The sequence below is a fragment of the Neobacillus sp. MER 74 genome (genome assembly GCF_023714155.1).
The window spans coordinates 230,685-288,355 of the sequence record NZ_JAMAUV010000001.1; the positions used below are offsets into that span (position 1 = coordinate 230,685).

Consider the following 57,671-nt stretch of genomic DNA (forward strand, 5'->3'; position numbering starts at 1 on the left):
TTTTACAATCTCGCGAATCTCCGTAAACAATTCATATTCCAGTTCACTGCTTTTTTCCTCTGCTTGTAAAATTAATGCTTCTTTTTCTTTTAACTCCGGAGTAATAAACCGTTCCGCATTGGATAATGTTTGTTTCCGTTCGTATTGTCCTTCTTCTAACAGATGGAGGTTTGCACGTGTAATCTCAATATAATAACCAAATACACGGTTATAACCAACTTTTAGTGACTTAATACCGGTCTTCTCACGTTCTTCCCGTTCCAGCTGAGCAATCCACGTTTTTCCATTCCGGCTGGCATCACGATATTGATCGAGCTGGGCATTGTACCCATCGCGAATCATATTCCCTTCTTTTAAGGAAAGCGGTGGATTTTCAACAATCGCCTGCTCCAACAGATCTGTAATTTCTTCACAAGGATCCAGCAGTTCGGCGATTTTGTTCACTTGTTCATTATGCATGCCTTGTAAAATTTGTTGTAAAAAGGGAACCTGCATTAATGAGCGCTTTAATTGAACCAAATCACGGGCATTGATATTCCCAAAGGCAACCCTTCCTGCTAATCGTTCTAAATCATAAACTTCCTTTAGCTTTTCACGAAGTTCTTGACGCTCAAAATAATGTGATATTAGGACTTCCACAATCGCTTGACGAGATTCAATGTCAGTTTGGCTAATTAACGGCCGGTCGATCCAGTGCTTTAACATCCTGCCGCCCATTGCGGTCATCGTTTCATCAAGAAGCCATAATAATGAACCTTTTTTCCCCTTGGAACGAATCGTTTCTGTTAATTCAAGATTACGTTTGGAATAGTAATCAATTTTCATATATTGATGGATTTGGTAGGTGGTGACTGGCTGTAGATGATCCAAACTTCTTTTTTGCGACCGGTATAAATAATGAAAAAGCCGCGCCATTGTTTGCTTTAGCTTTTCTTGATTCAAATCTTTTAGCAAATGAGAAAAATTCATATCTATTGAACTATTATCTTCAAATGAAATCGCTAAGACGTCACGTTCCCGAAGTTTCTTTTGCCATTCACCGTCAAAGTTGCTCGCAACAACTACTTCCTTCGCACTTAGAACGGCTAACTCATTTAGGACCTCATCAAAATTTTTCGATAGGAGTGTGACTCGGCTTTCACCAGTTGAGATATCATTGTAGGCGAAACCAAAGGTTTCATCATCAAATTGGGTAATTGAGGCAATATAATTATTCTCTTTATCCGATAACCCCTTCCCTTCCATCACTGTACCAGGCGTGATTAATTGGACAACTTCCCTTTTCACCATACCCTTGGTCAGCTTCGGGTCTTCAACCTGCTCACAAATCGCCACTTTAAAGCCTTTTGAAATGAGCTGTTCAATATAGTTAGGTGCAGAATGATAGGGAACGCCGCACATCGGAATCCGTTCATCCGTGCCACCTTGTCTGCTTGTTAGAGTTATTTCTAATTCTTGTGATGCTTTAATGGCATCATCGAAAAACATTTCATAAAAATCGCCTAAGCGAAAAAATAAAAAGGCATCTTGGTAATCTGCCTTAACGGTTAAGTATTGTTGTATCATCGGCGTATATGCAGCCATAATGACCTCCACTAAAAAAAGACTTTCGATTTTCTTCGACAAATCATTATACCATACTTCTAGAGGACTTTATTAGGAAGAAAAATCCTAATTATAGAACGGAGTGAAATGGAACTATTTTATATTTTTGAAGAGGTGTAAAAGCAATTCCATCGAATATAATTAGAAAAGGTAAAGGTACATTAGCCGAATTAGGTGGTGGAGTTATGGATGGGGTGTTTGGCCGCAGTTTCACAAACTATGATTTTGACATGTTTTCAACCAGTCATTTTGTAATTATTACCATCTTAATCCTAGGTTCCAGCATAATCTATCTTAATAGAGATAAACTGAATGCTAGGCAAAGACGGCGAACCGAGATCGGTATCGCTATCACTCTCATCATCATGGAATTGACCTATCATTTTTGGATGATTATAAATGGCAGTTGGAATGTTAGTCACGCTATTCCATTGGAGTTATGCAGCATTAGTTTAATATTAACCGTCCTTCTGTTGCTGACAAGGAAAAGAATTATCTACGAGATATTATTATTTACTGCTTTATTAGGCGCATCACAGGCATTATTCACTCCAGCTTTAAATTATGACTTCCCACATTTTCGGTTTTTCCATTTCTTTTATACACATCTGATGGAAATCTGGGTGCCGCTTTATTTTACATGGGCAAAAGGTTACCGGCCGACAATTTGGTCCGTCTTAAAATTATGTATCTTTTTAAATGTGCTTATGCCAATCATTATGTTGATCAATAAGCTGGTGGGCGGAAATTATATGTTCTTAAGTCATAAGCCTGACAGTGCGAGTTTATTAGATGTACTAGGCCCCTATCCATGGTACATTTTATCACTGGAAGGTTTATTAATTGGGCTCAGTTTAATCGTTTGGTTGATATTCCGTGAAAAAACTTCGAAAGGAACCGAAATGGCCAGAGAACTACCGTTCCAATAATATCAACTTTTTATTGACCTTTTGTCATTAACAAATTATAATAAATAACGTTCCTAATACTTGTCTCGATAGCTCAGCAGGATAGAGCAACAGTTTCCTAAACTGTAGGTCGGAGGTTCGAATCCTCTTCGGGACGTCAAAGAAATCCTTATTTATCAAGGGTTTCTTTTTTTTTAGGATTTATTATAACTGAATGTTGATTTCACTGTTTTCTGTATATACATTTTTTATAATAGATTGGGGAGAAAAATATGCTAAGAAAAATCAACAGCAATGATATGGGTTCTAGTAATCTTGGTTGGTTAAGAAGTAAATTTCACTTTTCATTTGCAGAATATTATAATCCAGACAATATTCAGTTTGGGGTTTTACGTGTAATCAATGATGATTTAATTAATCCGCAAACAGGTTTTGGCACGCATCCACATAAAAATATGGAGATTATCTCCTACGTGGTAAATGGTGAGTTGACTCATGGTGACAGCATGGGTAACCAAAATACAATAACACGCGGACAAGTTCAATATATGAGTGCAGGTACGGGTGTACTGCATAGCGAATACAATTTAGGCAAAGATACATCAAGGTTTTTACAAATTTGGATTTTACCAGACAAAAATGGCCATGCACCATCCTATGGTGATTTTAGATTCAATTGGGATGATAGGAAAAATAATTGGCTGCACATGGTTTCGGGAAGAGACGGAGATGCTCAAATTACGATTAACCAAGATGCAAACATCTATTCCTTGGAATTGCAGCAAGGAAAAGATATAAGTTTTCCAGTTAAAGAAGGCAGGCAGGCTTATTTAGTTCAAATAGAAGGTACTTCTGTCATTAATGGCATTGAACTCTCTGATAGAGATGGAATGGAGATTGTTGAAGAAGATATCACAATTAAGGCAGAAAAAAACTCTCATATCTTACTAATAGAGATGAAAAAAGCATAGTAGTTTGATATATAAAAAGTCTGATGGAAATCCCATCAGACTTTTTGTTTTATTTCACTATCGACCTTTCTTTGATAATCATTTGAATTTGCGCCACTGTTGCTGGATCTTCAAGCCCTGTAATATCACCTGAAACCTTTCCAGACACGAAAATTTCCTTTAATAAGCGGCGCATGATTTTTCCGCTAACTGTTTTCGGCAGTGTTTCTGTGAAGATGATGGATTTTGGCAGGGCAATTTTTCCGATAAGCTGTATAATCCGCTCATTAATCTTTTCTTTTAAATCATCAGTCCCTAGAGAAAGATCATTTACCCGGACAAATACAAGCGGTACCTCACCCTTGATTTCATCTGGGACACCAATTACGGCCGCTTCAGCAACTCCTTCACATTCAAGAACTGCACTTTCAATTTCCATTGTACTTAAACGATGCCCGGCAACGTTGAATGCATCATCTGAACGACCAACAACCCATACATAGCCATCCTCATCAATTAGGGCCAAATCACTTGCAAAATAGCTTCCTTCTACCTGACTAAAATAAGAGGAAATATAGCGCTCCGGTTCCTTCCAGAGTGTGCGGCAAAGCATTGGGAATGGTTTTCTTATGATTAAATTTCCTAACGTACCCGGTTTTACTGGATTTCCCTCTTCATCCACTACAGCTATATCTGCACCTAAAAATTGCATTCCGGCTGATCCCGGCTTCATTGGAGTTAACCATGAGGCACCAGCAATTGGACAGCCCGCTGTTTCTGTTTGTCCCCACGTATTATTAACACATATTTTTTTCTTTCCTAATACATCATACGTCCATTGCCATGATTCTGGATCAAAGGGTTCACCCACTAGGGAAACGACATCCAGACATGATAAGTCAAATTGATTCCGTACTTTTTCCCCTAGACTTTTTAACATCCGTAAAGCAGTTGGTGCGGTAAACAATTTATTAACACGGTATTTCTCGATTACCTGATAAAATCTGTCCTTTGTTGGAAAGTCAATCGATCCTTCATATACGACAGTGGTCACTCCATTTGCGAGTGCGCCCGCAATTCCCCAAATATGCATCGTTAACCATCCAATATCAGCCGTACACCAGAAAACATCATCATCATGATGATCCATATGATATTTGCTATAAATGTAATTTTGGATTACAAAGGCCATTCCTGAATGAACGACTCCCTTTGGTTTTCCTGTTGTACCGCTTGTATAGAAGACAATTCCATATTCATTGGCCTCTAGCTTCTCAGGTTCACAATGGATACTTGCCATTCTAGTTAGTTCCTCCCACCAGAAATCCCGTCCTTCTGTCATATTGATTTCTGAATTAAGGCGATTAACGACGATTACCGCTTCAATGGATGGAATATCTGGTATTACCCTGTCCACTTTTTCCTTTAAGCAAACTTTGTTTCCACGTCTTATCGTAGCGTCAGTCGTTACGATAATCTTTGGCTCAAAGCTAATGAGACGGTCCTTCAATGACTTTTCGGAGTATCCTGAAAATACTGTATTGTAAATTGCCCCAATCCGAAAGCAAGCGAGCACGGCAATTATTGCCTCTGCCAAATTCGGAAGAAAAATCGCCACACAATCCCCTTTTTTCACACCAAAGGAACGCAAGACATTCGAAAAGCGATTTACTTCTGCTAACAGCATATTATATGTAAAAAACTTAGTGTCCCCGTTTTCTCCCTCCCAAATCAGTGCGGTGCGATTTCCAGCACCATTTTCCACATGACGATCGAGTAAGTTAACACAAGGGTTACTGATGCCCCCTTCAAAAAAGCGAAAGTCAGGAAGGCTTCCACTTATTGTTTTTTGCCAAGGCTCATACCAGAATAGCTCTTTCGCCACATCGTTCCAAAAGGCTTCGGGATCTTTTTGGGATTTTTGAAGAAGTTCTTGAAAAGCTTTACTGCTTCCAATTGAGGTGATAGATTGTTTTTCTTCGCTTGGATATACAAGTTTACTTTCTGCAACTACCTTTAAAATTCCGCTTACATCCATATAAATCCCCCTAAATTGAAAATATTAAATCCATAGTGACCGACTAGTTGGTTAGTTCAGCGCTAAATCTATGAAAGCGCTTTACTATTATGTAATACAAAAATTACTGCTAAAATAGCAGCCTGTCATTGATGTACATCAATAAGGTTAACATAAATATTCTGAATTTTCAATATTGTAAAATTCTGCCTTAGCTGCATCTGCTGTGGGGCTTCCCGAACCGCCCGCGGAAAGCGAAGCCGCCTGGAACGGAAATCAACAGACTAGTTTAATGTAGCCAAACAAAAAGACTGCCGATTTAAAACCCGAAATCCTTCGGATTTGTCGACAGTCTGAGAAACAATATTTATGAATCCTTTGAAACTCTTACCCTTCTAATAATAACGAGTGTGGATCTTCCAATAATTCTTTGACTGTCGCCAAGAAGCTAACAGCCTCTTTTCCATCTACAATTCGATGATCGTATGACAAGGCGATATACATCATCGGGCGGTTTTCCATTCGCTCCTTATCAATCGCAATTGGTCTTGTTTGAATTTTATGCATTCCGAGAATCCCAACTTGCGGGCTATTCAAGATTGGCGTTGACATTAACGAACCGAAAACTCCACCGTTTGTAATGGTAAATGTTCCACCTTGCAAATCATTTAACGTAAGGGCATTATCACGAGCTTTTTTACCAAGATTACTGATATCCTGTTCGATTTCGGCAAAGTTTTTCTGGTTCGCACCGCGGACAACCGGGACGACCAAGCCCTCTGGTGCTGCAACAGCAATACCGATATCATAGAACTTCTTGATAATCAATTCATCGCCTTGTATTTCGGCATTTAAAAGCGGGAATTGCTTTAAAGCTGAGACTACAGCTTTGGTAAAGAATGACATGAATCCCAGACGGACACCATGTTTTTCATAAAAGGCATCTTTCCGCTGATTGCGTAAATCCATAACGGCCGACATATCGACTTCGTTAAAAGTGGTTAACATCGCTGCTGTATGCTGGACTTCTACTAGACGTTTAGCGATGGTTTGACGCCGGCGGGACATTTTCACCCGTTCAACTGGTTTGTCAAACTCTTCATCTATTTGTTGTACGGCTGGTTTTGAGCTAATTTTTTCCAACTTAGCCTCTTCTTTAACTGAAGGTGCCGGAGTGTATGCTTTTACATCCTCTGGTCTAATTCTGCCAAGTGGATCCCTGCTGCTTACTTGCGCTAAATCGATTCCCAATTCTCTGGCCAATTTTCTTGCCGCTGGTGAAGCAATCGGGCTTGCAGCTTTCGGAAGTTCTTGCTCAGCTTGGGTGCTTTGTTGATTAAAGGTTCCTACTTCAGCTGATTTTTCCGGAGCTGCTGGAACAGATGAATTGGCTACAGTAGCTGCATTCTCATTCTCTTCGATAATCGCAATAACATCGCCTACTTCGACGATATCGCCAGGCCCTTTTAAAACCTTTGTAACTACACCTGAGTATTCGGCATTTAATTCTATATTAACTTTATCAGTTTCCAACTCAACAACACTATCCCCTTTGGTTACTTTGTCACCAATATTAATGAGCCATTGAGCAATAGTTCCTTCTGTAATGGATTCTGCCAGTTCTGGTACTTTGATTTCAATCATGTGGTGTATCCTCCTATGTTTGTTGATAATTCCCCTATTAAGTTAGTATTTCTACTTAAATTATTTTCCTTAAATGCAATTAGTAACTAGTTCTCTTTCTTGTTTCTGAGAATCTATTAGACTCAATATAGTTCAGAGCCTGTTGGATAATCCGTTCTTGTTCTTTCTTATGAACGGCTGGATCGCCTCCTGCTGTGCTTGAACGTTCACGACGTCCAATGTAACCAACAGTCAGTCTGCCAGAAGCAAGTTCAAAGAGAGTTGGAGCGATATAATGCCACGCACCCATATTTTTCGGTTCTTCCTGCACCCAAACAATTTCCTTCAAGTTAGGATAACGCTTTATGATGGCTTCTACTTTTTCCTCAGGAAATGGATACAATTGTTCAATTCGAGCGATGTGAACCTCTTCTAGGTTTCGATTTTCTTTCTGTGAGTCTATTCCAACAGCCAGATCAATGGCCATCTTACCCGTTGTTAACACTAAACGCTTTACCTTTTCTGTCACTTTTCCGAGTTCAGGCTGTTCCAAAACCGTTTGGAAATGACCTTCGCTTAGTGCAGTACCAGTAGAAGCAACTAGCGGGTGGCGGAGCAGACTCTTTGGCGTCATAATCACCAATGGTCGAACAAACTCTGATCCTAAGATGGCAGCTTGACGGCGTAGTATATGAAAATATTGGGCCGCACTTGTCAGGTTGGCCACCGTCCAGTTGTTTTCAGCAGCTAACTGTAAAAACCGTTCAGGGCGGGCACTTGAATGCTCCGGACCTTGGCCTTCATACCCATGAGGCAGCAGGAGAATTAGGCCTGATTTTTGTCCCCATTTTGCCCTTGCAGATGAAACAAATTGATCATAGAGCGGCTGTGCCGTGTTGGCAAAGTCGCCATATTGAGCTTCCCACATGACAAGTGTTTCAGGAGCAAATACATTGTATCCATATTCAAAACCTACAACAGCTGCTTCTGACAGCGGGCTATTATGAACCGCAAACGAAGCTCGTGCTTGCGGAAGATGATGCAATGGTGAATACGTTTCATTGGTTTCCGCATCGTGGAGCACAATGTGCCGCTGCGCAAACGTTCCACGCTCAGAATCTTGGCCGGTTAGACGAATTGGTGTACCATCTTTTAACATCGACGCAAATGCCAGCACTTCTGCTACCGCCCATTCTACTTTCCCATTCTCTTCTAATGCCTTATCACGACGCTCTAAAATCCGCTTTAATTTTGGATATACATGAAAACCTTCCGGCCATTTCAGTAAATCTTGATTTATTTCACGAAGTGTATCAAGTGGCACGCTTGTTTCCAACTGTGGAATTCCTTTGGCAATTACCATCGGAACCTCTACTTCTGCTGGAGGTTCACTTTGCGTCTTATCTGATACTTTTTCAAACTCCACTTTTAACATATCTTGCACACTGCGATTCATTTGCTCAACTTCATCCTGATTGAGAATGCCCCTATCTTGTAACTGTTTAGCATACACTGCTCTTACAGTTGGATGGTTCACAATTTTTTTATATACCTGTGGCTGAGTGACCGCTGGATCGTCCATTTCATTGTGGCCAAATCGACGATATCCAACCAAATCAATCAAAAAGTCCTTTTGGAAACGAGCGCGGTACTGATAAGCCAAACGAACAGCGGCCAGACATGCTTCAGGGTCATCCGCATTGACATGGACAATCGGAATCTCAAATCCTTTTGCTAAGTCACTCGAATATCTCGTCGAACGTGAATCGTGGCTATCGGTTGTAAAGCCTACCATGTTGTTGGCAATGATATGGATGGTTCCACCCGTTCGATATCCTTTTAACCCGCTTAAATTCAAGGTCTCCGCTACAATTCCCTGACCCGGAAAAGCTGCATCACCATGGACCAAAATCGCAAACGACCTCGTAACATCCTGCTTAGGGTAACCGGCATTTTTCCGTTCTTCTTGGGCCGCTCTCGCAAAACCTTCAACTACCGGATCAACAAACTCAAGATGACTCGGATTATTCGCTAAGGTAATCCGCGCTCGAACATTCCCGGGGCCTTCCATGAAACGATTCCGGCCTAAATGATATTTCACATCTCCTGTCCAGCCCTCACTAATATCGACTAAATCTTCTGAAGGACCTTGTTGTTTAGCGGACGAATGTAGAAATTCAGAGAACATCTTGCTGTATGGTTTGTTTAACACATGCGCAAGAACACTTAAGCGGCCGCGATGCGCCATTCCAATCACGACATTACGTGCTCCATCCTCGACACCTTCGTGCACGGCCTCATTCAGCATCGGTACTAGCATGTCAACGCCCTCAATGGAGAATCTCTTCTGACCGACAAAGGTTTTATGCAAAAATTGTTCAAATCCCTCAACCTCTGTCAAACCCTGAAGCAAGTTTTTTTGTTCTTCTTTTGATAAGGACCGATGCAAGGAACCTGTTTCCACCATTTGAGTCAACCATGATTGTTCATCCATATGGTGCACGTGGTTAAATTCAAAGGCTAGTGTGGAGGTATAAATATTCTTTAAATGGTTGATCGCATCCCATGCCGTTTGTATGCCTGCCGGGGCCTCCTCCCAAACAAGTTTGGCTGGAATCGCTTTCAGCTCTTCCTCACTTACCCCATGTTTTTCTGGATGAAACAACTCTTGATTTTGCACATTCCCCTCTAATGGGTTCATGTTTGCCTCTAAATGACCGTTAGAACGAATGTTCTCAAGCAGCTTTACCACTTTCAGTACTATCTGTATATTTGTAGAATTATTAGGATTGAAAGAATCATTATTAGGGTATTCTTCGGTATGTCTTGACTCAAAAGACAAAGGTGAGCCCCATTTTAGAAAAAGCTCTCTTAATTTTGGATCAATCAATTCTTCTCCGTTTGTATACCGCTCGTATTGTTCAATAACATAGCCAAGGTTTGGACCATTGAATTTCCTCCATGGATTATGCTGGTTCTTCTGTACTCCCATTCACAATTCCCCCAATGTTGTGTTACTTATATGTTCTGTTTCAGATTATTTAGTAAGTAATTTTCAATTGCTTAAGGTTAAGGATAATGTAATAATTGAAATAAATAAAATGCTAAAAAATAATATTAACTTATAAAAAATATTAATATCAGATAGATGGGTGGAAAAATGGATTACCGTGACTGGGAAATACTAAAGGTGCTTTATCATCAAAAGAATTTAACAAAAACAGCCCGCCTCTTATTTCTTACTCAACCCGCATTAACGACTCGATTAAAGCATATGCAGGAAGAACTAGGCGTAAAAATCGTAACCCGTGAAAGCAGGGGAGTGCATTTTACCCCACAAGGAGAATACCTTGTTCATTGTGCTGAGGAGGCATTAGCACATTATGAAAAGATAAAAGAAAATGTCCAAAATATGAGTAATCACGAAAGTGACCAAGTGGTAGGTACGTTGAAATTGGGGGTTTCCAACTTTTTCGCGAATTACGAACTTCCCTATATTTTGAAATTATTTAAAATGCAATATCCACATGTGGAATTCAAAGTAACGACGGGATGGAGCAGAGACGTAACTCAACTTATTCATAATAAAGACGTTCATATCAGCTTTGTTCGTGGAGATTATGGCTGGCGGGGATTATCGAAACATCAATTGTTTGAGGAAACTATTTGCATTGCTTCAAAAAATGAATTTAATATGAAGGACCTGCCTCGTCTTCCTAGAATCGAATATCGAGGGGACTACCTATTAAAATCACTCATTGATCATTGGTGGGCAGAAAATTTTGCGCAAGCCCCCTTTATAAGTATAGAAGTCGATCAAGTAGACCCCTGTAAGGAAATGGTTTTAAATGGTTTAGGATATTGCATTTTGTCTAGCAGAGTACTCAAAGGGATAGAAGACATATACAAAATCAATTTAAAAGACCAAGAAGGAAATTCAATTTTGCGAAGAACGTGGATGTATTACCATAAAGAAGCTATGGAGTGGAATGTTGTTAAGGCGTTTGTCAATTTTATCGAAAAAATCGATTGGAAACACAATTGAAAGAGGTGAAACAGGTCACGTAGTCTTCTTCTACGTGACCTGTTTCACTACCCTAATTAGGTAAAAATGTTGTTCGGAGACAAATTGTTAAGCAATTACACTATACCTAGATAGCTCCTTGTGATATTTGGAATAACTATTTGCCCACTATTGCTATATCTGGAAAATAGATTTGATAATGCTGTAAGGAAGGGATGATATTCCTCATCGGTTTTTTTGGGGGAATATGAAGCGGATAAGTATCGTCCCAAAAATCCATTTAAATTAAATTGCAGGTCATTGTGAAAGAACTTTAAATCATACTTTCCATCTTTAAAAAATTGCTGAAATGCAATCGGAGTTTCCTCCATACCACCGCTAAATCCTTTAAAATTTGGGCAGTACCTTTGGCAAACCTCTGCACTTTCCTTGTTTATATCGCTTGACCCATCCCGGCTATTCCAGACAAGAGCAACTTTTCCATCTTGATGTAAAATCCGTTGACATTCCAATTTGAATGGCTCCATGTCGAACCAATGAAATGCTTGTGCTACGGTAACTAGATTTATACTATTATCAGTTAAACTTGTGTTTTCAGCCGTACCCTTAATCGAAATAAAACGGGAATCCGTCTTCAAAGCTTGTTCTGCAACTGTCCTCATATCATCATTTGGCTCCACTCCAATTACAGTAAATCCCCTATCAATAAGCTGCCCACTTAATATTCCGGTTCCCGAGCCAATATCTGCAATAATACTATCCTCATTTAAACCAGCTTTAGAAATTATATATTCAATATATTCAGGGGGGTAGCTGGGACGATATTTTGCATATACCTCTGCTTTTCCTGTGAATTGATCATTTGATTTCATAAAGCCACCTTCTCTCTCTGTTCCAAATGAAATAGCCTTTAAAACAGCAACCTCTACTTTACCGCATGAGTTTCGTGATATTCATTTTTTAAAGGAAAACAAATGGTGAATTTAGTTCCTTGATTTGGGATACTAGTCACCTTAATCGTTCCTCCATGATCCTGAATAATTTTCTGACAAATAGAAAGCCCTAACCCCGTTCCATCAGATTTCGTTGTATAGAAAGGACTAAAGATTTTCTCCAGATTTGCATCCTCGATACCTACACCCTTATCACTAATCTCAACTACAGCTTTGTTCTCATCTTTTAATAATCGAATCGTAATATCTCCATTTTCAACCATTGATTGGATGGCATTATTTATTAAATTCACAAAAACTTGTACCATTTTATCAAAGTCCATTGGTAAAAACAGATCGGGATTGTAATCCGCGTATATGATTTGATGTCCCGAACTACGGGCTTTGGAATCTGTTAATACGATTACCCTCTTTAAACACTCATGCATGGAAAATGTTTGGTATAAAGAGACATTTGGTTTTGAAAATTGCAGGAATTCAACTGTTAACTTATTCATTCTACTGACTTCACTAAGGATTAAGTCATACCAAGGTTTTATATTATAATTATGCTCTTTAGAATGTTTGATGAATCCTTGGATAATGGTCAAAGGGTTCCTAATTTCATGTGCGAGGCCACCAGCCATTTCTCCTAAGAGTTTCATTTTTTCCTCTTGATAACGTAATTCTTCCCGTTTCTTCTCTTCTTTGAGGAGATTTTTTGCTCTCTCTGTCTCAATGATGTATTGAATGATAAGCACTACAGCTAGAGATGTTAAGAAGTCCGATCCAACTGCGAGTACGCTATAGGCATCAACCGGAGTATACGAAATTCTTATTAATGTGTAAAAGGCAATCAAGACAAAACCAAGAAAAATCCCTTTAAGGACACCCCTGATTTGAAATAAGAATTTACTAAGTAAAATAATATAAATGGAGAAACACCAATTCAACTGGGTTGTTAAATGAAACAATAGTAACGAAATGATCTCAATAGCAGCTATATAAATAAAATAGCGTGGATATATCCTTTCCCAAAAAATGCTTATTATAAAAATAATGCCTAGTAAAATCATTAAAAAGTGGTTTTGGGATTTATTCAACGTTGTAGAGGAAAAAATCACAAATACAACATAAATAGGCAAGACGACATGGTACATTAAACGAAAAAACATATATTTCTCTCCGATTCATTTATCTAAAGGTTGTCCAAATGATTATACTAGATTTTCCGGTCAAAAACCTCAGATTAATTTTACCATAATAAATAAAAAGACTGTCCTCTTATGTTATGTTAAAGGACAGTCTAAATGACAAGTTATTTCGCACTCACATACTTTTGCTGACTACAAGGATCTAATTCCCCCCAAAAAACCACTATACTCTCCATTACCTTTTTGAAACTGGGACCCCAGCTATTCCCCAATGGGATTTTGGGATCTCTGTAACGATAACTCTTATGCTCTCCTTTGGAGCGTCTAATGTTTCTGAAACAGTATTAGTAAGATTGTGAATAACTTCTTCTATTTTCTCTTTTGGTCTTCCTTCTAATATTTGAACATTAATAATTGGCATTGTAGATACTCCTTTTTTTAGACTCTTCAGGCTGCTGCTATCTTACTATTCCTCCAATTTGAAAACAACATCCTGATATAATTCATCACGATCAATGATGCTTCCTGTAAATTCATGCATCAGCCTTCCGTCTCCATTAAAGATAAACGTTTTGTTGTCATGTAAAACTTCAGACCCTCTTTTTTCATAATGCTCACCGAGGGTATTTGCCAAGTTTTGAATCTGATTCTTATCCCCTGTCAGCATTTTCAGGTAGGATAAATCAAAATTCATTTTCTTTGCATGTTCTTTCATGATTTCTGGTTTATCATTTTCAGGGTCAAGTGAAATGGACACAAGTAAAAGATTATCTGTCTTACTTCTTTTTGATTTCAGATCCTGCTGCAAATGGCTGAAATTCCCCAATAATATGGGACATGCGTTTGGATCGATACAATTAACATACGTAAAGGTCAGTACAACGGTTTTCCCTAAAAAATCTTGTTTCGTTACTGAATTTCCATTCTGGTCCATTAACTTAAATTCAGGTAAAGTAACTTCTTTTGTCGCTTTATGGGCATTCGCTAATGTTTTTGCCTCAACAGTAAATTGCTTTTCATCCTCAACAATTTTGCCATCTTGTTCTACTTTTATTGTAGCCATCCAATCACCGTTCATCGCTATATTAGCGGTTCCAATATATTTGCCATCCCCAATTTCTTTAACTGCTACAGGGGTTGTTCCGTGGTCCATATTTTTCATATTTAATTCAGCACTCACTTTAGCCCCCCCCACCGGATTTCCCTGTTTGTCGACCACAGAAAACTGCATCGCATATATTTTTCCAGGTGTAAATGTTTTTGGTGTAGAAAGTTTTATCGTTAAGTTACTTGCTGACCCACAGCCTGCAATAAATATAAACATCAGACTCAATATGAATACAAAAGATTTTTTCATCGTGCCTAACCTCTCAGTCAGATAATTTTAATATCACAGCTCCCTTTTACTATATAATACAATCTTCTTTAAATCTGTGAAGTTTTACACATAAACCAAAATAACGATTGTAGGCGCATGATGAATTCATACGCCTCTTTAATCATCAATATGTACTGATTCTATCTTTCTCATCAACCTGTAGTCTTGTAAGCAATGGACGGTTTATCTTCCACTCAACCTGTACTGGAAGATTGAAAAATTCCGTTAACTTTTCACTTGTTAGCAATTTACTTGTCTCCCCAGCTGCAAAAACTTGACCCTCTTTTAGTAAAAGGGTTTTAGTGAAAACAGGCAGGATTTCTTCAACATGATGGGTGACATAAATCAAGCTTGGGCCATTGGGATCTTTTGCAATTTTTTCAATCGATTCTAATAGTTGTTCACGTGCAATAAAATCTAATCCATTTGTCGGTTCATCCAAAATCAGCAAAGAAGGGTCTGCCATCAGTGCACGAGCAATTAATACACGCTGCTTTTCACCCTGTGATAATTTTTCGTAATTTCGGTTTGCATATCTAATACAACCAAGTGAATCCAAAAGGCCAACAGCCTTTTTCCTCATTTCATCTGTGGGTGTTTCATAGAGACCAATCGATGCAAAAGCCCCGCTTAAGACAACCTCAAATGCGTTATCTCCGGAATGAAATTTTTCCTGAAGTGAAGATGATACAAATCCAATCTGTTTGCGCAGTTTCTCACTTAAATACGTTTTCCCAAATTCCATGCCCAGTACAGTTACATTCCCTTTTGTCGGAAAATAATAGGCATTTAATAAATTTAAGATTGCAGTTTTACCCGAGCCATTTAAACCAAATAATACCCAATTTTCTCCTCTATTAATCTGCCAATTTACATTTTGCAAAATCCAATTTCCTTCTCGTCTTAATGAGACATTTTCGAGTTGTAAAACCATTGTAATGGCTCCTTTCATTTTATTTATGGGTTGTATTTTATTATTATTGTATCAAATTTTCAGAAAATAAAAAATAAGCCCTACCAAATAGGACTTATTGAATCTTTTTTACTCGTCTCGAAGCGATCGATATCTTCCACTAAAATAAATCAACGGGTCCGAATCTTCCAGGTTAATGCTAGTTACCCGGCCAATAAAAAGGGTATGATCTCCTTCAACATGCTCTGCCGATACTTCACATGTAATTTGTGCCACTGCGCCAGGTAAAACCGGGATTCCTTCAAGACGGTCAAACACTACATTTTGTTGATTTTTTAACTGTCCTGCAAATATCATTGATAATTCTTGTTGTCCTGCAGCAAGTATATTGACCGAGAACTTTTTGCTTTGTTTTATCTTTTCAAGCATTTGTGCTTTTTCAGCAATCGATATGACAACAAGTTTTGGATTAAGCGAAACAGACATAAAGGCATTTGCAGTCATTCCATGTACATTTCCCGCTACTTCTGTTGCCACTACTGTTACTCCAGTTGCAAATTTCCCCATTGCGTTTCGAAACTGACGGTCATCCATAATAACACCTCGCTACATATAATTATTTTTTGCCTTTCTTTTTCAAACGACGATACATCCGATATCCTTTCCGCATTGCATCAACCATAAAAAAAGGGATTGGTGGATGATATTTATATATATATGGTAAATAAATCTTATAATAAGCTTTTTTTAAATCTTTCCATTTCCTACAAAATCCTTTTTTATAAAAATCAGATATATCCACTATATAACCCCTACCCTCAAACATGACGACATTTTTCCCATGGACATCGTAGGGATTTAATCCAACTGACCTTGCATAATCCAAACCGGAATCAATATCATTTATAACTGATTCGGGAATTGGAACCCCCTTTACCAGGGCATCAAACAAAGTGATACCTTCTAGCTTTTTTAAGATTAAATAATTTTCCCCATAATCATACAGAGTAGAATAACTTTTATGATTTCCTAATCTTTTATATACTTCAATTTCCTTCTTAAGTTCCTCAGGATTTCGACCATATACTTTTACAACCCATTCTGGCTTTGCATCAAGCGAAAATACCCCAGCATAATTACCACTTCCGATGGTTTTCCAGATCTGTGATTGATTTTCTACTATAATTGGGTCAAACGGACTTGTTGTCGTTAATTGTATTTTCGGGAATAGCTCTGTTTCTATTAAATTTATATACTCCGCTTTTTGCAAAATGTACACCTTCTAAACCAAAATATAATGGAAATTTCTTTTATGCCATTATACACTAATAATTAGTATTAAGATTTAGAATTCATATGGAAATTCGAAGCACTAAGGGCTAATAGAAAGGATTTGCTATGACTTTTCCCATTTTAGAAACCAAAAGACTTAAATTAATTGAAATAACCCATCAGCATGTGGACTACATATACGAAATTTTATCCTTAGAAGAAGTGACGAGGTTTTATGGGACTAATCGTTTTACTTTACCTGTTGAAGCTTCAAGATTAATTGACATGTTTTATAAGAATTTTGTTGAAAAACGCGGGATCCGTTGGGGTATAAAATTAAAAGAAAATCAGCGCTTCATCGGTACGGTGGGGCTTAACGGTTTACATTTAAAAAATAGGCGTGCTGAGATTGGCTATGAACTCCATCCAGATTATTGGAGAAGGGGACTAAGTTCCGAAGCGATAAATGAAGTAATCCGCTTTAGCTTTCACCACTTAGATTTAAATCGTCTTGGTGCCGTTGTCTTTCCGGAAAATGTAGCATCAATCAATTTACTACTGAAGATTGGTTTCACAAAGGAAGGAATTCTTCGCGGCTATATTAATCAAAATGAACAATTTTATAATACGTACGTTTTGTCGTTATTAAAAGCAGAATGGACAGAAAGCCAGGGGTAATCTCCTGGCTTTCTTATTCCTCAAAGTAATCCTTTACTTTTTTAGGGTTTTTCCCTACGGTATCATTATAGTACGGATTACATTCAGTAGCATCTTGTGGATCGAGATTGGTTTTGATCACTAACATTGGTGAGGGTGAACTCTCTGCAATGATTCGGTCATTTAATTTGTCAAAATCGGGTATATTTTTATTTCCAGGCTGTCTAGGTTCCATTTTCTAACACCTCCTTATCATAGCATGCTAATTTTCCATTTAATAATTCCCATGAAAAAGAAAAAAACTAGGAAGTAAAACCTCCTAGTTACTTTTATTCTTCTTCTGAGCCGACTAAGAAATCTGGATTTAACTCTTCGAATTCTTCATCGTCTACATCCATACCCCAATCATCATCGCAGTCCTTGCATCCATCAGAGCTGACAAGAACACAAACCTTTGTTTCGCCAATCACCTCTACGAGGAATTCTCTTTCAACATGGACGATGATACGATTGCCATTCGGAGAAATGACTGCTTCAACACAATTTGGCTGCTGCAGCACTCGAGCACTAATTTCATTGTCATCGAGGCAATCATGGTCACGATACTTTAACTTAATGACGTCTGTATATTGGACACGTTCTGTGACAACTTCTGTTTTGGTATTATCATTAAATGAGTACCAAACATTGATGTCATAAGAGCCATGTATCTCTACAGTCTTGCCAACCTTTTTCGCATTATATTTATGGTTGATGATCCAACAGCCAAGTATACTTGTTGGACTATGCGCCGGGCTAATCGTATGATTGGACTGTGTAAATTTACGTCCTTTCGCTACTACGGCCTTGGTAATTATCTCTCTATATTCTCCCATTTCGCGCGAACCCTCCTCATTCATTTTCATTTCATCGTATGCAAGATATAAGACTAGTGTGAAATTTATTTTGTTGAGTACTGGATAAAAGTTTAGTCATAGTTCATTTTATGCGGGAGTTATAGGTGTGTGCCTTGTATGCATGTACTTTAAAAATGAAGAGTAATAAGATTCAGATTGGAGGGGAAAATAAATAGGAGGAAAAAAATAAAGCCAGGCTCTAGTAAGCCTGGCTGGAATCTTAATGTTCGTGATCGCAATCGTCGTGACCTTCACAAGAACCGCCGCCATTTTGCATGCTTGAACCAGTTTCTCCTAATAATACATCGCCGCCCGTTGAAATGATGATTTCATCGGTGACTGTATTTGAAATGGTTGAAGCAATAATTTGAAGCAATTCGTTTACATCTAATTGTGATTGTTTGAACTCCTGTACAACAGGAATTTCATCTAATTCTTGCTCAATCGAAGCAATCTTATCTTCAACCTTTTTCAAGGCCTCAGGTTTTCCATAATGCTGAAGATTTACAGCTTGCTTTTGTAATCCTTTTATATCTGAAATTAAAGTGTGAACTTTCGTGTTTTCATTTAATTGTGCTTCTGCACGTTTAAAGAAGTCAACCTCTTCTGTTTCTGCAATCATTCGAGCTAAGTCTGTTGCACGTGCAACGATATCATCTTTTGTATATTTCGCCACTTTACTTCACCTCTGCTGGATCTAGTTCTTTCACGATTTCTCCGTTCAATGACCATGTTCTTGCTTCTGTTATTTTGACTTTTACAATTTTTCCAATTGCAGATTTTGGTGCAACAAAGTTTACAAGCTTATTCCTAGATGTGTAACCTGCAAGGACATCAGGATTGTTCTTACTCTCCCCTTCAACCAAGACATCAACGATTTGCCCTTCATGCTTTTTCATCGCTTCTAAGGAAAGTTCATTCACAAGTGCATTTAAGCGTTGTAACCGTGCTTTCTTAACTTCCATTGGAACATTATCTTCCATTTTTGCAGCTGGAGTGCCTTCACGTGGAGAATAAATAAAGGTATATGCTAATTCATAACCGACTTCACGATAGAGAGACATTGTTTCTTCAAACTGCTCATCCGTTTCATTCGGGTAACCCACTATAATATCTGTGGTTAGAGCTACATTAGGAATTGCCGCTTTAATTTTTCTTACTAATTCTAAATATTGTTCTCTAGTATACTTACGTGCCATAATTTTTAATACATCAGTAGAACCTGATTGAACCGGTAAATGAATATGGTCCATTAAGTTTCCACCTTTGGCCAGCACATTAATTAAACGATCATCAAAGTCACGCGGATGGCTTGTGGTGAAGCGGATTCTTGGAATATCAATTTTTCGTAATTCATCCATCAATTCACCCAGACCATACGAACCTTCTTCTAAATCTTTTCCATAAGCATTTACATTTTGACCAAGCAAGGTAACTTCTTGGTAACCCTGTGCGGCAAGATGACGTACTTCTTGAATGATTTCTTCCGGCCTGCGGCTTCTTTCTTTCCCACGAGTGAATGGTACGATACAATACGTACAGAATTTATCACAACCATACATGATGTTAACCCAAGCTTTAATATTCCCACGACGGACTTTTGGAAGGTTTTCAATGACATCTCCTTCTTTAGACCATACCTCAACAACCATCTCTTTTGACATGTATGCCTCATTCAAGATATGTGGTAAACGGTGAATATTATGGGTACCAAAAATCATATCAACCTGATGGTAGGTTTTTAGAATTTTGTTAACAACAGATTCTTCTTGTGACATACATCCACAAACACCTAAAAGTAAGTCAGGCTTTTCCAATTTTAATGACTTTAAATGACCTAGTTCACCAAACACTTTATTTTCAGCATTTTCCCTAATTGCACATGTATTTAATAAAATGACATTTGCATCTTCAGTGTTGTCAGTGGGTTCATAACCTAAAGCTAAAAATATCCCTGCCATAACTTCCGTATCATGCTCATTCATCTGACACCCATAGGTACGGATATAAAACTTTCGACCCTCGCCCATTCCACGGAACTCCTCTGGAATCGCAAAGTCATTATGGTACTTTACTTCTTCTTTTCCACGCTTTTTAGCATCCTTCAAGGATGGTGCAGTAATTACTTGTTCAAAGTACTTGCTGTAATCCTTGGCGGATTTTTTGTCCGAAGAATTAACAGACTCGACTTGCGTACCTTCTAAACGTTGTTTTTCATTCATTTGTTCAAATGCCCCTTTCAGACATAGTCCACACATTATTATAGTATAAAGGTTAACGGACTTGAAAACAATAGAAAATCCCGTGGGCTATAGCCCCGGGATTTTCTATTTGCCATTAAATAAATTCAGAAACTAATTTATCAAAATAATTTTGATCCAAATTAAGGTCTGCTTTAGATAATGGTGTTTCAGAGAAGCCAGTTATTAATTCTTGATATGACTTACGTTCAGTATTTTGATAAATTAGCCCTGTAACAAGACCATTATGCTTCATTAATGTCTGCATTGCTTCTTCGCGATTTGAAGGATCATAACCTTCGATATCACTAAGTTTAGTAAGATTTTCTTTAAACCAATCGTATGTGTTTACCTTATTATAAGTAACACATGGACTGAACACATTGATTAATGAAAATCCTTTGTGATTAATACCTGCTTCAATTAAAGCAGTTAAATCTTTTAAGTCTGTAGAGAAACTTTGTGCTACAAATGTTGCTCCTACAGTTAACGCCATTTCCATTGGAGAAATTGATTGCTCAATCGATCCAAGCGGAGATGACTTTGTTTTAAAGCCTGCTGCTGAACGTGGTGATGTTTGACCCTTTGTTAAACCATAAATTTGGTTATCCATTACGATATAAGTAATGTCGAGATTACGACGAATAGCATGAATCGTATGCCCCATTCCAATTGCATATCCATCTCCGTCTCCGCCAGAAGCGATAACAGTTAGGTCACGATTTGCCATTTTCACACCTTGTGCAATTGGAAGTGAACGGCCATGAATTCCATGGAAACCATAGGAATTAATATAACCTGAAATCCGGCCAGAACAGCCGATTCCAGAAATTACAGCAAGATTTTCGGGTTCTAAACCAACATTCGCTGCCGCACGTTGCATTGCCGCTTGTACAGAGAAGTCGCCACAGCCAGGGCACCAGTTCGGTTTTACATTGTTACGAAAGTCTTTAAAAGTGGCCATTTAGAACAACTCCTTACATTTTGTATAAACTTCGTGTGGTAAGAATGGATTTCCATCATATTTAAGATGCTTAGTAATCTTTTCAGCATGTCCAACATTCATTTTCATAATATTTGCTAATTGCCCGGTTGCATTGTTTTCTAAAACAATCACTTTCTTAGCAGCACGAACTAACGGAAGAACTTCGTCTGTTGGGAATGGGTGAATTAAGCGAATCTGAGCATGATTTACTTTTAAGCCATCATTCTCTAAACGTGTCATCGCTTCTTCAATAACACCGCGTGTTGAATTAAAACCGACAAATAATACATCTGGATCTTCGTGCTTAGTATTTTTATATACAGGTGTATTAAAGCGAATATTTTCGATTTTACGGAAACGCTTATCCATTTGTGCAATTCGATTTGCAGCAGATTCAGATGGTTTACCTGTTTCATCATGCTCAACACCTGTTACATGGTGGATACCATTTTTCATACCAGGAATTACACGTGGTGAAACACCATCTTCTGTAACTTCATACCGTTTAAAATATGCATTATTTTCGTTAGCTGGGATTTCATCAGCAACCAATTTTCCACGTCTGATTTCAACTTTGTCATAATTTAATGGTTCAACGGTCTGTTTTCCTAAAGATAATTGAAGATCAGATAAAATAATGACAGGGCATTGATATTCTTCTGCTAAATTGAATGCTTCCGCTGTATCATAAAAAGCTTCCTCAACCGTACTTGGAGCCATAACAATTTTTGGGATTTCACCATGTGTACCATAAATCATTGCCATAAGATCCGATTGTTCTTGCTTTGTTGGTAATCCTGTTGAAGGACCTCCACGTTGCGTATCCACAATTACCAGCGGTGTTTCAGTGATACCAGAAAGTCCAATTGCTTCCATTTTTAATGATAACCCAGGTCCAGCTGAAGCAGTAATTGCACGTACACCGCCGTAGTTAGCTCCAATGGCCATCGTACAAGCAGCAATTTCATCTTCTGTTTGAATAACTGTTCCACCTAAAGCAGGTAATTTTTTAATCAAATACTCCATTATTTCAGATGCTGGTGTAATAGGATAAGCTGCCATAAATCGGCATCCGCCTGCAATAGCACCAAGTGCGATCGCATCGTTACCAATCATAAACATCCTTTTTTGGCCGTCAGCCTTTTCAAGTTCCATTGTTGGGACACCTGAAGCTAGATTTTCTTTCACTTTTTCAAAGCCGGCTTTGATTGCATCCATATTCTTCGCAACAACTTGGTCGCCTTTTTTGCCAAAAATCTCACGAACTACTACTTCAAATACATTAATATCTAAGTCTAAAATAGCAGATGTTGCACCGATTGCTACCATGTTCTTCATTAAAGAAGTTCCAAGTTCAGTGGCAATTTCAGTAAATGGTACCGCATACAATGATGCTTGTGTATCATCAGGCTTCTTTGGTGAAAATTTTGCATCAGCAAGGATTACACCATTACTGTGTAGTTCTTTGTAATTTAAATCAATCGTTTCTTGGTCAAATGCTACTAGGATATCTAGGTCATCAGAAATTGAACGCACTTCTGTCGTACTTACTCTGATTTTATTGTTGGTATGACCACCCTTAATCCGTGAAGAAAAGTGACGATAACCATACAAGTAATAGCCCAGGCGATTCAGTGCAATTGCAAAGATTTCCCCAGTACTTTCAATACCTTCCCCTTGTTGTCCTCCAACTTTCCATGAAAGTTGATTGATCATGACTTACACCCCTTTGGATATGTAAAAATTAATTAGAATAAATTGATTCATTTATTAGTTTAGCACTATTCCGAGTATTTCACTAGAATTTAGCCTATAATAGCAAGACTAAAAAATGTAACTTAAGATATGTACTAAACGCTTACAATTCTAGACCTATGCACTAAAAATTGCAACCCTTTAAAGCGAAATATTGTCTAAAATATGAATATTTTTTTATTATTTGAAATATACTCGGATTCGATTATGTCGACTGCTGTAAAAACAAAATCCACCTCATTATATGGCAGTTTTTCTAACATTTATTCTTCAAACAAATATCTATTATTTATATTCTAGAAATAATCATAGTCTATCTTAGAATAATGTTTTATCGATATTTTTGATTTTTGACCTAAAACTAAAAAATACCTGCTTGATTATACAAGCAGGTAGTATCAATCATTATTTGTTTTTACTTGTCAAAAGTCTATCTCTTTCAACGCGGTTCTACAATTAGTTTGATAGCTGTGCGTTCTTCCCCGTCAATTAAAATATCGGTAAACGCAGGGATACAAATTAAATCAACTCCGCTAGGTGCTACAAATCCTCGAGCAATCGCTACTGCCTTAACGGCTTGATTCAATGCACCCGCCCCAATTGCCTGTATTTCCGCTGCACCTCTTTCACGCAGAACCCCGGCAAGCGCACCAGCTACAGAATTAGGATTAGATTTTGCTGAAACTTTTAATATATCCATTTCTAGCTCCTCCTTAGAAAATCCCGATCCCGCATGAGCAGTTTCATGAACAAATCAGGTTATAACATTCCACTGCTACTATATTCAGTTGTCAAAAAACATATTCCGGCTTGGACAAAAAAAATGCGCCAGTCTCTAGGCTCTGGAGCTTTTGGAGCTATAAAAAAAAGAGCAAAACCAATTTGCTCTTTAAGTATAAAACGGATGATCATCATTTATTAAGATAGGTTGAATTTTTTTTGTAAAGCCGGATTTCCGATCCAATTCAATATAGACGGCACTAAGCTGATTTCTTCCGCCTGTCGCCACCTCAAACCGGACAGGAAGGCTCGTCAGAAACCTTTTAAGAACAGCATCTCTCTCCACCCCTAAAATACCGTCATACGGACCCGTCATGCCCACATCGGATAAATACCCTGTGCCATTAGGCAGAATGCGGCTATCAGCCGTCTGAACATGTGTATGTGTCCCTACAACCGCAGATACTCTCCCATCCAGGTACCAACCCATTGCCTGCTTCTCACTGGTTACTTCGGCATGAAAATCCACAAAAATATATGGAGTTCTTTCTCTGGCAATTTCAATTAATTCGTCTGCCTTTTTAAATGGACAATCCAACGGTGCCATGAAAGTTCTCCCTTGCAGATTAATGACGGCAACTTCTAAATCATTTACTTTAAAAAATGCCATCCCTTTACCTGGTGTTCCTTCAGGAAAATTCGCTGGTCTAACCATATTTTTGGCTGAACCGATAAACTCAAAGATCTCACGGTTGTCCCATGAGTGATTACCAAGGGTTACAGCTTGTGCGCCATAACCTAAAAATTCACGATATATCTTTTCTGTAATTCCTTTACCGCCTGCAGCATTTTCCCCATTAATAATGGTAAAATGTGGACGATATTTTTCTTTTAATTTTGGCAAATATTCCTTTACCATGTCTCGGCCTGGTGACCCGACAACATCACCTATAAAAAGTAGATTCATTTTTAATCCTCTCATCAAGAAAAATTGTTAATGTTTCAATTGTATCACATTCAGACTTCATTTAATCGGATAAGCACTTTCATAAAAAAAAGCGGTGCATGTGCACCGCTTTATTTCGCATATTCAACAGCCCGTGTTTCTCGGATAACTGTCACTTTAATGTGTCCAGGATAATCAAGTTCTTCTTCAATGCGCTTACGAATATCACGAGCTAATCGATGCGCAGCAAGATCATCAACCGAATCAGGTCTTACAATAATACGAACTTCACGTCCAGCTTGAATAGCAAAAGATTTCTCTACACCTTCATAAGACTCAGAGATTTCCTCTAACTTTTCAAGACGTCGGATATAGTTTTCAAGAGTCTCACTACGGGCACCAGGTCTTGCAGCTGATAATGCATCCGCAGCGGCAACTAAAACAGCAATGATAGACGTTGGCTCTGTATCCCCATGATGTGATGCTATACTATTAATTACTACAGGGTGTTCCTTGTATTTAGTTGCAAGTTCAACACCAATTTCTACGTGACTGCCTTCTACTTCATGGTCAATTGCCTTTCCAATATCATGAAGCAAGCCCGCACGACGTGCTAAGGTTTCATCTTGACCCAATTCAGCAGCAAGTAATCCAGAAAGCTGTGCTACTTCCATTGAATGTTTTAAGACGTTTTGACCATAGCTTGTACGGAATTTCAAGCGGCCAAGAATTTTGATAAGATCTGGATGAAGTCCATGAACCCCCACTTCAAAGGTGGTTTGCTCACCAACCTCGCGGATATATTCATCCACTTCACGACGAGACTTTTCAACCATTTCCTCAATTCGTGCTGGATGGATACGCCCGTCTTGAACTAATTTCTCCAATGCCAGGCGAGCCGTTTCGCGACGAATAGGATCAAAACCTGATAGAATTACAGCTTCAGGAGTATCATCAATAATTAAATCAATTCCTGTTAATGTTTCTAGCGTACGAATATTTCTTCCTTCACGGCCAATAATACGGCCCTTCATTTCGTCATTTGGCAGGTTGACGACAGAGACAGTCGTTTCCGCAACATGGTCAGCAGCGCAACGCTGGATTGCTAGCGAAAGAATTTCCTTCGCTTTCTTGTCTGCTTCCTCTTTCGCACGATTCTCACTTTCCTTAATCATTATGGCAGTGTCATGGGTTAATTCCTGCTCCATTCTGTCGATAATGATAGCTTTTGCTTCCTCGCGCGTTAAGCTTGAAATTCGTTCGAGTTCAGTTTGTTGTTTTCGTACCAACTCGTCCACTTTGCTTTCCATCTCTTCAATATGCTGTTGTCTTTGGTTTAGAGAATCATCCTTCTTTTCTAAAAGATTTTCACGCTTGTTTAACGTTTCCTCTTTTCGATCTAAATTCTCTTCTCTTTGCAGTAAACGGTTTTCTTGTTTTTGCATTTCATTTCTTCGTTCACGAACCTCACGTTCTGCTTCTGTACGCAGCTTGTGAATTTCATCCTTTGCTTCTAGCAAAGCTTCTTTTTTCAGTGAATCAGCATCACGTTTCGCATCTTCAAGAATCTGCTCTGCAGCATTCTTTGCACCTGCTACTTTTGCTTCAGCAATGGACTTATGAACAAAATAGCCAACAACGGCACCGACGATAAGGCCAAGCAAAATGGAGATGATAGTAATTAAATCCAATCGTTACACCTCCTCTTGCTATGAACTTTTGTTACATTTTTTAAGTGTCGGCATGTACATTGTTTAGACTCAACATACAGCAAGCACCAAGGCTTTTTTCGGATTGTAATAATACCAAAAATGTAAAATATACATGTTAATTGTAAAGGTGGGAATATTCATTGTCAAGGCTTAGTCCTATTGGCTTTTTGAAATATTTAGAATAGGACATCATTTTATGACCGATAGGCTAAAATCTTTATCAACTTATGACTATATTATTGTAATTAAAATATATTTTGTGAAGCTCTGTTATACTTGGCTGTTGATTTCCGCTCCAGGCACTTTGCTTTCCGCGGGAGTCTTCGTGCCTTCCGCTCCAATCAACTTGCTATTAAATCAAAAGTGCCCTTTTAACACAGCCTTTGTAAAAAAAGAGCAAAACCATATAAATAGCTTTGCTCTTTTACATTAATCAATTAGTTCAAATTGTTCATCATCATCTGTTTCAGTTACAAACTTCTCACCGTCTAAGCCATAATGTTCACGTATTTGCGTTTGAATCTGGAGACGAATATCAGGGTTTTCCTTTAAATACAGTTTTGCATTTTCACGGCCTTGACCAATTCTAATGTCGTTATAGGAATACCATGAACCGCTTTTTTGGACGATATCTAATTCAGAACCTAAATCAACAATCTCGCCTTCCTTAGATATCCCTTCGCCATACATAATATCTACTTCTGCTGTACGGAAAGGCGGAGCAACCTTATTCTTAACGATTTTTATTTTGGTTTTATTCCCGACAATGTCAGTCCCTTGCTTCAACGCTTCCGCACGGCGCACTTCAAGACGGACTGTTGAATAAAACTTTAACGCACGACCACCAGGTGTGGTTTCAGGATTCCCGAACATAACGCCAATTTTTTCACGGATTTGGTTAATAAAGATTGCGATCGTCTTAGATTTGTTAATGGCTCCAGATAGTTTACGAAGTGCCTGTGACATTAGACGTGCTTGTAAACCAACGTGAGAATCTCCCATTTCCCCTTCAATTTCCGCTTTTGGAACCAATGCGGCTACAGAGTCAACGATAAGAATATCAATGGCACCGCTTCGTACTAATGCTTCCGCGATTTCAAGCGCTTGTTCACCCGTATCAGGTTGTGATAATAATAACTCATCAATGTTAACACCTAATTTTTGGGCATACGTTGGGTCAAGCGCATGTTCAGCATCGATAAATGCAGCTTGTCCACCGTTTGCTTGAACTTCAGCAATTGCATGTAATGCAACCGTTGTTTTACCAGAGCTCTCAGGGCCATATACTTCAATAATACGTCCTCTAGGATATCCACCTACCCCAAGTGCTGCATCAAGTGCTAATGAGCCACTTGGACTCGTTAAAATCTTTGTATCCGTTTTTTCTCCCATCTTCATGACGGAACCTTTACCAAATTGCTTTTCTATTTGCTTTAACGCCATTTCTAAGGCCGCTTTACGATCATTACTCACGAATCATTTCCTCCCTTATATATAAACACATGCTAATTGCTATAATCTATTAAATTAATTCCTATTAATAATATAACTTCTTTTCGAATATTTGTCGAGCAAAAAAACGAACATTCATTCGTTTATTTTCAAAGCAACTTTGATGTAATTTTAGGTAATTCTCTATGCTTTTTGTATTTTTTTGCAACTTTAGCAGGCAGATAAAGTTAGTTTCATCCATTGTCTGATTTTTCCGCTAACCTAATCTATTCAAAAAAAATCACAGAATACTATTAAGCATTCTGTGACTCTTTTAACAATTGAAGGAGAAAATGACACCCATATTTTACGGCACGCCCTCGATTGGCCTCTCTTGTACCGCCAAGGATAAGTTTTTCAACAACGGTTGGCTTTCCCTTTATTGCAATCCCAATAAATACAGTACCAACCGGCTTGCCTTCAAGCTCTTCAGGACCTGCTACACCAGTAAAACTAATTCCAATATCCGTTTTAAATAATTGGGCAGCATTTTCAGCCAGTTCCCTAGCACATTGTTCACTAACTGCACCTTCTGTTTCTAGTGTTTCTTGCCGCACTTTTAAAATCTGTTGTTTTACTTGATTTGAATAGCAGACAACTCCACCAGTAAACACCGAACTTGCACCCGAGATGGCGGTCAGCCCTTGTTGGAACAGTCCACCGGTTAAACTCTCAGCCGCAGTAATTGTAAGTTTTCGTGTCTGTAAGGTCTTTCTTACTTCTTCCATTAGTGACGTATGGTCATATCCATAAAAAAACTCACCTACACGCTGGTTAATGGTATTTTCTAGATTATCGAGAAGTGACTGAGCTAGTTTTCCGTCTACATGTTTTGCAGTCAGCCTCAATGTAACCTCCCCATCCCCAGCAAGCGGGGCGATCGTTGGGTTGCTCTGTGCGTCAATTAAATCCATAATCTCGGTTTCCAAGGCAGCTTCACCAATTCCAAAAAACCTTAACACCCTTGAAACAATTACCTCTTTGGACAGGTTTTCTTTAGAGAGTGCCTGACACCCATATTGACTAAACATCGGCTCAAGTTCCTTAGGTGGGCCAGGGAGCAGCATATAGGTGTGATCGTTAGATTTAACAACCATTCCTGGAGCCATTCCATGATCATTTGGAAGAATATGTGCACCGCTTAATACAAGTGCCTGTTTTCGGTTATTTTCGGTCATTGGGCGATGGGTCCGTTTAAAGTATAATTCTATCGAAGTTAATGCATCCTCATCGGTCACAAGTTCTTTTCCAAGGTGGCGTGCAATTGTTTCCTTCGTTAAATCATCCTTTGTTGGTCCAAGGCCACCCGTAAAGATAATAAGTTCTGCACGCTTCTCAGCTATTTCAATTGCCGATTCTAATCTATCAGGATTATCACCAACTACCGTATGATAAAAGACATTAATCCCTAGGTCCGCCAATTGCTGGGACAAAAAACGTGCATTCGTATTCACAATTTGACCGAGCAATAACTCCGAACCAACTGCAATAATCTCAGCATTCATCGTAATCAACATCCTTTACTCCTAAGTTGGTAAAACTTACTTTGAATTTTTAAGGACATGACTATTTTTTGCAAAATAATCCCATCCAGACCAAATCGTAAAAATTAATGCAACCCACAATGCCACGATATCAAAACGAAATGGAATCATTGCAAAAATAATATTATGTAATAAAAGTGCTGAAATAGCGACAATTTGCGCCCAGGTTTTAATTTTCCCAAGCATGTTAGCCGCAACCACTTCTCCTTCTCCTGCAAGTAAGAGACGTAATCCTGTTACCGCAAACTCCCTGCTAATAATAACAATCACAATCCATGAAGGTGCATAAACATCATTCAATTCAACGAGAACAATCAATGCAGCCGAGACCAATAATTTGTCAGCAAGCGGGTCGAGAAATTTCCCCATATTAGTCACCAGGTTATACTTTCGGGCATAATGCCCATCAACCCAGTCAGTGGATGAGGCTAAAATAAAAATCAATGCACCGACAAAATGGGTCACGGGAAGGTCTGTCCCCAGCAGATGCATATCGCCCCATTCAAAAGGAGCAAGCATAATAATCAAGAATATTGGAATTAATAATATTCTTGATACAGTGATTCTATTCGGAATATTCATAGTTTTCCTCCGTTTTAATATTAAAAGCGAAAAATAGTCATCAACAGATGACTATTCGTTTTTCAGAACATATTGGATCGTTATGTTCTGAACATTTGCAGTCGCTGGCACTGCATACTCGAGCTTTTGGTCATTAACATAGATTTCTGTATCAGCGGCATTTCCCACTCGAATAACGGCCGCACTCTCTGCTGATAAGTCTTCTGTTTGACTTTCAGTACCGCCTTTTTTTAATAATCCTTGGAAAAAGGATTTCCCTTTTCCATTTTTAATACTAACCCAAGTCTGCCCTTTAGAAACCAACTTCACAACAAACTTGTCTGCATTTTTTAATTCATAGGTTGAATTCCTGCCGCTGCTTTGAACGGCTGTAATTTCTTGTTTTGGTGATTCTTCTACAGTTGTTTGCTGCTCTGTATTATCTGTCTTTTCTTGGATGTCATCCTTCTTATTCACTTCTGCTTTTTCTTTTTCAAGATTCTCCGATTTCACAATTTTAACCGGTTCATTTTCTTTATTAATTGATTCATTCGTATTATCACCCGCATGTTTATATACAAAATAATATAACAGGCTGGCAACTCCAATTACAAAAACACCGATTAAAACCTTTGGTAATATATCAAAAATTTTAGAATTGCTTTCTGAAATTGATTTATGTGTTTTCACTCTGGACAATTGCTGTGGCAATTCGTCATTTAAGCTTGCAGGAATTTCACCTTTATAGGTTTCAAAAATTTCATCAGGATCAAGACTTAGTGCCTCTGCATACTGCTTAATAAATGCGCGAACATAAAAATTCCCGGGCATGCTCGCATAATTCCCTTCTTCAATACCAATTAAATACCTCTTTTGAATTTTCGTCATGGATTGTAAATCATCCAAGCTTAATCCATTAGCTAATCGGGCTTCTTTTAGTCGATTCCCTAATTCAGTCAACTGTTAACACCTTCCAATTTATTAAAAATCAAAATCTCCAAAATCAGATCCGGAGAACATACTATGCTGATCAACGACCTCATATGTAATCTCTTCTTCCGCGTCATTCCTAAGCTCAATAATGTAATCAAAATCGTCGAGTGTATATTCTGAGTTTTGAACAAAAATATCAGGATGCTCGATGACTTTTACAGACGGAAGTCTCATGATTTCACGAACAAGCTGCCAATGACGCTCATTAGCACGTCTGGTAGAAACAATTCCATCCAGTATAAATAGATTGTTTTCGTTATATTCATCTTCAATTAATTGATTACGGATTGTTTGTTTTAACAAAGTGGAAGACACAAATAACCAGCGTTTATTTGCACAAACACTTGCAGCCACCAATGATTCTGTTTTTCCTACACGAGGCATTCCGCGAATACCAATCAACTTATGGCCTTCCTGCTTAAATAATTCTGCCATAAAATCAACTAATAAGCCAAGTTCATCCCTTACAAAACGGAAGGTTTTTTTATCGTCCGCATCTCTTTGAATATAACGTCCATGTCTTACCGCAAGCCTGTCACGCAGTTTGGGTTCTCTAAGTTTAATTAGTTTTATTGTGTCCATCGTATGTAAAATTGACTCAAGGCGTTTAATTTGGTCATCATCTTTTGCTAAAATGAGTAATCCTCGTCGTCCTTCATCTACACCATTTATTGTAACAATGTTAATAGAGAGCATTCCTAATAGGGATGAAATGTCCCCTAATAGGCCTGGTCGGTTCTTCTGAATCTCATATTCTAAATACCATTCTTTTTTCAAGTAATAAACCTCCTCAAAAGAAGTTTCGACATTTTTTTTACAATTTCTTATCTAACCCCTATAATAAATGATTTTGGATGAAGATGAAAGTAAAAACAAAGATATTCCGCTCGTTAACAGTGATTCTCCAAGAATGCATACAAAAAGAGAGGAGAAAGTCCTCCTCTCTTTTAACGACTGCCGTTATTTTGAATCAATTTAACCATTATATTTGCAATTGCCTGTTGTTCTTCTTTATCTGCAACTGACCAAAGATCAGCAAGAATTCTTTCCTGTTCATTTTTTGGTTCTACTTGGTTTGATAAATAATCACCAATTTGAAAAGCAAGGTTACTAATGGCTCCATCGCTCATACCTTCATTTTGTGCATGATGAAGACGATCGGCTAAGAAGTCCTCCCATTGTTTCCAGTTATCTAAAACAGACATGGTTATTTCCCTCCTCTTTTATTAGTACAAGATTATTTTGTGACGAAGAGGAGGGAACTATACATTGATTACATTGAAATTTTAGGTATACCACCCGCCATTTATTGCTAGGATTTGTCCTGTCATGTAGGATGAATCTTCGGAAAGTAAATATGCTACACCCCTCGCTATATCCTCCGGCTGCCCCAACCTGCCCATTGGTATTTCGTATGAAAGCTGATCTACTTCTTCTGGTGTAAAACCTTCCATCATTGGTGTCAATATAGCTCCAGGGGCAATGGCATTTACACGAATTCCATTCATGGCTACTTCTTTACTCAATGCCTTAACGAATGCAATTTGCGCTCCCTTAACCGTAGAATATGCAACTTCACAAGCCGCTCCTGTTTGCCCCCAAATCGAAGTAATCACCACAATATTTCCGTTTCCTTTAGCAAGCAATTTCGGAAGGAGCTCTTTTGTCAGCATTAATGGCGTTAACACATGAACATTTAATAATGCTTCTGCTTCAGATTGCTGTAAATCAACAAGAAGCCCATATTGACTTTGGCCCCCGCAATGGATAATCGCATCTAATGAAAATATTTCTGAATTGACCTTTTTATATCCACTTGGATCAGCTAAATTTGCTTGAATCGGAATATACTCCCCACCGTATGACTCCAGATTATTTATTAATTCCTTTATTGCTTGTGTATTTTTATGGTAATGCAGATACAAATGATAGCCTTTTTCTGCCAGGTTATATGCAATCGCTTGGCCGATTCCACCACTTGCACCCGTTATTAATACATATTTCATTTTTGTTCCCACTCTCTTTTACTGTGACTAATACGAAGAAAAAGCGCCGGTTAATCGACGCTTTCATGTATTTATTTTTTTTTAGGAATTACCTGACATACTGAAAACCGGTCTTCTGATATGACTTCTGACGCTAGTGACTGAACATCGTTTAGGGTGATTTTTTCAAGTGTTGGAACCACATCAAACAAATTCATATCATTAAATGCGTAGCGCGTAAACTGATTGGCGATATACTCTGGTGAGTTTACCGCCCGCAAAAATGCACCAATCTTTTTCCTCTTCGCTCTTTCTAGTTGATCCTCATTAAAGACATTTTGATTTTTAGCATCTAGAAGCATTTTTTGAAGAGTTTCTGCTAATTTATCAGGTTCTCCAGTGTCTCCGCCGATCATGGCAAACCCAAAGCCCTGCTCTTGGGTATAATCGAAAGAAAAGGTTTCATCAATTAGTCCATCATTATAGAGTTGATTGTAATTTTCCGAACTTTTCCCAAACAATAAATCCAATAGGACATTCATGGTTAATTCATTTTTTAACATTTCATTTCCGCTTTGATCGACATGTAGTGCTTTTATTCCAAGTAAGCATTTTGATGTTTGCACATTCATTTCAAGTACCTGTCTTTTTTCAGCTGCCTCTGTCGGTTCATTTTCAAATTTCCGCTGAATCTCAGGCATATCTTTGTATTCCTTTTTCGCTTGATTCTCTTTAACTTGATTCATGAAACTTTCTGGGTTTACTGGGCCAACAATAAATAATAACATGTTACTCGGATGATAGAAGGTGTTATAGCATTCATAGAGCCAATCTTTAGTAATATGGGAAATCGATTCAATTGTTCCAGCGATATCAATCTTTACCGGATGGTTTTGGTAAAGATTTTGAATCAATCCAAAGTATAAACGCCAATCCGCATTATCATCATACATAGTAATTTCCTGCCCAATTATCCCTTTTTCTTTTTCAACTGTTTTTTCTGAAAAATATGGTTCCTGAACAAAATCAATGAGGGTTTCTAGATTTTTTTCTACGTCTGACGTACTCGAAAATAAATAGGCTGTTCGAGTAAAGGAGGTAAACGCATTAGCCGATGCTCCCTGGCGGCTAAATTGTTGAAAAACATCGCCATCTTCTTTTTCAAACAGCTTATGCTCTAAAAAGTGAGCAATTCCATCAGGAACTTTAACATACTCTTCTTTTCCCAATGGAACAAATGTATTATCCACAGAACCATACTTTGTCGTAAAGGTAGCAAAGGTTTTATTAAATCCTTTTTTCGGTAAAATATACACATTTAGACCATTGGCCAGTTTTTCATGGTAAAGTTCTTCCTGAAGTTGGTCGAAACTAATTTTCTCCATTTATTTGCCCGCCTCCGTTCCTGTTAAGAAGTAGATGGTATCGATTTCAATTTTTTTAGCGACTGCGATGATTTCTTCTTTCGTTACATTTTGCATTTCTTTCAGCCATGTATCAAGATTAATATTTGCATCGGCCACAACATTATGATAAAGAATTTCAGTTAACCCTCTTGATGTATCTATGGTCTCTAGGATTTGATTTTGAATAACTGCTTTTGTTTGGTCGAGTTCTTGGTCTGTAAAATCACCATTTCTCATCGCCTCTAATTGATCATGTATAATTCCAACTGCCTGATCATAATTTTTTAAATCAATTCCTGACATAACCATCATTAAGCCTTTATGACTCTCAAGACGGCTTGCTGCATAATAGGCAAGACTTGCTTTTTCACGTACATTTATAAATAATTTAGAATGAGAGAACCCGCCAAATATTCCATTGAACACTTGCAAGGCAAAATAATCCGAATCACCATAGACGATGTTTGTGCGATAGCCAATGTTTAATTTCCCTTGTTTTACATCTTGCTGCTCTTTCACTTCATTAACTTGTCTATTCAAGGTTACCTTTTCTTGTACTAATTTTTTCGGTGTTCTATCCTCAAACTTTAATAGATCTGATGCAAATTGCTTCACTTCTTCTTCATCAACATCACCGATAATATATAAATCCATTTCATCAGATAAAAAGGCGTCTTGATAATATTCATATAAATTCTCGGGAGTTATGGCATCTACATCAGCAGCATCCCCGTTTACTTCTAAAGCATAGGGTTCCCCCTTACACATTTCTTGAATCAGGCGTACATTTGAGTAGCGCATCTTATCATCAAAAACGGATTGAATCCTTTGTTTTTGTGTCCGCTTTTCTTTTTCTACAGTGCCTGGATCAAAAGCATTACCTTTAAGGTTTGGATTTGTTAATATTTCTGCTAATAATTCAAACCCTTTTCTTAATAATGGACTTGGATCACTTAAGAATTTTTCATTGGCAATTTCGATTGAAAAACTCATGATATGGTATTCACCTTTTTTAGATAGATCAACGAAAAGTGTCGCTCCATATAACTCATCAAGATAGGACCGAAGTGCAGTGGTTGAAGAATATTTTGCTGAACTGCTTTGCAATACCTGTGGAAGAAGTGCTCGTTTGGTTACATCTTCTTTTGTAAGCGGGGCTTTCATTTTCCAAATTAAAGTATTCGTTTTATATTTTTCTGTTGGGATCACATGAAGTCTATATCCATTAAGCTCTGTTATTTTTTCTGCAGCTGTTGCCACATCCATTCCTCCTTAACTGTTAAAGGTTATACATTACAATATGTAAGCATTTTTCTTTATATCATTTCCTTTGAAAGAAAACCTATACTTATTACTATAATTTGGCAGGGTTGGTCAATACAAGCAATATCACTTTTTCTCTCATAAAAAAAGAACCCCTGGCAAGATAACCAAGGATTCCGTCCGTATAGTAGATGAATTATCTACTACCTTTAATATAATGAGTACCAGATGCTTTAGGTGCATCTGCACGACCGATGAAGCCAGTTAAAGCTAATATTGTTAAAACATAAGGAGCAATTAACAGGTACACATTCGGAATTTCTTTTAAGAAAGGTAAGCTTGATCCAATGATACTAATACTTTGTGCAAAACCAAAGAATATTGCAGCACCAAGTGCGCCAAGTGGATGCCATTTCCCAAAAATCATTGCCGCTAATGCCATGAAACCTTGACCACTGATTGTTGAGTGGCTGAAGTTAGATGTAATGGATTGTGCATATACTCCACCACCCAGACCACCAAAAGCTCCTGAAAGAATAACACCTAAATAACGCATTTTTGTAACATTAATCCCCATTGTATCAGCAGCCATTGGATGTTCACCAACAGAACGGAGGCGCAGTCCAAATGGTGTTTTAAATACAATGTACCAAACGATAATTGCAACAATGATTGCTAAGAATGAAGTCCAATACGTATTTTGGAAAAATATTTTCCCAATAACTGGAATATCTTTTAAAACCGGGATATCAATTTTATTGAATCCTTTGCTGATAATATCTGTTTCACCTTTATCATAGATTAGTTTCACTAGAAACAATGTTAAGCCTGATGCAAGTAAGTTAATAGCAACACCAGAAACAGTATGGTCAGCACGGAATGTAATCGCAGCTACCGCATGTAACATTGAAAATATCGCACCCGCAACCATTGCAACTACAATTGCAATCCAAGGTGTCCAACTTCCGAACGAATTAACGAAGGTAAGGTTAAAGACAATAGCTGTAAATGCACCTATAACCATTAATCCTTCAAGACCAATATTTACAACTCCCGAACGCTCAGAGAAAATACCGCCTAATGCAGTGAAGACAAGTGGAGCTGCCCATAACAAAGTGGATGGAACAACAATCATTAATATTTCCATTAAGCTCAACTTACTTCACCTCCTTTTTACTAAATCGGTCAAGAAATATTCTAATAATATAACTTGATGCAACAAAGAATACAATCAAGGCAATAATGATATCAACTAATTCATTCGGAACACCCGCTTCGAGAGGCATATTTAATGCTCCAACTTTTAGTGCACCAAATAATATAGCTGAGAAAAATACACCTATTGATGTATTCCCACCTAGCAGGGCAACAGCAATCCCATCAAATCCAACACCTGTAAAACCGCCTTTAACGGTGGCGTAGCCGAAAGTTCCTAATCCTTCCATCGATCCTGCTAAACCAGCAAAAGCACCTGCAATAACCATAGAGAGGATAATATTTTTATTAACATTCATCCCAGCATAATGGGCAGCATGTTGGTTAAAACCTACTGATCTTAATTCAAATCCTCTAGTTGTCCGTTCTAATAAGAACCACATAACAAAGCAGGATAAAATGGCAAGGATAATACCCCAGTGAAGTCTTGAATAATCAGTTAAACTCTCTAACCAGGGAGACCTTAATGTGGCAGATTCTTTAATCATATCTGTTTTATCTTTATTATCTGTAATGATATTTTTTATAAAATAATTTGAAACATGTAAGGCAACATAATTCATCATAATGGTAACAATTACTTCATGAACGCGAAAACGAGCTTTTAAGAAGCCAGGAATGAACGCCCACAAGGCTCCAGCTACCATAGCTGCTATAATAGCTAATGGTAAATGGATAATTTTCGGGAGATCGAAGGCAACTCCCACCCATACTGCGGCTAGCCAGCCAACTAAAAATTGTCCCTCTACTCCAATATTAAACAGGCCGACACGAAAAGCAAATGCTACAGCTAATCCTGCAAGAATATAAGGAGTAAACTGTCTAATTACTTCTCCTAGATAATAAGAATCACCAAAAGCCCCGTTCCATAATGCTGTGAATGCTGCGAGTGCATCATAACCGCTGATGATCATAATAATAGTTCCAACAATTATCCCCAATAAAACGGCAATAATAGGTGTTAAGATACTTTTAAAGCTTTTAAGCATTGGCGTGTTCACCCGCTTCCTTTCTATTTGACCCAGCCATCAATAAGCCAAGTTCTTGTTCTGAAGTTTCTCTTGGGTTAACTACCGCTACAATTTTCCCCTCATATATAACAGCAATTCGGTCACTCACGTTTAATATTTCATCCAATTCAAATGAAATAAGTAAAACAGCTTTTCCATTATCACGCTGCTCTATAAGACGCTTATGAATAAATTCAATTGCACCAACATCTAATCCACGTGTAGGCTGTGCTGCAATTAATAAATCCGGATTACGGTCAACCTCACGTCCAATAATGGCCTTTTGCTGGTTACCGCCAGAAAGAGCGCGAGCCAAGGTGTACTCACTTGGAGTCCTGACATCAAACTCACTAATTAAAGTTTTTGCCTTTTTATAAATCTCTTTAAAATTTAGAATCCCATTTTTTGAATATGGCTTTTTATTATACGTTTGTAAGACCATGTTCTCACCGATTGGGAAATTTAACACAAGTCCGTGTTTATGGCGGTCCTGAGGAATATGACCAACACCCGCCTCAGTTATTTTTCTAGGAGTATGATTAATAAGTTCATTTCCATTTAACTTCACGCTGCCACTTTCTGCCTTACGTAAACCAGTAATAGCCTCAATGAATTCTGATTGTCCATTGCCATCAACACCAGCAATCCCAACAATCTCCCCGGCTTTTACGGTTAGATTAAGACCATTTACAACATTAATTCCGCGAGCATCTTTTACTAGTAAGTCTTGAATCTGTAATACATCCTGTTTGGGTTTTGCTTCTGTTTTCTCGGTTTTGAAGACGACTTCACGCCCAACCATTAAGCTCGCAAGTTCATTAGGGTTTGTTTCACTAATATTTACTGTCCCAATTCCTTTACCTTTGCGTATGACGGTACACCGATCGGCAACTTCCATAATCTCTTTTAACTTATGGGTGATTAAAATAATCGACTTTCCTTCTTTTATAAGCGTTTTCATAATCTGCATAAGTTCTTTTATTTCTTGTGGGGTTAGTACGGCTGATGGTTCATCAAAAATGACAATTTCAGCACCTCGGTACAACGTTTTTAAAATTTCTACCCTTTGCTGCATTCCAACTGATATATCGGAAATTTTTGCTTGAGGGTCAACGGCCAAACCATATCGTTCTGAAATTTCACGAACCTCTTTTTCTGCCTTTTTAAGATCAATTCGACCGCCTGTGGTGATTTCTCTGCCGAGAATAATATTTTCCGTTACAGTAAAAGTATCAACAAGCATAAAGTGTTGGTGAACCATTCCGATCCCTAGATCATTAGCAATATTTGGGTTAGAAATATTAACTGGTTTCCCTTTTACCCGAATTTCTCCTTGTTCCGGCTGGTATAAACCAAAAAGTACATTCATTAAAGTGGATTTGCCTGCACCATTTTCACCAAGTAATGCATGAATTTCGCCCTTCTTCAATTGAAGGGTAATGTTATCATTCGCAACGAAACCGCCAAATTCCTTTCGAATGTTGAGCATTTCAATTACAAAATCCATCTTTCTCACTCCCTGTGTTAAGATAAAAGGAAAATTTGACCAATAGTAGTAAGAGGTCAGACCTTTAAGGATTTTTAAAAAACAGGGATTAACTCCCTAATAAAATCTTAAATGAAAGGTAGAACATTTATTCCACGCTTCAGTTAGGATTCCATAGTTTGGAATAAGCGAGAATTCTCCCGCTTATTCCACAAAAATTATTTTGCGCTAAAAGTCTTTAATTCTGCACGAGTACCAGGAACTTTCACTGAACCTGATTTAATTTTGTCAGTCCAATCTTTAACAGATGTTTCAATCGCAGCCTTGTTCGGTGCTTTGCTATTGATTGGAGCTAACCCAACACCGTCTTCAGCAAGACCGTATAATGCCACTTCCCCACCAGGGAAGTTACCATCTTTCGTTTTTGTAGAAACGTCATAAACCGCATTATCTACGCGTTTAAGAGCGGAAGTTAAAACAATATCTGGACCCATGTTTGCTTGGTCACTGTCAACCCCGATAGCCCAAATTTCACGAGATGGATCTTTTTTCTTAAGGTCATTAGCTTCTTTAAATAAGCCTACACCTGTACCACCAGCAGCGTGGAAAACTACATCATCGCCTGAAGAATACATTTTCGAAGCAATCGATTGTCCAAGCTCTGCTTTATCAAATGCACCAGCATATTGAATGTCAACAGTCGCTTCAGGTTTTGCAGCTTTAACACCAGCTACAAAGCCTGCTTCAAAACGTTCAATAACTGCCCCTTCAATACCACCAATAAATCCAATTTTATTGGATTTAGTTGTCATTGCTGCTGCAACTCCTGCAAGGAATGATGCTTCTTGTTCTTTAAATAGAATGCTTGCAACATTTGGTTGTTTGACTTCAGAGTCAACAATTGCAAAGTGATGATCCTTTTGTTGCTTTGAAATTTCTTCCACAGCACCTTGCATCAAAAATCCAATACCGAATACTAAATCAAAATCTTGACGGGCAAGAGTGTTTAAGTTGGTAGCGTAATCTGCATCTGATTTTGATTGAACGTAATCATATCCGCCTTTACCTTTTGATAATCCGTTATCTTTACCAAATTTCTGAAGACCTTCCCAAGCAGATTGGTTAAATGATTTGTCATCAACACCACCAACATCAGTAACCATTGCTACAGAGAATTCATTTTTCTTTTCTCCGCCTTTTGATGTATCTTTGTTTGTATTATCACTTTTTCCACATGCTCCTAATAGTGTACCAGCAGCAAGAACAAGTGATAATGCCGTTCCAATTTTACGCTTTTTCATGGTATTGACCCCCTATGAATATGGATTGATTAAGTAAAAATGTTTGAATAGCAAGACTGATTGCGTTTTCAAGATGGATGAAAAAAATTTAAATTCTTTTCCTTAAAACATGAAAACTAAACTTGTCTGCTTTAAAATAGTTTACCGAAAAAAGAATAGGTTCATCCATTTCATCGAAATGCATTTGCTTTAAGACTAACAATGCAGTTTCTGGTTCACATTCTAGAATTGGGGAAATTTTTTCATGATAGCCTAAGGGCTCAATTTGAGCAACCGCGTATGTAATTCTTCTGTTAGCTTTTTCTTCCAAAATATGAAAGATCGATTCTTCTGCATGTGAAAATGTTTCCGGCAGAATACGTTTGGGTACCTTGTCGACACAATAAACGACTGGCTCCCCATTGGCGGTTCTAACCCTCTCCATCACGAAAATCTCCTCATCAATAGAACAGGAAAAACGGCGAATATCCTCTTCGGTAGCATCTTGTGTTGATGAACTAAGGAAAATTGTTCCAGGAGTCATTCCAGCTTGTTTAATCATGGCTGTTACACTATTAAGTTGTTCTATACCTGATGTAAACAAGGGCTTTACATTAACAAAAGTACCCACGCCATGTCGTCTAATGATGACATTTTCTTCTTCGAGGATCCGTAATGCTTCTCGAAGAGTTGCTCTGCTCACACCAAGATGTTTGGCAAGATCAAACTCAGAAGGTAATTTCTCTTTTTCTTTATATACCCCATCTGCTATATCTTGCTTTAGACGATCGATAACTTGTAGGTATAAATGCCGGTTATCTGATTTTATAGACATCCTGTATCCTCCAGCCTTTTCCTTAGACATCAGACATCTGATATCATTTCTACTAATCGAAATTTATATTAACACTTTTTTGGGTATAAATAAATAGCTATTTATAAATTTTGTCGATAATGGGGAAGGTTATGTCACAAATGTATCAAGGAAATTTTTCCTATATATTATTTTGGATTTTTTGAGTAATTTCACCCACAAAAAAACAGCCCTTATTATGATAATTTTCCCATCATAATAAAGGCACTATATTTTCTAGTCTACCTTTTACAGTTTCTAGAAATTTCACCAACTAATTTATGAACTTTGTTCTTCTTTATCTATTGGTTTCGCCTGCAAGACAGCTCGTGGCTTACTGCCTTCATAAGGTCCAACGATCCCACGTGCCTCCATTTCGTCTATTAATCTTGCTGCTCTTGTATACCCAATACGAAAACGTCTTTGTAACATAGAAACAGATGCTGTTTGCATTTCGATAATTAAGTCAACTGCCTCTTCATAAATATCATCATCGACCGCACCCGTTACTTCTGGGATATCATCTGGTATCATTTCATCCTGATATTGCGCTTTTTGCTGTCCAATTACAAATTCTACCGTATCCTCCACTTCTTGGTCCGAAAGGAAAGCACCTTGAACTCGAACTGGCTTTGATTCTCCAACTGGAAGGAATAACATATCGCCTCTGCCTAACAGTTTTTCTGCACCACCCATATCCAAAATTGTCCTGGAATCGGTAGCACTGGATACGGCAAAGGCAATTCTTGATGGAATATTTGCTTTAATTACCCCAGTAATGACATCAACAGATGGCCGTTGGGTTGCAATAATTAAGTGAATTCCTGCCGCACGGGCCATTTGTGCAAGGCGGGTAATCGAATCCTCCACATCTGAAGAGGCAACCATCATTAAGTCTGCTAACTCATCAACAATAACGACAATAAATGGCAGCAATGGCTGTTTATCATTTTCTTCTAAGTTGTGCCTTCTTACATGTTCATTATAGCCCTCAATATTACGCGTTCCCGTATGGGAGAACAAATCATAACGTCGTTCCATTTCGCTTACTACTTTTTGCAATGCTTGTGAGGCTTTTTTTGGATTCGTTACTACCGGTGCTAATAGGTGTGGAATCCCATTATAAACATTCAATTCAACCATTTTCGGGTCAATCATCATTAATTTTACTTCATGAGGCTTTGCTCGCATCAATATACTAGTGATAATTCCGTTTATACATACACTTTTTCCGCTTCCAGTTGCACCAGCAACCAACAAATGGGGCATTTTATTTAATTCCGCCAAAACAGCCTCACCAGTAATGTCTCTGCCTAAACCAATTAACAGTTTTGAGTCGGGCTTGTCATTTTGGGTTGCTTCTAATACCTCACGAAGTGAAACCATTGCCACCTCTGAATTAGGGACCTCTATTCCAATCGCTGATTTACCAGGGATTGGCGCTTCAATTCGAATTCCTTTAGCAGCTAGTGCTAATGCTAAGTCATCACTTAGACTGACAATTTTACTTACCTTTACACCTACATCGGGATGAACTTCATATTTTGTAACAGCTGGTCCTAAATGTACTTGAGTAACTCTCGCCTTTACTCCAAAGCTTTGAAATGTTCTCTCGAGCTTTGCCGCATTCGCATGGATTTGTTCATATTCTCCACTTTGGTCTGCTTTTCTTGGCAAACTTAACAATCTAAGCGGGGGTAACTCATAGTCGATATTCTCGACTTCTGTAAAAGTGATTGGCGGTATTGGATCTTCATTTTCTTCCGGCTTGCTTTTAGTTTGCTTCGTTTCTGCAGGCTGATTTGTTTCAATTACCTCTTCGACATAGGCCCTATCTGCAAAGCTAGAAATAATTGGCTCTGGAGAACTGATTTCTTCCTGAGGTGATTGTGATTCTGTAGTTGATCTTGTCTGGCGATTCTGTTCACTGTTCTCCTGCACTTGTCTTCTTTGTGTAGTTCTTTCTGCTTTTTTCTCCTGTTGTTTTTGTTTCCATTCTGTCATATCGGTTTTAAATGCATCCCATTGACTTTTTGAGAAATCAACAAGAACCATCATGATTTTCGCAACAAAATCTCCAAAAGATTTTCCAGTTAGTAAAATAACTCCAATTAGGATGAAAATAAAAGCAATAATTTTCGTCCCCGTCTCTGCAAATAAATAATGAAATATAGCAAATAATACTGCCCCAAGCATTCCCCCACCTAAATCGGTTGTGCTTGTTTCACCTCTTAGTTCCATCATAAATAATTCCCATGTATTGCTGATCACACTGGGGTCTTTAAATTTCCCATCATTGGTTAGCAAATGAAAAAGCGTGACATGACTTAGGAGCAGAATCGCTGAAGTAATAAAGTACACTCCAACTAATTTAATATGGAAGAAAAAAGGAATAATTCGTTTCCACATTAAATAAACGCTTAATACAACTAGTCCAATTAAACTGAGCATATACCATTCTCCCATCCAAAATCGGAAGAAAATCACGGTTGCTTTTCCTACTGCACCAAGTTTTGCTATCGATATGATTGCAATTGCTAAAATGGCCAATGCGGATAATTCAAATTGAACAGTCTTTTTCAAATGGTTATCTCTTTTTTTAGGTTGTCTTCTCTTTTTCTTTGCCATCTAATCACCCTGTGTTTATTATGGTATATTATTCCTTTAGTATCTAACATCCCTGTATAAGAGGGTAAAAAGGAAGAAAGCAGCCTTACTGGCTGCTCTAGTGTCTTCCCTTGATTATACCATAATCTTCTATTACATAGCGGACAATCCGTCCAGGTTCGCGAAAGAAATTTTTGCTCCCGGACATAGTTGGTCATCCAAGTAATGCTGGGGATCTGTACTTAGATTCCGGATGACTTGAACATTTTGACCATCTACAAACTCTACCATGAGGGGTATGCCCTGGTAACTGACCATTTGTGGTTGTCTGGGTGATTCCACCTCATAAGGAAAAATTAATTCGGGTGGCACCATAGTATAAAGTATCATTGGATCATCCCCTCATCCTTTTCTTTATGTAGGTCAATCATTTCATTTAACTTTTTCATTGCCTGTCCAAGCCCGCCTACTTCATCAATTAAACCTGTCTTAACAGCATCAACACCAATTACATTCGTTCCAATATCCCTAGTTAAATTTCCTTTTGCAAACATTAAATCTTTAAATGTTTCTTCACTAATTTTTGAATGCTTGGTTACAAAGTTAATGACCCGGTCTTGCATTTTATCCATATATTCGAAGGTTTGCGGCACACCAATTACAAGACCCGTTAATCGAATAGGGTGGATCGTCATGGTTGCCGTTTCAGCAATAAAGGAGTAGTCACAGGAAACAGCAATTGGAACTCCAATGGAGTGGCCTCCTCCTAATACAATGGAAACCGTCGGCTTTGACAGAGTCGCAAGCATTTCAGATATAGCTAGGCCTGCCTCAACATCCCCGCCAACCGTATTTAAAATAATGAGAACACCCTCTATTTTAGGGTTTTGTTCTATTGCTACAAGTTGAGGAATGATATGCTCATATTTTGTTGTTTTGTTTTGTGGTGGCAGTGCCAAATGCCCTTCAATTTGACCAATAATTGTCAAACAATGAATTTTAGAATCTGTTGACAGCTGCGGGACATTTGTTTGTCCTAGCTGCTGAATTTTTTCTATTAATGCAGAAGATGGTTTATCCTCTTTTTGAGGTTCGCCGCCTTCTTGACTCGCAGTTTTATCCTTTTGAAAATCGTTATTCATCCTTAATACTCCCTTCAAGCATGATATAGGTTAGTATTATCTTATAAGGTAAAATCATGCCAAAAATAAAAAGCACTGGATGTCCAGTGCTTTCATTCTAGATTTCCATAATGATTGGGAGAATCATCGGTCTTCTTTTTGTTTTTTCATATAAATTTCGATTTAATTCTTCTCTTATCTCTTGCTTTAAACTAGACCATTCAAATGTTTCTTTGGCAATATTTCTTTCTACAATGTCACGAACTAGTTTTGTTGACTCCTCCATCAACTTCTCCGATTCGCGAACATAAACAAATCCTCTAGAAATAATTTCAGGACCAGCTGCTATACTCTTGTCTTGTTTTTTCAATGTCACTACGACAATTAGGATTCCATCCTGCGATAAGAGCCTTCGGTCACGTAGGACGATATTCCCGACATCACCAACACCAATGCCATCGATTAGAATATTCCCAGAAGGAACCTTACCCGAAATGGCTAGTCTGCCTTCCTTCCATTCTAGAATATCTCCACGGTCAGGGATAATAATTTGTTCATCTGTGAGACCACATTCCAAAGCTAATTTTCGGTGCGCTTTAAGCATCCGATATTCACCATGTACAGGAACGAGATATTTCGGCTTCATTAAGTTTATCATAAATTTTAATTCTTCTTGACTGCCATGACTTGATACATGGATCGTCCTTTTACCCGATATAACATTAGCACCAGCTCTAAAGAGCAAGTCGATTGTTTTAAATAAAAATACTTCACTGCCTCTAAGCGGGGAAGCGGCAATCAAAACCGTATCTCCTTTTTGGATGTTAACCACTTTATCCATTTGCTTTGCCATTCTCTGCAAAGCCTCGATCGGTTCACCCTGACTCCCAGTCATTAATACGACAATTTCATGATCCTGATATTCTTTTAACTGACTGACAGGAATAATTAGATCTTCTTCTACTTCTAAATATCCTAAATCAAGGGCAATATGATAGATCCGCTCCAAGCTCTTACCGACCACAGCCACTTTACGTCCGTTTTCCTTTGCTGAGTTAAAAATATGTTGAATTCTATTTATATCCGAGGCAAAACATGCTGCAATAATCCTCCCAGGTGCATTATAGAAGGTATTGGACATTTCCCGTTCCACCATTGCTTCTGATGCAGTATAACCAGGCTTTTCAGCTTCCGTACTATCAGACAATAAACATAAAACCCCTTGTTCTCCAATAGCTGCCATCTTTCCAATTTCAGGTTTATAAAGCTGTGTAGCCGCCTGATCAAATTTAAAATCACCTGTATAAACAATGGATCCTTCAGAGGTATGAATGCAAATCCCCACAGAATCTGGAATACTATGATTGGTTTTAAAGAAACTAACATCAACTGCATCTAAGTTAACAATCGTATCTGACTGCACTTCAATAAAATTTGTCTTACTAAAATAATCCTGTTCTCTAAGCTTTGCACTTGCAAGTGCCAGTGTGAGCTTAGTTCCATAAACAGGCACATCAATATGGGTAAGAACATATGACAATGCCCCAATATGATCTTCATGTCCATGAGTAAGGAAAATTGCCTTTACCCGTTCCTTATTTTCTTTTAAATATGTAATATCCGGAATGACAATATCTATGCCTAGCATTTCTTCCTCGGGGAACATTAAGCCGGCATCAATAATAAATATATCCTTGTCCACTTCGACAAGATACATATTTTTTCCGATTTCTCCTACGCCACCAAGTGAGATTACCTTAATGGAGTTATTAATTTTGTTTATCAATTTGTAAATCCTCCTATGTTGTAACTAAATTTATTTAATTGAACTCCGAAAAATGTCTAGCTGCAGCTCCGCTCTATAGGGTGCATCCGCCTTTCTTATTTCCGATCCAAATCAGTTATAATTATTATACTTGATTTTTGAAAACCTTTCCAATAAAAATGCAATAATGACTTTTTCTGATGGCTCTGTTAAAGTTGCCTGTTGATTTCCGCTCCAATCAACAGGGTGCCAAAATATACAATAAGCCTTAACACAGCCTTTTAAATCAAAAAGCCAACCGACTTTTTGATCCGGTTGGCTTTGACTATTCATTTTATTTGTTTTAATAGAGTAATTAATATTGTTCGTTCTTGTTCTGTCAGCCCAACGAGTGGGAGCCTTACTGACCCGACATCTAATCCTGATACCTGTAAAGCCGTTTTTACAGGAGCAGGACTCGGAGCAGCAAATAACCCTTGCATAATTGGGAGAAGCTGTTGATGCATTTTAGCAGCCTTTTCGTTTTCACCATTAAAAAAAGCTTTAACCATTTCCTGCAGTTGATTCCCAATAACGTGAGATGCAACCGAAATTACACCTACCCCGCCAATAGAAAGCACAGGGATTGTCATACTGTCATCCCCACTATATAAAACAAAATCATCATCTGTATTAGCAACGATATGTGTCATTGCATTAAGATCACCGCTTGCTTCCTTAACTGCTACAATATTTGCGATCTTTGATAATCGAATAATCGTATCAGGATGGATATTAACTGCAGAACGGCCTGGTATGTTGTAAACCATTACCGGCAAGGAGGTTGCTTCTGCAACAGCCTTGAAATGCTGATAAAGGCCTTCTTGATTTGGTTTATTATAATAAGGAGCAACAATCATTATTGCATCCACTCCAAGGTGCTCAGCTTTTTTTGTTAATTCAATGGATGCATAAGTATTATTGCTTCCTGTTCCAGCTATTACTGGAATGCGCTTATTTACTACTTTAACAACATGATCAAATAATGCCAGTTTTTCTTCCTTAGACAAGGTTGGAGATTCACCAGTGGTCCCAGCAATTACAAGGGATTCTGTTCCATTTTCAATTAAATAATTCACTAATTGCGTGGTTTTAGCAAAGTCAATATGTCCTTTTTTATCAAAGGGAGTTACCATTGCCGTCGAAACTCGCCCGAAATGAACCATATTTCTACTCCTCTCAATACCATCAAGCATAATTAAATCCACAATTCATCTTAGGGATTTACTATTCATTTGAAGACAACTTTTATAAATCAGTAATATTAAATTCTACTGATTCATCTTCTAACTGAAAGGCATCATGAAGGGCATTAACCGATTTAACTAAATCATCCTGCTTTACAAGTACCCAAATCGTAGTATGACTATCTGCAGATTGTAATATACGAATCCCATAATCCGATAAAGCCGTCACGATTTTGGAGGTAACACCAGGGACACCGGCAATTCCTGCACCAACAACAGAAACCTTAGCACAATGACGCTCAACGACGGGGTCATTGCCTAATTCATTTAGAACTGTAATTGCACGATCCGTCATTTCTTCCGTAACTGTATAGATTACACCATTAGGAGAAATATTGATAAAATCTACACTGATGCCTTCATTGGCCATCGCCTTAAATACTTCAGCCTGCAAGTAATATTGATCCTTTTTTGCAAAGACTTTAATTTGGGTAACATTTGAAACATGAGCGATTCCGGTAACAACACGTTCCTTGATATCACTGCCACGATTATTTTTATTTATGGATGTGACCAATGTTCCTAAATTATCTGAATAGGTTGAGCGAATCCGGATTGGCACTTTTGCCTGCATAGCGATTTCAACCGCCCTAGGGTGAATGACCTTAGCACCTTGATAAGCCATATTACACACTTCTGTGTAAGTTACAACAGATAGTGGTCTTGCATTTTCAGCAATACGCGGGTCTGCTGTCATAATTCCTTCCACATCTGTAAATATGTCAATATACTCAGCATTTAGGGCAGCTCCTAAGGCAGCTGCTGAAGTGTCACTTCCACCCCGGCCAATGGTTGTCATATCACCATTATTTGCCGCACCTTGAAAGCCTGCTACCACGACAACATCATTACTTTCTAACTCACTAAGCAACCGATCACATTGCATATCAATAATTTTTGCATTTGTATGGTCATTGTTTGTACGGAAACCTGCTTGTGCACCAGTTAATGATACAGCATTAATTCCGCTCTCAAGCAGCATATTCACAAACACAACACTAGATATAACCTCACCACATGACAATAATAAATCATGTTCGCGTTTTGAAATTTTACTTAAATTTCCACCGACTAAAGAAAGTAATGAATCTGTTGCATAAGGGTCACCTTTTCTCCCCATCGCGGAAACTACAACTACCACTTTATAGCCATCAGCTAAAGCTTTTTCGATATGGCTCTGAGCATATTTTCTGCTTTCTTCATCTTTTACAGATGTACCGCCAAATTTTTGAACAATAATTTTCATGGTGACACAAAAACCTGCCTTTGTGATGTAACTTTATTTTACAATACCTAATTTCACTAAACTTTCTGCGATTTGGACAGAGTTCCAAGCTGCTCCTTTAAGCAAGTTATCAGAGACAACCCACATATGAAAACCACGAGATTCATCGAGGTCCTTTCTAATTCGGCCGACAAAAACATCATTTTTCCCAACGCAATTTGCAGGCATTGGATATAGCTGATTTTCTGGATCATCTTGTAAAATAATACCTGGAGCATCCTTTAATAATGCTTTAATGTCATTCGCACTAACATCATCCGCTTCAATTTCAAAATAAACAGATTCAGAATGACCAACTGCTACAGGAAGTCGAACGCAAGTTGCAGAAACCTGTACCTCTGGTAAGTGCATGATTTTTTTAGTTTCATTAATCATTTTCATCTCTTCAAATGTATATCCGTTATCTTGAAATTTATCGATTTGTGGAATCGCGTTAAAAGCAATTTGATAGTGATTTTTATCTGATTTCACTGGTAAAATCTTTGGTTCATATGCTTCTTCGTTTAAGATTGACTGAGTTTGCTGCATTAATTCCTCGACAGCTGCTGCACCTGAACCGGAGACAGCTTGATAAGTGGAGACGATAACTTTCTTTAAACCAAATTGTTGACGAATTGGCTCAAGGGCAACAACCATTTGAATAGTGGAACAATTTGGGTTAGCAATAATCCCATTATGTTGATGAAGGTCTTCTTCGTTCACTTCTGGTACAACTAAAGGTGTATTCTCATCCATTCTAAAAGCGCTAGTGTTGTCCACCACGATCGCACCGCGCTTAACTGCTTCTGGACCAAGCTCCTTTGATACACTACCGCCTGCACTAAAAAGGGCTATCTCAACGCCTTCAAAACTCTCAGGCTTTGCTTCTTCAATCGTATATTCTTGACCATTAACATCTACTTTTTTACCTGCTGAACGTGCTGAAGATAATAGGGTAAGTTTTCTAATTGGGAAGTTCTCTTTCATTAATGTTTGTATCATTTGTTGTCCGACTGCTCCTGTTGCTCCAACAACAGCAACGTGATATCCATTTTGTTGAGTCATTACTAGTTTTCCCCTTCCATACTCATCGTTGTACATAACTGGTTATATACTTTAAAAGGAAATGCCTGTATAAAGCATCCAGCATGTTATTAATAATTTTTTATTTCTCATCAGTGGGTTGAATCTTCCCACTGATGATAGAATAATTTATTTTAACATATTCCTTAAAAGAAATAACCTATTTTGATGAATGAAGGAATTATTAGTCAGAATCTTTATACCTTTCTACTAATACAGGTTGAATTTGTTTCCCTTCGATAGCTGCTTCAACTGTTTCTGTGAGCAATGTCATTCTTGCAACCATTGAATTTGGTTTTTTAATTGGATCATCCTGCCCATATGGAATAAAGTATATATTCTTGGTAGCCATTAATCTCATTAAATTTACTCCATTTAAACCGAGTGCATCATTTGTTGAAATCCCCAGCACCACTGGTTTTAAGTTACGCAGTGTTGCTTTTGCTGCCATTAATACTGGACTATCGTTCATGGCATTCGCAAATTTACTCATTGATACCCCTGTTAATGGAGCAATTACCATACAATCTAAAGGAATTTTTGGTCCGAGCGGCTCTGCTTTTACAATGGAGTCGATCACTTTGTTTCCTGTTAAATCTTCAATTCTTTGGATCCAATCTTCTCCTTTTCCAAAGCGGGTATCTGTATTTTTAACCGTAAAAGTAACGACAGGCATTACCTCTGCACCGGCTTGAACTAACTTTTCAATTTCTGGGAATACTGCATCATACGTACAATGAGAGCCAGTTAAGCCAAAGCCAATTCTTTTACCTTTTAAACTCATTTCACTTTCCCCTTTCGCTTTCTTAAATCATCTTGAAGCAGTTGGGCAAGAACATTGGCCAAAATTTGACCCGCCGTTTTTGGAGCGACAATCCCAGGCAGTCCCGGTGCAAGCAATGCTTTAATCCCTCTTTTTTCAGCATAACGAAAATCAGTACCTCCTGGCTTGGAGGCCAAGTCAATAATAAGCGTATGTGAAGGCATTTTTGAGATAACCATCGCTGTTACGATCAAATGTGGTGCTGTGTTTATTAAAATATCAGTGTCTTTTACTTCATTAACTAGATTATTTAAATGGAATGGTGTCAATCCCATCTCAGTAATCCGAGCTATATGCTCACTTTTCCTTGCTCCCACCTTAACTTTTGCTCCTAGTGCAGCAAAGGTTCTTGCCACACTCATCCCCACTCTCCCTAAGCCTAGAACCGCAATATTTGACCCATGTATGGTAAAGTCGGTATGTTGAATCGCCATCATTATTGTCCCTTCAACCGTTGGAATTGAATTGTAGATGGCCACATCATCCCTTTCAAATAATTGTATAAGAGTTCGTTTAGCTTCCTTAGTAATTCCATTTAAGTAAGGATTGCTAATTCCGGAATAAACCGTACAATGCTCGGGGGTCTTTGCAAGCATATCCCCTGTCAAAATAACCTTTTCATTAGAAAAGATTGTTTCTACCTGACCTTCTAAATTTGTACCGGGTACTGGCAGGATAAGGTTATCCATATTTGAAAAATCTACTTCATCCAACTTTTCCTTGACCGCACCTGTAAATGCGTGATCAAGTTGCTCAAAACCAATAAGCGATAATCTCGCATCTAATTCGGTTAACTTGCGGATGATTTCCAGCTGTCTGGCATCCCCGCCAATCACGGCAATCTGCATCCCTGTCAGCATGAAAACATTCACCTTCTTTTTTTAAAAATCCTACTAAGAGAATCCTTTTCTATATATCACTCCACCATCTTATGTCGGTTCTCTTCATTCGGTGAGTTTTCCATACGTACTAAATAAAAAAGCCCAAGCAAGATGAATCTTGCTTGGGCCTCCATGGGCTTGCGTGTATTAATCCTCGTCTGGTACATCGATAATGATCATATCAGAGCCTATTTTTTTTATATGATGCCACGGAACCCTAATTTCTTCCCCTTGTTTTCGAAAACCAAACCATTTTATAGAAGGGATAAGCAGTGCCTGAATTTGGCCTGTCCCTTCATTAATTTCTAAATCAGTTTGTCCGAGTACTCCCATTCGTTCGGCCTTTTTTACATCAACAATTTCTTTCCCGCTTAATTCACTCAATCTCAATGCAAATGCCCCCCTTCCTTTCCACCTTACTAATAGTCTATAGGAGGAAGTCCATATTTAGACTAAAGAAAAGATTTCAGAACTTAGTGGTGAAGTTTTCCTATATAAAAAGATGTATCCATCTAAATGGAATACCTCTTCTTTTTATGCAAGTTTATTAGGAAATTCTCCGTCTGGGCTTATCAAAGTGACAGAATATTTATCTGTAAAGATATTTCTTGCCATTTCATCGACTCCGTTTTTTGTAACCGAATCAATCTGTTCAATTATTTCATCAAGTGAACGATGACGTTTTAATAAAAGTTCATTTTTTCCATTCCGGCTCATCCGGCTATTTGTGCTCTCAAGACTTAGCATCAAGCTGCCTTTTAGCTGCTCTTTGCTATTCGTTAATTCCTTTTCAGTAATTCCATCTCGCTTCAATGTATTAAGTGTTTCTTGAATGGTATCAAATAATACATTCAGCTGCTTCGCACCAGTTCCACCGTATAGTGTTACAATACCACTATCTTGGTAAGCAGAATGGTATGAGAATACTGAATACGCTAAGCCCCGTTGTTCGCGAACCTCTTGGAACAATCTTGAGCTCATACTGCCGCCTAAAATATTATTTAAAGTAATTAGGCTGTAAATATCTTCATGGCCGACCTTTAATCCTTCATAACCTATACATAAATGGGCCTGTTCTGTTTCTTTTTTCCGCGAGATTTGATTCGAATGAAAAGTAGGAATATTTTCAGTAACTTGACTGTTACCACCTTTATAGGAACCAAAATACTTTTCAACTTCTTTAATAAATGCATCAGTAACATTTCCTGCAATTGAGATGACCACATTTTCTGGAGTATATCTCTCATGAATGTATTCATTTAGAGTTTCTCCAGTAAATGTATTAAGTATTTCTTCTGTCCCTAGAATCGGATAGCCTAATGGATGGTCTCCAAAAACAGCCCTGCTCAATAAATCATGAACGATATCATCAGGGGTATCTTCATACATTTTTATTTCTTCTAAAACTACATTTCTCTCTTTGTTTAATTCCTCTTCCACAAATGTGGAATTGAAGAACATATCTGCGAGCACATCTAGTGCAAATTGGGAATGAGTATCAAGAACTTTAGCATAATAGCATGTATATTCCTTAGATGTAAATGCATTCACCTGTCCGCCAATGCTATCAAAGGATTCAGCTATTTCCTTCGCAGATCTCGTGGTGGTGCCTTTAAAGAACATATGCTCAAGAAAATGGGATATTCCATTGTTCTCGGGGTTCTCATCTCTTGAACCAGTACCAATCCAAACACCAATTGCTACCGAACGTACGGTAGGAATATTTTCTAAAACAATTCTTACGCCATTTTGGCAAGTGTATTTATTAATCATCGACTTCCTCCAGTCTATAAACAAACGCAGCTACTTCTCCATCTTACATTATACTTATAATGTTGTATTTTCTCCAATTTCCAGTATTTCTTACGTTAAAATTATTGCACTCTTTCTTCGCTCATCAACTCAGAAACTGTTCCGATTTTTAAATCCTTTTGTTTAATTTGAGTGATTAAGCGATCAAGTGATTTTGCAGTAGACTCAGTTGGATGCATAAGAACCATTGAACCATTATCAATTTTTGACATGACACGGGAAATCAGCTGATCTGGAGATGGTTTTCTCCAATCAACCGTATCAACCGTCCACATAACCGTCTTCATTTTAAATTCAGCAGCCACTTTTATTGTTTCATCCCGATAACTGCCACTAGGCGGGGCAAACCAAATACATTTCTTACCGGTAGCAGCTTCAATAATTTCGTTGGTTTTTTGAATTTGTTCTCTGGCCCTGCTAGCTGTTAATTGCTTCATATCAGGGTGAGAATAAGAATGATTACCGACCTCATGGCCAGAAGTAACGATCAATTTAGCGAGTTCAGGGTTTTTCTTAGTCCAATTTCCTTCCAGAAAAAAACTAACCGAAACATTTTGCCTTTTTAATGTAGCAAGCATTTCTGATAAATATTCATTGCCCCAGGCCACATTAATAATAAAAGCTACCATTGGTTTATCAGGATTCCCTTTATAAATAGGGGATGGCGGTAAATCATTAAGGTGCACCTTAGGCTTAATCTCGGTGAAGACGAGTTTCTTTTCATTAAAAACACCTTTGCTTTTCATATTTTTATATGATGCGGCAATGTCAACCTCACGTCCATTATAGCCTGGAATTGCTTTCCAGACCCTGTCTATAGTTGCATCTTTAGGCGATATTTCATATGTAGGAGCATTTTTAATAATGCTTTGATAAAGAGGGTCTGATTCTTTTACTGCTGGCAAAGATGATTCCATTTTGAAAGATAAATATTTGCTAACAAATGGATTACTTACCGCGATCCATCCGGCTACACATATGATTATAATGAAATAAACCTTTTTCATCTAACTTTCCCCCTTTCCATAAAGATTATGTAAAGAAAGGACAAGGTAGAACTGTCGGTTTAATACAACTAATGCTATTATAAGAAGAAAAAAGGAACATGTTTAACAAATTGAAAAAGCCAGGGTAAGGACCCTGACTCATCATTCTAAACTCTTACTATTTGTTTTCTTCTGCCTTTTCACGTTGTTCTTTTAAAACAGCTTTTCGGGAAAGGTTCACACGACCTTGTTTATCAATTTCAGTTACCTTCACTAAAAGTTCGTCCCCTATTTTTACAACATCCTCGACCTTACCAACACGTTCTTCGGCAAGTTCAGATATATGCACAAGACCATCTTTCCCAGCAAAGATTTCTACGAAAGCTCCAAATTTTTCAATTCGTTTCACCTTACCAAGATACAATTCACCTACTTGGACCTCACGAACAATATCTTCGATGATCTTCTTGGCTTTTTGGTTCATTTCTTGATTTGTTGAGGCGATAAATACTGTACCATCTTGCTCAATATCAATCTTAACACCAGTTTCCTCAATAATCTTATTGATTTGTTTTCCACTTGGTCCAATAACATCACGAATTTTATCTGGATTGATTGTCATCGTCAAGATTTTTGGCGCAAATTGTGAAAGCTCTGCTTTTGGTTCAGAAATAGTGGCTAACATTGAATCCAAAATATGCATTCTGCCAACTTTTGCTTGTTGAAGAGCTTCTTCTAATATCTCACGGGATAGTCCTTCAATCTTAATATCCATTTGAAGGGCAGTAACCCCTTTAGCTGTACCTGCCACCTTAAAATCCATATCTCCAAGATGATCTTCCATTCCTTGGATATCTGATAATACGGTATAGTGTTCACCTGATTTAACGAGACCCATTGCAATTCCGGCAACAGGTGCTTTAATCGGCACTCCAGCATCCATCATCGCTAATGTACTTGCACAAATACTTGCCTGTGACGTAGAACCATTGGATTCAAGCACTTCAGATACAAGACGAATGGTGTATGGGAAATCCTTCTCAGACGGTACAATTGGTTCAAGCGCACGCTCTCCAAGTGCACCATGACCAATTTCACGACGACCCGGACCACGAATTGGACCTGTTTCACCAACACTGAAGGAAGGGAAGTTATAATGGTGCATAAAGCGTTTCTCTTCTTCAATACCGAGACCATCAAGAATTTGTACGTCACCCATTGCCCCAAGAGTACAAATGCTGAGCGCTTGAGTTTGACCACGTGTGAACAGACCAGAACCATGTGTACGAGGTAAAATACTAATCTGTGAAGAAAGCGGACGGATTTCATCGATTTTACGGCCATCAGGACGAACCTTTTCAACTGTAATTAAACGGCGGACTTCACCTTTAACAATCTTGTCCAATATTTGCTTAACTTGTTTCAGATCTTCATCTGTTGCTTCTTGTTCTTCAAATTTAGCAATTACTCGGTTTTTCACCTCTTTAATGGCATCTTCACGGGCATGCTTCTCTTGAACCTGAATAGCATTTACCATATCAGCTTCACACATTTCCCTCACTTCAGCCTCGAGGTCCTTATCAATCTCATAAAGAGTTATTTCTCTTTTTGGCTTGCCTATTTCAGCGACAATTTTTTCTTGGAATTCAATGAGGCGCTTAATCTCATCATGACCAAACATAATCGCTTCAAGCATGGTTTCCTCAGGAACCTCTAATGCCCCTGCTTCAACCATATTAATGGCATCTTTCGTACCGGCTACTGTTAAATGTATATCACTTTTTTCAGCTTGCTCAACGGTTGGATTAATGACAAATTCATTATTCACCCGACCAACAACAACGCCAGCAATCGGTCCTTCAAATGGGATATCCGAAGTACTTAGTGCTAATGAAGAACCAAACATTGCAGCCATTTCTGTTGAACAGTCTTGATCCACACTCATGACAATACTAATAACCTGAACATCATTACGGAACCCATCAGCAAATAGTGGACGAATAGGTCTGTCAATCAGTCGGCTTGCTAAGATTGCCTTTTCACTCGGACGGCCTTCACGTTTAATGAAGCCCCCTGGAATTTTACCAACTGCATACAAACGTTCTTCATAGTTAACAGTTAATGGGAAAAAGTCTAAGTTTTTAGGTTCTTTTGATGCTGTTGCCGTACTCAATACTGCTGTGTCCCCATAACGAACTAGGACAGCACCGTTTGCCTGTTTGGCTAATTGTCCAATTTCGACGGTTAATTTACGACCTGCCCAAACAAT

General features: G+C 38.1%; 50 protein-coding genes, 1 tRNA gene and 1 pseudogene (2 of these 52 cut by a window edge). 5 read left to right on the forward strand and 47 right to left on the reverse strand.

Annotated features, from left to right (window positions below):
- On the reverse strand, positions 1-1,584 hold the 5' portion of the coding sequence (gene mutS, locus M3610_RS01065; protein ID WP_251456052.1) for a DNA mismatch repair protein MutS. 1,017 nt of this gene lie to the left of the window's left edge; only the first 1,584 of its 2,601 coding nucleotides appear in the window; it begins with the start codon at positions 1,582-1,584; its stop codon lies off the left edge, out of view.
- Between the two features lie 206 nt (positions 1,585-1,790).
- Between mutS and M3610_RS01070 the strand changes: the two genes are divergently transcribed.
- The 3 genes from M3610_RS01070 to M3610_RS01080 all read left to right on the forward strand — a co-directional run bounded on the left by M3610_RS01070 (position 1,791) and on the right by M3610_RS01080 (position 3,484).
- On the forward strand, positions 1,791-2,534 hold the full coding sequence (locus M3610_RS01070; RefSeq protein WP_098572226.1) for a YwaF family protein: 744 nt from the start codon (positions 1,791-1,793) through the stop codon (positions 2,532-2,534).
- Positions 2,535-2,596: 62 nt separating this feature from the next.
- Positions 2,597-2,670 (forward strand) — tRNA-Arg (locus M3610_RS01075).
- A 115-nt stretch (positions 2,671-2,785) separates the two neighbouring features.
- Entirely contained in the window at positions 2,786-3,484 is a 699-nt protein-coding gene (locus tag M3610_RS01080; RefSeq protein ID WP_098571745.1) for a pirin family protein, read from the forward strand.
- Positions 3,485-3,533: 49 nt separating this feature from the next.
- Here M3610_RS01080 and M3610_RS01085 read toward each other — a convergent pair whose 3' ends face one another.
- The 3 genes and pseudogenes from M3610_RS01085 to M3610_RS01095 all read right to left on the reverse strand — a co-directional run bounded on the left by M3610_RS01085 (position 3,534) and on the right by M3610_RS01095 (position 10,095).
- Positions 3,534-5,501 carry an acetate--CoA ligase gene (locus M3610_RS01085; protein WP_251456053.1) on the reverse strand — a complete coding sequence of 656 codons (1,968 nt, stop codon included), beginning with the start codon at positions 5,499-5,501 and terminating at the stop codon, positions 3,534-3,536.
- A 366-nt stretch (positions 5,502-5,867) separates the two neighbouring features.
- Positions 5,868-7,124 (reverse strand): 2-oxoglutarate dehydrogenase complex dihydrolipoyllysine-residue succinyltransferase, encoded by a 1,257-nt coding sequence (odhB, locus tag M3610_RS01090; RefSeq protein WP_098571743.1) that lies wholly within the window; start codon positions 7,122-7,124, stop codon positions 5,868-5,870.
- A 69-nt stretch (positions 7,125-7,193) separates the two neighbouring features.
- A pseudogene (locus tag M3610_RS01095) lies at positions 7,194-10,095 on the reverse strand (2-oxoglutarate dehydrogenase E1 component).
- A gap of 168 nt (positions 10,096-10,263) precedes the next feature.
- Between M3610_RS01095 and M3610_RS01100 the strand changes: the two are divergent.
- Positions 10,264-11,148, forward strand: coding sequence for a LysR family transcriptional regulator (locus M3610_RS01100; protein WP_098571741.1), 885 nt, complete (start codon positions 10,264-10,266; stop codon positions 11,146-11,148).
- Positions 11,149-11,243: 95 nt separating this feature from the next.
- Here M3610_RS01100 and M3610_RS01105 read toward each other — a convergent pair whose 3' ends face one another.
- The 7 genes from M3610_RS01105 to M3610_RS01135 form a co-directional block, all read right to left on the reverse strand.
- A complete protein-coding gene (locus tag M3610_RS01105) occupies positions 11,244-11,999 on the reverse strand; it encodes a class I SAM-dependent methyltransferase (protein ID WP_098571740.1) in 756 nt (251 codons plus the stop codon).
- 53 nt (positions 12,000-12,052) lie between these two features.
- Positions 12,053-13,234, reverse strand: a complete 1,182-nt coding sequence (locus M3610_RS01110; protein ID WP_251456055.1) for a two-component system sensor histidine kinase NtrB — start codon at positions 13,232-13,234, stop codon at positions 12,053-12,055.
- Between the two features lie 214 nt (positions 13,235-13,448).
- Positions 13,449-13,634, reverse strand: coding sequence for a 4-oxalocrotonate tautomerase (locus M3610_RS01115; protein ID WP_098571738.1), 186 nt, complete (start codon positions 13,632-13,634; stop codon positions 13,449-13,451).
- Between the two features lie 45 nt (positions 13,635-13,679).
- Positions 13,680-14,570: an SCO family protein gene (locus M3610_RS01120; RefSeq protein WP_251456056.1), complete on the reverse strand. Its 891-nt coding sequence runs from the start codon at positions 14,568-14,570 to the stop codon at positions 13,680-13,682.
- 145 nt (positions 14,571-14,715) lie between these two features.
- Positions 14,716-15,525, reverse strand: a complete 810-nt coding sequence (locus M3610_RS01125) for an ABC transporter ATP-binding protein (RefSeq protein ID WP_251456057.1) — start codon at positions 15,523-15,525, stop codon at positions 14,716-14,718.
- A 108-nt stretch (positions 15,526-15,633) separates the two neighbouring features.
- Complete coding sequence (locus M3610_RS01130; RefSeq protein ID WP_098571735.1) at positions 15,634-16,098, reverse strand: flavin reductase family protein; 465 nt, start codon at positions 16,096-16,098, stop codon at positions 15,634-15,636.
- A 22-nt stretch (positions 16,099-16,120) separates the two neighbouring features.
- Complete coding sequence (locus M3610_RS01135; RefSeq protein WP_251456058.1) at positions 16,121-16,774, reverse strand: protein kinase family protein; 654 nt, start codon at positions 16,772-16,774, stop codon at positions 16,121-16,123.
- A 128-nt stretch (positions 16,775-16,902) separates the two neighbouring features.
- On the opposite strand from M3610_RS01135, the gene M3610_RS01140 reads away from it, so the two are divergent.
- Complete coding sequence (locus tag M3610_RS01140; protein WP_098571733.1) at positions 16,903-17,454, forward strand: GNAT family N-acetyltransferase; 552 nt, start codon at positions 16,903-16,905, stop codon at positions 17,452-17,454.
- A 13-nt stretch (positions 17,455-17,467) separates the two neighbouring features.
- Here M3610_RS01140 and M3610_RS01145 read toward each other — a convergent pair whose 3' ends face one another.
- The 36 genes from M3610_RS01145 to pnp form a co-directional block, all read right to left on the reverse strand.
- Complete coding sequence (locus tag M3610_RS01145) at positions 17,468-17,668, reverse strand: hypothetical protein (RefSeq protein ID WP_098571732.1); 201 nt, start codon at positions 17,666-17,668, stop codon at positions 17,468-17,470.
- Positions 17,669-17,762: 94 nt separating this feature from the next.
- Complete coding sequence (locus tag M3610_RS01150) at positions 17,763-18,308, reverse strand: outer spore coat protein CotE (protein WP_026566510.1); 546 nt, start codon at positions 18,306-18,308, stop codon at positions 17,763-17,765.
- 241 nt (positions 18,309-18,549) lie between these two features.
- Entirely contained in the window at positions 18,550-19,005 is a 456-nt protein-coding gene (locus M3610_RS01155) for a YlbF/YmcA family competence regulator (RefSeq protein ID WP_098571731.1), read from the reverse strand.
- A 1-nt stretch (position 19,006) separates the two neighbouring features.
- Positions 19,007-20,551 (reverse strand): tRNA (N6-isopentenyl adenosine(37)-C2)-methylthiotransferase MiaB, encoded by a 1,545-nt coding sequence (gene miaB, locus M3610_RS01160; RefSeq protein WP_251456059.1) that lies wholly within the window; start codon positions 20,549-20,551, stop codon positions 19,007-19,009.
- 115 nt (positions 20,552-20,666) lie between these two features.
- Positions 20,667-21,533, reverse strand: a complete 867-nt coding sequence (locus tag M3610_RS01165; RefSeq protein ID WP_098571729.1) for a 2-oxoacid:ferredoxin oxidoreductase subunit beta — start codon at positions 21,531-21,533, stop codon at positions 20,667-20,669.
- Complete coding sequence (locus M3610_RS01170; protein ID WP_142332956.1) at positions 21,534-23,270, reverse strand: 2-oxoacid:acceptor oxidoreductase subunit alpha; 1,737 nt, start codon at positions 23,268-23,270, stop codon at positions 21,534-21,536.
- Between the two features lie 478 nt (positions 23,271-23,748).
- A complete protein-coding gene (gene spoVS, locus M3610_RS01175; protein ID WP_026566505.1) occupies positions 23,749-24,009 on the reverse strand; it encodes a stage V sporulation protein SpoVS in 261 nt (86 codons plus the stop codon).
- Between the two features lie 189 nt (positions 24,010-24,198).
- Positions 24,199-24,996: a TIGR00282 family metallophosphoesterase gene (locus tag M3610_RS01180; protein WP_098571728.1), complete on the reverse strand. Its 798-nt coding sequence runs from the start codon at positions 24,994-24,996 to the stop codon at positions 24,199-24,201.
- Between the two features lie 110 nt (positions 24,997-25,106).
- Positions 25,107-26,666, reverse strand: a complete 1,560-nt coding sequence (gene rny / locus M3610_RS01185) for a ribonuclease Y (protein WP_098571727.1) — start codon at positions 26,664-26,666, stop codon at positions 25,107-25,109.
- 450 nt (positions 26,667-27,116) lie between these two features.
- Entirely contained in the window at positions 27,117-28,160 is a 1,044-nt protein-coding gene (gene recA / locus M3610_RS01190; protein ID WP_098571726.1) for a recombinase RecA, read from the reverse strand.
- Between the two features lie 272 nt (positions 28,161-28,432).
- Complete coding sequence (locus tag M3610_RS01195) at positions 28,433-29,683, reverse strand: competence/damage-inducible protein A (RefSeq protein ID WP_251456721.1); 1,251 nt, start codon at positions 29,681-29,683, stop codon at positions 28,433-28,435.
- 36 nt (positions 29,684-29,719) lie between these two features.
- Entirely contained in the window at positions 29,720-30,304 is a 585-nt protein-coding gene (gene pgsA, locus M3610_RS01200) for a CDP-diacylglycerol--glycerol-3-phosphate 3-phosphatidyltransferase (protein WP_098571725.1), read from the reverse strand.
- Between the two features lie 51 nt (positions 30,305-30,355).
- Entirely contained in the window at positions 30,356-31,243 is an 888-nt protein-coding gene (locus M3610_RS01205; RefSeq protein ID WP_251456060.1) for a helix-turn-helix domain-containing protein, read from the reverse strand.
- 21 nt (positions 31,244-31,264) lie between these two features.
- Positions 31,265-32,053 (reverse strand): DUF3388 domain-containing protein, encoded by a 789-nt coding sequence (locus tag M3610_RS01210; RefSeq protein WP_098571723.1) that lies wholly within the window; start codon positions 32,051-32,053, stop codon positions 31,265-31,267.
- A 170-nt stretch (positions 32,054-32,223) separates the two neighbouring features.
- Positions 32,224-32,481, reverse strand: coding sequence for a DUF3243 domain-containing protein (locus M3610_RS01215; protein WP_098571722.1), 258 nt, complete (start codon positions 32,479-32,481; stop codon positions 32,224-32,226).
- Positions 32,482-32,562: 81 nt separating this feature from the next.
- The gene (gene ymfI / locus M3610_RS01220; RefSeq protein WP_098571721.1) at positions 32,563-33,282 is read right to left on the reverse strand and encodes an elongation factor P 5-aminopentanone reductase; all 720 of its coding nucleotides are present in this window, start codon (positions 33,280-33,282) and stop codon (positions 32,563-32,565) included.
- A 71-nt stretch (positions 33,283-33,353) separates the two neighbouring features.
- Positions 33,354-34,646, reverse strand: a complete 1,293-nt coding sequence (yfmH, locus tag M3610_RS01225) for an EF-P 5-aminopentanol modification-associated protein YfmH (RefSeq protein WP_251456061.1) — start codon at positions 34,644-34,646, stop codon at positions 33,354-33,356.
- The gene (gene yfmF, locus M3610_RS01230) at positions 34,647-35,933 is read right to left on the reverse strand and encodes an EF-P 5-aminopentanol modification-associated protein YfmF (protein ID WP_373561651.1); all 1,287 of its coding nucleotides are present in this window, start codon (positions 35,931-35,933) and stop codon (positions 34,647-34,649) included.
- A gap of 193 nt (positions 35,934-36,126) precedes the next feature.
- The gene (locus tag M3610_RS01235; RefSeq protein ID WP_251456062.1) at positions 36,127-37,086 is read right to left on the reverse strand and encodes an ABC transporter permease; all 960 of its coding nucleotides are present in this window, start codon (positions 37,084-37,086) and stop codon (positions 36,127-36,129) included.
- Position 37,087: 1 nt separating this feature from the next.
- Positions 37,088-38,134, reverse strand: a complete 1,047-nt coding sequence (locus tag M3610_RS01240; protein WP_098571717.1) for an ABC transporter permease — start codon at positions 38,132-38,134, stop codon at positions 37,088-37,090.
- A complete protein-coding gene (locus tag M3610_RS01245; protein WP_251456063.1) occupies positions 38,127-39,662 on the reverse strand; it encodes an ABC transporter ATP-binding protein in 1,536 nt (511 codons plus the stop codon). Before M3610_RS01245 ends, M3610_RS01240 begins: the two co-directional genes overlap by 8 nt.
- Before the next feature lie 197 nt (positions 39,663-39,859).
- Positions 39,860-40,942 (reverse strand): BMP family lipoprotein, encoded by a 1,083-nt coding sequence (locus M3610_RS01250; RefSeq protein WP_251456064.1) that lies wholly within the window; start codon positions 40,940-40,942, stop codon positions 39,860-39,862.
- 88 nt (positions 40,943-41,030) lie between these two features.
- Positions 41,031-41,756 carry a GntR family transcriptional regulator gene (locus M3610_RS01255; protein WP_098571714.1) on the reverse strand — a complete coding sequence of 242 codons (726 nt, stop codon included), beginning with the start codon at positions 41,754-41,756 and terminating at the stop codon, positions 41,031-41,033.
- Positions 41,757-42,053: 297 nt separating this feature from the next.
- A complete protein-coding gene (locus tag M3610_RS01260; RefSeq protein WP_251456065.1) occupies positions 42,054-44,402 on the reverse strand; it encodes an FtsK/SpoIIIE family DNA translocase in 2,349 nt (782 codons plus the stop codon).
- Positions 44,403-44,534: 132 nt separating this feature from the next.
- Complete coding sequence (locus M3610_RS01265; protein ID WP_251456066.1) at positions 44,535-44,771, reverse strand: YlzJ-like family protein; 237 nt, start codon at positions 44,769-44,771, stop codon at positions 44,535-44,537.
- A complete protein-coding gene (locus M3610_RS01270; protein WP_251456067.1) occupies positions 44,768-45,523 on the reverse strand; it encodes a ClpP family protease in 756 nt (251 codons plus the stop codon). Before M3610_RS01270 ends, M3610_RS01265 begins: the two co-directional genes overlap by 4 nt.
- A 97-nt stretch (positions 45,524-45,620) precedes the next feature.
- Positions 45,621-47,288 carry a ribonuclease J gene (locus M3610_RS01275; protein WP_251456068.1) on the reverse strand — a complete coding sequence of 556 codons (1,668 nt, stop codon included), beginning with the start codon at positions 47,286-47,288 and terminating at the stop codon, positions 45,621-45,623.
- A 308-nt stretch (positions 47,289-47,596) separates the two neighbouring features.
- Entirely contained in the window at positions 47,597-48,472 is an 876-nt protein-coding gene (dapA, locus tag M3610_RS01280) for a 4-hydroxy-tetrahydrodipicolinate synthase (protein ID WP_251456069.1), read from the reverse strand.
- Between the two features lie 82 nt (positions 48,473-48,554).
- Positions 48,555-49,799 carry an aspartate kinase gene (gene dapG, locus M3610_RS01285; protein ID WP_251456070.1) on the reverse strand — a complete coding sequence of 415 codons (1,245 nt, stop codon included), beginning with the start codon at positions 49,797-49,799 and terminating at the stop codon, positions 48,555-48,557.
- A gap of 33 nt (positions 49,800-49,832) precedes the next feature.
- On the reverse strand, positions 49,833-50,882 hold the full coding sequence (gene asd / locus M3610_RS01290; RefSeq protein WP_251456071.1) for an aspartate-semialdehyde dehydrogenase: 1,050 nt from the start codon (positions 50,880-50,882) through the stop codon (positions 49,833-49,835).
- 202 nt (positions 50,883-51,084) lie between these two features.
- Positions 51,085-51,684, reverse strand: a complete 600-nt coding sequence (gene dpaB, locus M3610_RS01295) for a dipicolinate synthase subunit B (protein ID WP_026566481.1) — start codon at positions 51,682-51,684, stop codon at positions 51,085-51,087.
- A complete protein-coding gene (gene dpaA / locus M3610_RS01300) occupies positions 51,681-52,583 on the reverse strand; it encodes a dipicolinic acid synthetase subunit A (RefSeq protein ID WP_251456073.1) in 903 nt (300 codons plus the stop codon). The genes dpaB and dpaA overlap by 4 nt, the downstream gene beginning before the upstream one ends.
- Before the next feature lie 168 nt (positions 52,584-52,751).
- A complete protein-coding gene (locus tag M3610_RS01305) occupies positions 52,752-52,994 on the reverse strand; it encodes a YlmC/YmxH family sporulation protein (protein ID WP_098571704.1) in 243 nt (80 codons plus the stop codon).
- A 144-nt stretch (positions 52,995-53,138) separates the two neighbouring features.
- Complete coding sequence (locus M3610_RS01310) at positions 53,139-54,377, reverse strand: M16 family metallopeptidase (RefSeq protein ID WP_251456075.1); 1,239 nt, start codon at positions 54,375-54,377, stop codon at positions 53,139-53,141.
- Between the two features lie 101 nt (positions 54,378-54,478).
- Positions 54,479-55,423 carry a polysaccharide deacetylase family protein gene (locus tag M3610_RS01315; protein ID WP_251456077.1) on the reverse strand — a complete coding sequence of 315 codons (945 nt, stop codon included), beginning with the start codon at positions 55,421-55,423 and terminating at the stop codon, positions 54,479-54,481.
- 157 nt (positions 55,424-55,580) lie between these two features.
- A protein-coding gene (gene pnp / locus M3610_RS01320; protein ID WP_251456079.1) for a polyribonucleotide nucleotidyltransferase crosses the window boundary here: on the reverse strand, positions 55,581-57,671 show its 3' portion. Its footprint extends 27 nt past the window's final position; the window shows 2,091 of its 2,118 coding nt (coding positions 28-2,118); its start codon lies beyond the right edge, outside the window — the gene reads right to left on this strand; its stop codon occupies positions 55,581-55,583.

Coding starts and splice junctions, on each gene's coding strand:
- M3610_RS01310 (WP_251456075.1), bottom strand. CDS start 54,377: ATGATTAATAAATACACTTGCCAAAATGGCGTAAGAATTGTTTTAGAA.
- odhB (WP_098571743.1), bottom strand. CDS start 7,124: ATGATTGAAATCAAAGTACCAGAACTGGCAGAATCCATTACAGAAGGA.
- M3610_RS01215 (WP_098571722.1), bottom strand. CDS start 32,481: ATGTCTGTTTTAGATAACTGGAAACAATGGGAGGACTTCTTAGCCGAT.
- M3610_RS01110 (WP_251456055.1), bottom strand. CDS start 13,234: ATGTTTTTTCGTTTAATGTACCATGTCGTCTTGCCTATTTATGTTGTA.
- spoVS (WP_026566505.1), bottom strand. CDS start 24,009: ATGGATATATTAAAAGTTTCAGCAAAATCTAATCCTAATTCTGTAGCT.
- M3610_RS01145 (WP_098571732.1), bottom strand. CDS start 17,668: ATGGAACCTAGACAGCCTGGAAATAAAAATATACCCGATTTTGACAAA.
- M3610_RS01130 (WP_098571735.1), bottom strand. CDS start 16,098: ATGGATGACCGTCAGTTTCGAAACGCAATGGGGAAATTTGCAACTGGA.
- M3610_RS01165 (WP_098571729.1), bottom strand. CDS start 21,533: ATGGCCACTTTTAAAGACTTTCGTAACAATGTAAAACCGAACTGGTGC.
- M3610_RS01195 (WP_251456721.1), bottom strand. CDS start 29,683: ATGAATGCTGAGATTATTGCAGTTGGTTCGGAGTTATTGCTCGGTCAA.
- M3610_RS01120 (WP_251456056.1), bottom strand. CDS start 14,570: ATGAAAAAATCTTTTGTATTCATATTGAGTCTGATGTTTATATTTATT.
- M3610_RS01265 (WP_251456066.1), bottom strand. CDS start 44,771: ATGATACTTTATACTATGGTGCCACCCGAATTAATTTTTCCTTATGAG.
- dpaA (WP_251456073.1), bottom strand. CDS start 52,583: ATGCTGACAGGGATGCAGATTGCCGTGATTGGCGGGGATGCCAGACAG.
- yfmF (WP_373561651.1), bottom strand. CDS start 35,933: ATGGATGTGGCAACAGCTGCAGAAAAAATAACAGAGCTTAATGGATAT.
- M3610_RS01315 (WP_251456077.1), bottom strand. CDS start 55,423: ATGAAAAAGGTTTATTTCATTATAATCATATGTGTAGCCGGATGGATC.
- M3610_RS01115 (WP_098571738.1), bottom strand. CDS start 13,634: ATGCCAATTATTAATGTTCAAATATTAGAAGGAAGACCAAAAGAGAAA.
- M3610_RS01270 (WP_251456067.1), bottom strand. CDS start 45,523: ATGAATAACGATTTTCAAAAGGATAAAACTGCGAGTCAAGAAGGCGGC.
- dapG (WP_251456070.1), bottom strand. CDS start 49,799: ATGAAAATTATTGTTCAAAAATTTGGCGGTACATCTGTAAAAGATGAA.
- pgsA (WP_098571725.1), bottom strand. CDS start 30,304: ATGAATATTCCGAATAGAATCACTGTATCAAGAATATTATTAATTCCA.
- M3610_RS01180 (WP_098571728.1), bottom strand. CDS start 24,996: ATGAATCTACTTTTTATAGGTGATGTTGTCGGGTCACCAGGCCGAGAC.
- M3610_RS01125 (WP_251456057.1), bottom strand. CDS start 15,525: ATGGTTTTACAACTCGAAAATGTCTCATTAAGACGAGAAGGAAATTGG.
- miaB (WP_251456059.1), bottom strand. CDS start 20,551: ATGAATGAAAAACAACGTTTAGAAGGTACGCAAGTCGAGTCTGTTAAT.
- dapA (WP_251456069.1), bottom strand. CDS start 48,472: ATGGTTCATTTCGGGCGAGTTTCGACGGCAATGGTAACTCCCTTTGAT.
- M3610_RS01170 (WP_142332956.1), bottom strand. CDS start 23,270: ATGATCAATCAACTTTCATGGAAAGTTGGAGGACAACAAGGGGAAGGT.
- dpaB (WP_026566481.1), bottom strand. CDS start 51,684: ATGAGTTTAAAAGGTAAAAGAATTGGCTTTGGCTTAACTGGCTCTCAT.
- ymfI (WP_098571721.1), bottom strand. CDS start 33,282: ATGAAATATGTATTAATAACGGGTGCAAGTGGTGGAATCGGCCAAGCG.
- M3610_RS01085 (WP_251456053.1), bottom strand. CDS start 5,501: ATGGATGTAAGCGGAATTTTAAAGGTAGTTGCAGAAAGTAAACTTGTA.
- yfmH (WP_251456061.1), bottom strand. CDS start 34,646: ATGGAGAAAATTAGTTTCGACCAACTTCAGGAAGAACTTTACCATGAA.
- M3610_RS01100 (WP_098571741.1), top strand. CDS start 10,264: ATGGATTACCGTGACTGGGAAATACTAAAGGTGCTTTATCATCAAAAG.
- M3610_RS01140 (WP_098571733.1), top strand. CDS start 16,903: ATGACTTTTCCCATTTTAGAAACCAAAAGACTTAAATTAATTGAAATA.
- M3610_RS01105 (WP_098571740.1), bottom strand. CDS start 11,999: ATGAAATCAAATGATCAATTCACAGGAAAAGCAGAGGTATATGCAAAA.
- M3610_RS01150 (WP_026566510.1), bottom strand. CDS start 18,308: ATGGGAGAATATAGAGAGATAATTACCAAGGCCGTAGTAGCGAAAGGA.
- asd (WP_251456071.1), bottom strand. CDS start 50,882: ATGACTCAACAAAATGGATATCACGTTGCTGTTGTTGGAGCAACAGGA.
- M3610_RS01245 (WP_251456063.1), bottom strand. CDS start 39,662: ATGGATTTTGTAATTGAAATGCTCAACATTCGAAAGGAATTTGGCGGT.
- M3610_RS01080 (WP_098571745.1), top strand. CDS start 2,786: ATGCTAAGAAAAATCAACAGCAATGATATGGGTTCTAGTAATCTTGGT.
- M3610_RS01260 (WP_251456065.1), bottom strand. CDS start 44,402: ATGGCAAAGAAAAAGAGAAGACAACCTAAAAAAAGAGATAACCATTTG.
- M3610_RS01240 (WP_098571717.1), bottom strand. CDS start 38,134: ATGCTTAAAAGCTTTAAAAGTATCTTAACACCTATTATTGCCGTTTTA.
- M3610_RS01250 (WP_251456064.1), bottom strand. CDS start 40,942: ATGAAAAAGCGTAAAATTGGAACGGCATTATCACTTGTTCTTGCTGCT.
- M3610_RS01070 (WP_098572226.1), top strand. CDS start 1,791: ATGGATGGGGTGTTTGGCCGCAGTTTCACAAACTATGATTTTGACATG.
- M3610_RS01255 (WP_098571714.1), bottom strand. CDS start 41,756: ATGTCTATAAAATCAGATAACCGGCATTTATACCTACAAGTTATCGAT.